Origin of the sequence: Paraburkholderia franconis, assembly GCF_009362735.1 — a bacterium.
In the GTDB taxonomy this organism is placed as follows: domain Bacteria; phylum Pseudomonadota; class Gammaproteobacteria; order Burkholderiales; family Burkholderiaceae; genus Paraburkholderia; species Paraburkholderia franconis.
In genome coordinates, this window is the sequence record NZ_WHNP01000022.1 from 55,644 (window position 1) to 113,314 (window position 57,671).

The following is a 57,671-nucleotide window of genomic DNA, read 5'->3' on the forward strand; positions in this document are numbered from 1 at the left end:
GTCCATGTGCTCGCACAAGTCGTTGAGCGTGCGGCCGTCGTGCGCGTGCAGCAAGTCCAGCAGCTTGCGCCGGCTGGGATCGGCGAGGGCTTTGAACAGCAGGTTGTCATCCGGGCGCTCGGCCATGAACGGCGATATGCAAGTGATCTCTTGCATGAATATTAGGCAAGCGATTGCTTGCATGTCAAGCGGTCATTTGCGATTGGCAGTCCGCGTGCGAAACGTCAACGAACAGACGTGCGAGTCTCGCCACAATTTCCCGCACACTGCTCCCCGTCGAAAAGCATTCGGCCACGCCAAGAGATTTCAGCGCGCTCTCGCAGATGGGGTCCATGTTTCCGCCCATCACAACGGCAATGTCGAGTCCCTGCGTCCGCAGTTCCTCAATCAGGGCCGTGGCAAGCTCGACGTGCGAGCCGGACAGGCAGGACAGTCCGATGACATCCACGTCGTTCAGCTTCACATGCTCGCAAACGTCGGCTGCTGTCGCGAACAACTCGCCCAATGTGACTTCAAAGCCCGCATCCATCAATGCACTCGCGACAACCTGAGCGCCGCGGTCGTGTCCATCCTGACCGAGCTTGGCGATCAGGATTCGCGGAGGGCGGCCACGTGCTGCCGTTGCGCGCGAGACTGCATCGCAAGCGTCTTGCCAGCCTGGGTCATCCGAAAGCGTGTCCCGATACGTTCCGCGCGTGGCTTGCAGATTGACGGAATATCGCGGCCATACCGCTTCCAGCGCCTGCGTGCATTCGCCGACGGTTGCGCGCGCCCGCATGCATTCGATCGTCAGTTCAAGCAGATTGCCCTCGCCGTCCCGCGTCGCCCTTGTGAGCGCGTCGAGCGTCTCGCGAACACGTTGTGCGTCGCGCGTCGATTGCACGTGCGTAATCCGCAGCGCCTGCTGTCGTCGAATTTCTCTTGCGTCCAGCGCTCGACACGCAACGTGTTCGTCTTCGTCGTCCGGCACGACGAAACAATTGACGCCCACGATCGCACGCTGACCGCCTTCGATCTCCGCCTGAACGGCCAGCGCCGATTCGCGTATCTGCTCGCTGATCCAGCCCGAACGTATCGTCTCGACGATGCCGCCACGCGCATCGACCTCAGCGAGCAACGCGCGCGCACGGCTCACGATGTCGGCTGTCAGCGCTTCCATCGTGTACGATCCCGCCCACGGGTCGACGACGTCGCCAACGCCCGTCTCGTGCTGAAGCACCAGTTGCGTATCGCGCGCAAGACGCGCCGACGACGCGGACGGCAACGCCAGCGCCTCGTCATACGCATTGGTGTGCAGCGACTGCGTGCCGCCGAAGATCGCGGCGAGCGCTTCGACGGTCGTCCGCACGATGTTGTTCATCGGCTTTTGTGCAGTCAGCGACCAGCCCGATGTCTGACAGTGCATGCGCAGCGCGCGTGCCCTGTTCGAAGTCGCGCCGCGTTGCATCGCGATCTGCGACCACAGAAGCCGCGCGGCTCTCAGCTTGGCGACTTCGACATAGAAATCCATGCCGACACCGAAGAAAAAACTCATGCGCTCGCACACATCGTCTGCCGGCATGCCGCGCCCGACGAGCGCATCGACGTAGGTGCGGGCATTGGCCATCGTCAGCGCGAGTTCGAGCACGGGGTCCGCGCCCGCTTCCTGAAAGTGATAGCCGGACACCGACAACGCATTGAAGCGCGGCACGGCGCCCGCAAGATACGCGACGACATCGGCGGCAATACGCAACGAAGGTTCCGGCGCGAAGATGCAGGTGTTGCGCACCATGAACTCTTTCAGAATGTCGTTCTGAATCGTGCCTCTCAGTTGCGATGGCTGCACGCCGGTCTCCTCCGCCGCGACGATGAACGCGCCGAGCACGGGCAAAACCGCGCCGTTCATCGTCATCGACACGGACACCTTGTCGAGCGCGATGCCGTCGAACAGGCGCTTCATGTCCTCGACGGTATCGATCGCGACACCCGTCATGCCGACATCGGCGCTCACGCGCGGGTCGTTCGAATCGTAGCCGCGCTGCGTCGGCAGATCGAATGCTATCGACAAACCCTGCGCCCCCTCGGCCAATGCGGTGCGAAACGCGAGGTTCGAATCGGCGGCCTGCGCATAGCCCGCGTACTGTCGTATCGTCCACGGCTTTTCGGTGTACATCGACGCAAACGGTCCGCGCACAAAAGGCGCTTCGCCCGGCATGCTGTCGAGGTGCGCGACGCCTTCGATATCCGCACGCGAATAGACGGACTTGAGTGAAACAGCGCGACGACGGCGCGAACGCAACGTGCTCATCGGCGCCTCCAGTGCTTTTCCGTCGCCACGTCGGCGATCTTCATTCCGTCGCCCTTTCGCCGTACTTGTGTCCAGTGCCTGACACCGCGTTCGTCTTCGGATTCGCCAACTACGTGCACGCTCAACGTGTCGCCCACATCGACGTTGCCGTAATAGAACAGCGAGCGGCTTGCGAGCACAGGCGGTTCGTCGAAACGGTGACGCTGCCATTCCGCGCGATCGACGAACGCCTGGAAGCTCGCGAAATACAGAAAGTCGGCGCCATTGAAATCGGTGTTGGGGCAAGGCAGAAATTCAACGGGCTCGGCGTTCGAAGGCCCAAGGTCCGGCATTGCGGCGTGATCGGCGCAGCGAAACCGCTTGCTCATTTGCACCATCTGAAGCGCCTGGTCAGGCATTGAAACCACTTCGCCGGACAACGCCGCCAGCGTCGAACGTGCGACGGATCGATTGCTGCGCGCCTTGCCGCGCGTGACGAACGCCGATGCCATCGCGATCTCAGCGACGGGCGCATCGCCACGCACGATGCGATGCGTGCTGAAATGGCGCACTGCTCCCGTTCTGCACAACGCGGTGCAAATGTCGAACGTGTCGTTTTCGGCTATCGAATCGAGGCCGCGCGTCTGCAATCGGATCGCGGTGAATGCGGCGTACGAACGGTCGCCGTTGTCGTCGTGAAAGTCGATGCTCTCGCGGCTCGCGTGAGCTGCGAGCGCTTCCCAATGCCGGTGCCCGCATTCCTTGAGCAACCAGTTCTCCGACAGGCCCGTATAGCTCAGTTGCGGCATGCCCGCGCAATAGCGGTGGTTCATGCTCACGCCGCAAGACTCGCCGACGTCGTTTCGATCGCCGAGCGAATCGTGCCGACGACATGCGCCGCATCGCGCGCAACACCCGAGAAGCGCCCCGATCCCCATGTATGCAGCCACGGCAGCCCGATGAAGTACAGGCCCGCTTGCGGCGTGACGCCGCGCACATGCGCGGGATAGCCGCGTCCGTTGAAGACGGGCGCATCGATCCAGCTGAAGTCGGGCGTAAAGCCGATGCACCAGATGATCGACGTAATGCCGCTTTCCGCGAGATCGAGCGACGTGCGTTCCCCTTCAGGCCGCCATACGGGTTCATACGATTGGCCGCGAGGCGCGTCGATTCCGTGCTTGTCGATAAATGCGTCGATGCTCGCGTTGATGCGGTTGTACGTATCGTCGGCGCTATCCAGATTTGCGATCAGGTTGGGCGCGAATTGCAGGCGGCCGTCGCGCAGATCGTCGAGCCGGCCATACAGTTCCATGCCGTCGAGCGCGAAGCGCCGCAGATCGATATCGCGCCCGCCGTCCCGGCCCGTGACGTAGTGATTCGTGTTGTCGCGCACGCCTTCGCGCAGCGGATGCTGCTCGACGGGCATGTCGTAGTAGCGCATATCCGCGAGCCAGTCGACGACATCGCGGCCTCGATAGAAGCGCGCGCAACGCGGCGCTTCGCCCACTGCGAGAAACACTTGGCGACCCGCCAGATGCAGGTCTTCCGCGATCTGCGCGCCCGACTGCCCCGAGCCCACGACGAGCACCGCGCCATCCGGCAGTGCCTGCGGATTGCGGTAATGCGACGACTGCAACTGCACGATGCCTGCGGGCAAGCGCTCGGCCATGCGCGGCACGATCGGCGTGTGATAACCGCCCGACGCGACGACCACGTGATCGGCCGTGAACTCGCCGTTCGTCGTCGACAGCGCGTAACGGCCATCCGCTCGACGCTTCATCCGCCTGACCTCGGTATGCTCGAGCACGGGTGCATCGACCATGGTGATGAAGCCGTCCAGATACGCGATGATCTCGTCCTTCTTCATGAAGCCGTGCGGATCGTCGCCGCGATACGGATGGCCGGGCAGCGAGCATTGCCAGTTCGGCGTGACGAGACAGAACGCGTCCCAGCGCTGCGAGCGCCACGTGTGCGTCACCGTATGCTTCTCGATGACGAGATGATCGATGCCCGCTTCTTTCAGGTAATAGCTGATCGACAGTCCCGCCTGCCCGCCGCCCACGACGATAACCGTACGGTGCGGGACTTCGTTCGATGCATCGGGAGCGATGGTGTTTGCATTCGACATGATTCTTTCCTGCTTTCGATCTGACATGCGGGGCGGACCGATTGCATCGGCGCCCTGCATCGGGGTTCACAAGAGTTCGACGATCTTCACTTCGGCCTGCGGGTCCGTGACGAAGCGCCGTGCCTGCTCTTCGATCTGCGCGAGCTGATCCATCGCCGCCGAGCACGCGAAACCATACTTCTCGCGCACGCGTTCGGAGCCGAAATGCAGCGCCTCACGCGCTCTTTCGACGAAATCGCCGAGCGCATAGTACTGCCCGGCGACGAAGAACTCGCGTATCACCGTCGAAGGCGAATAGCAGTTGGCCTCGGTGCCGTCCGGCCACTGGACCTTGAAGTGCATGACTGGCATTACGTGTCCTTTGGGTGAGAGATGCGGCGCACAACGCGCACTGGCGTGCGGCTCATGTTTTCGCTTCCACGGGCGCGCCGATAAATGGGCTGTCGTGGAAGCTCCACAACAGCGCCGACTCGTGCCGCTGAGTGAGCACCACTTCGCGCGACGCATCGACGTTGCCTATCGTTGCGCACGCGAGGCCGCGCTGCACGAAGCGCGCGCGTACGTCATCGACATGTTCGTCGCGCACGGCAAGCACGAAGCCATAACTCGGAAACGCACTGAGCCAGCGTTCGAAATCGACGCCTTGAGGCCGGGGAATCGCGTCGAGATCGATGCGCGCGCCGACGCCCGAGCATTCGAGCAGCATCAGCGACGTGCCGAGCACGCCCGCCATGCTGATGTCTTTCGCCGCGTCGCAAAGGCCGCTTTCCGCGAGCAGCGGCAGCAGTTCGAGATCGTCGCGCAGACGTTGCGCGGGCGCGCCCACGGACGCATTCCAGAACGGATAAGGGTCCTCGAAACGGCCTCGCAGATCGACGGCCATCACGAGGCTGTCGCCGGGACGCGCATTGAAGCTCGACAGCAACGCTCGCGCGCGGCCGACGATCGACACCGCAAGCTGCGGCTGCGCGCTGCGCGCATTGCTATGTCCGCCGACGACGGGCACGCCATACGCATTCGATGCCGCCGCGATGCCAGCGAGAATCTGCGCGGCCGAATCGAGCCCGTCGCTCCACAACGCATCGACGACGGCGAGCGGGCGGCCGCCCATCGCATACACGTCGCTGACGTTGACCATCACGCTGCTGTAGCCCGCGAACCACGGCATCGATTGAACGAAATCGCTGACCAGCCCTTCGATCGCGAACAGAAGGTAGCCGTCGCCATCGGCAAGCGCCGCGCAGTCGTCGCCCACCGCGACGGCTTGCGCGAGATCGCGCGTGCCGCGCGGCAGACGCGAAGCCAGCGACGCGACCACGCCCGCAATATCCGTCTTGTGACGAAAGCCGCGGCTTTCGCGTAGACGTTCGACGAGAGCATGCAGACTCATGAGCGGCCTCGCGACGAAGTGACGAACCCGCTCTCCGGCGTGAAGCACGGCGGGTAATGCGCAAGGTCGGCCTCCATCAGATGATGAGACCGGCCGAACAGCGTCTCTTCCGCGACCGTCTGCCAATGCAGCCGCCGGAACAGCGGCACGTTCTGGCTCTGCACATGCGCAAGAAACGTATCGCACCCAAGCGCGTGCGCACTGCTGACGGCAAGGCGGATCAGCGTCGAACCGAGCTTGCCGTGCGCACGAAACGCCGCATGCACGGCAAGACGCGAGCCGAGCCACGTGCGCGGCTGCGTCTCGTGAATCCGCACCGTGCCGACCACCTGTTCGGGCACGCCCGCAATACAGCTCAGCGCGACGAGCAGCTTCGCATGGCGGTCGATCTCGTCACGATCGTCGCCGACGAAAATGCCCTGTTCGACGCAGAACACCGCGCGCCGCAGCGCATACGCTTCGTTGCTTTCCCACGGCAGCGTCGCCCACTTCACGCGGTACTCGGCGGGCGTGAACGCGAGCGGCAATGCGTCGAGCTGATCGAATGTCTCGCAGAACATGGCTAGTCCTCGTACGATGCCAGCGACGAACACGCGCCGCATTTGCCGCAGCCCGCCTTGATGTCAGCGGAGCGCATCTGCGCATCGCGCAGCATCGCGCCGAGCGGCACGAGTATCGACTTCATGAACGCGGGCGAAGGTGCAGGATGATCTTCGAGCGGCGTGCCGCTAATCGGCACGAACGGCACGACGAACGGATACACGCCGATGTCGATCAGTTCGCGCGAGATCGACAGGATCGCTTCAGCGGTATCGCCGAGGCCCGCAAGAATGTATGTGCTGACCTGCCCTCTGCCGAACACCGCGACGGCCGCCCTGAACGCGTCCATGTAGCGCGATACGGGCACGCTCGCCTTGCCCGGCATCACGCGCGCGCGCACGTCGGGCGTCACCACTTCGAGATGCATGCCGAGCGTATCGATGCCGCTCGCTTTCATGCGCTCGAACCAGGCGTCGTCGTCGGGCGGCTCGCACTGCGCCTGAATGGGCAGATCGACGGCAGCCTTGATCGCGAATGCCCTTTCGCACAGGATCTGCGCGCCGCGATCCGATGTTGGCGGCGTGCCCGTCGTCAGGACCATGTGCTTCACGCCGTCGAGCAGCACGGCCGCGCGCGCGACCTCTGCAAGCTGCTCAGGCGTCTTGCGCGCAATCGTGCGGCCGGCCGCGAGCGACTGGCCGATCGCGCAGAACTTGCACGTCTTCTTGCGGCTTTCGTAGCGGATGCAGGTTTGCAGCACGGTCGTCGCCAGCACGTCGGTGCCGTGCAGCGTTGCGATGTGCGAATACGGCACGCCATCGAGCGTTTGCAGTTGCGTGAAGCGAGGCGCCTTCGGAAAGTTGATGCTGGTAATCGGTATTGTCCCGCGCATCAACGCGCTCGCGCCCGACTCGTCCGGCACGCCCGCGACGAACGGCGAATTCCACGCGGAACTGGTGTGCACGGGCACCATGATCGTCACGCCATCGACGGTCACGGCCTTGTGGTCCGACGGCCCCGCGCCGCCGCGCCGGCTTGCAGCGCCCGCGTTCGGATCGACGAGGCGCAGCCCGGTTGACTGCAACTCCGTGCGCAGTTCCATCATCTGGCGCCGCGTGCGCGGCTCAACCGGCGACAGGTTCATGCTGGCATTCATCCTGACCTCCACTCATGATTTCGGGCGCTGCTGCGTCTGCGCCCGCGCGTTCGAATGACGTCGACATCGGCGCGACGGGCATCGCCGGGCGATCGTTGATCGCAAGGCTCAGCAACTCGGGGCGCGCGTAGTGACCCACCGAGTCCATCATCCGTTTGCGCTTCGTGATCAGCGACATGTCGAGATCGGCGACCACCATCCCTTCGCCTTCGCGCAACGGCGCGGCAAGATGCTGCCCTTCGGGCGACACGATCGCCGTCATGCAGCCGCCGCGCAGCGCCTTTTGCAGCTTCGGGTCCGTCGTCACGGATTCGATCTGCGCGTCGGTGAGCCAGCCCGTCGAGTTGACGACGAAGCAGCCCGATTCGAGCGCGTGATGACGGATCGTCACCTCGATCTGCTCGGCGAAAATCGGCCCGACGAGCGAGCCCGGAAACTGGCTGCAATGGATCTCTTCGTGCTGCGTCATCAGCGCATAGCGCGCGAGCGGGTTGTAGTGCTCCCAGCACGCGAGCGCGCCGACACGCGCGATGCCCGTGTGCGCGACCTTGAGCCCCGCCGCATCGCCTTGGCCCCAGATCATCCGCTCGTGAAACGTCGGCGTGATCTTGCGGCGCTTGAGCACGAGACGCCCGTCGACATCGAACACGAGCTGCGTGTTGTACAGGCTGCCGTGATCGCGTTCGTTCACGCCGAGCACGACGACCATCGCATGAAGGCGCGCGCGTTCGGCAACGGCCTGCGTGACGGGGCCCGGCACGACGACGGCCTGCTCATAGAGCTGCATGTGTTCGGCGCCCGACGCGACAGGCGGACACACGAACGAAAAGTACGGGTAGTACGGCACGAACGTCTCGGGAAAGACGATCAGTTGCACGCCTTTCTCCGCCGCTTCGTCGATGGCCGCGCATACCTTGTCGAGCGTGCCGCCGGGACGCTCGAACTCCGGCGCAATCTGCACCGCTGCTGCACGGATGATTCGCTGCTCGGACATGATGGGCACCCGCGCGCTCAGACGGTCCACGTGTGGATGATCAGCGCGTTCTCCTTGCGATGGAGAAGCTGCAGGTCCAATACGTCGAGCGGATTGATCGGCCGGATGCCTTCGATCAACGACGCCTCGCCGTGACCGTACAGCGCCTGCAATGCGAAGCGGCATGCGAACACCTTGCCGCCCTCTTCCATGAACTTGATCAGCTGCTTGTTGAAGTTCAAATGGCCAGGGAAGGCTTCGTCGCCGAGCGTCGGAAAGCCGCGCTGCAAGCCGAGTGTGACGCCGGGGCCATAGAGCAGCACCGACGTATCGAAGCCCTTGCGCTGAAGCCGCGTCGCCTGCAACAGATTGACGAAGCCGATCGATCCTTCGAATGCGACCGTATGAAACGTCACGAGTGCTTTCTCACCGGGTTCGGCCTTGACGTCGGGAAAGACCTTCTCTTCGTAGTCGACCAGATAGTCGCCTTTCTGATGCAGAGGTTGATTGACGGCGGGCATTTCACTCTCCAATAAGTCGCGTAATTGATCGGATTGCTCAACCGGAAATAACCGGATTGGCGAACCGATTAACGCAACGCATATGCCAATGTCCGGCCCGGTTAATGCGATCAACTTCCAATCAATCAAACCAGGATTGTTCGAGCGCACCCGAATATTTTTTTGCGAGCCTTTACTGGCGGGGCTTTCCCGGCGTCTATGGTTCAGGGGCGCATGCCGTCCCCGCACAATGACAATGCGTACTTGCGTGCGTATGGTGCGTGGCACCCCGCAAGCGTGCATTCATCCAATCAATGCGATCAACTTTTTAATTGAATGAAGACCGGTTTATTTTTTGTGCGGACTGTGTGTTACTTTTGAATCACATATTCAGGATTTCTTGACATGGACAGTCTCACGCATCACTGGCTCAAGCGGCTGACTGAAAGCCGCAAACCGGCGTATCTCGTGATACCGGATCTGATCGAAGAAGATCTCGCGAGCGGACGTTTGCGCCCGCGTGACAGACTGCCTGGGTTGCGCGACCTTGCAGGCGCCCTGCAATTGAACTACACGACGGTTGCGCGCGCCTACGCGGAAGCGCGCAAGCGCGGCTTGCTCGATGCGCGCGCAGGCAGCGGCACGTTCGTGCGCGGACGGACGCAGACGCTGCCGCTCGCCGGCGGCAGCAGCATCGAGATGTCGATGAACATGCCGCCCGAGCCACCCGAGCTTGCGGCGCGGCTGAGGGAATCGTCCGCGAGTCTTTTGGCGCACGCCGATCCCTATCGGCTGCTGCGCTATCAGGATTTCGGCGGCACGCCCGATGATCGTGCAGCGGGCCGCGCATGGTTGAAGCAAAGGCTGCCCGATTGCGAAGACGACAACGTGCTGGTGTGCCCCGGCATTCATAGCGCGCTTGTCGCGCTCGTCTCGCAGCTTGCGAGACCAGGCGAGACCATTTGCCTCGATACGCTCGCGTATCCCGGCATCAAGGCGATCGCGTCGCAACTCGGCGTGCGCTTGCAGCCGTTGCCGCGCGACGACGAAGGCCCGCTGCCCCATGCATTCGAAGCACTGTGCAAGAGCGAAAAGCCCGGCGCGTTCTATTGCAACCCGACGCTGCAGAACCCCAGCACGCTCACGCTTTCCGTGCAGCGGCGCGAAGCGCTTGCCGATGTCGCCTTGCGCTACAGCGTATCCATCATCGAAGACGATGCGTATGGCTGGCTGCCGGCGAGCAAGCCTGTTGCGCTGGCCGCGCTCGCGCCGGAACTGACGTGGTACGTGACGGGCTTTTCGAAGACGCTCGGCGCGGGCTTGCGTGTCGCCTATCTGCGCGCGCCGACTGCGAGGCAAACGCAACGCGTCGCGGGCGCGCTGCGCGCGACGACCGTGATGCCGAGTCCGTTTACCGTGATGCTGGCAACGCAATGGGTCAACGACGGCACCGCGCACGAGATGCTCGACGCGATCCGCAAGGAGGCCAACGCGCGCCAGGCGATAGCGTCGCAAGAACTCGCCGACTGGCGCTACGAAGTGCAGAGCAATGGCTTTCATCTGTGGCTGCCGATTCCGTCGCGGTGCGACTGGAGCGCGCCTGAGCTTGCATTGCAGCTGCGCAATCAGGGCGTCGGAGCGGTGGCGGGCGCTGCGTTCTCGACGGACGGCAATCCGCCGAATGCGATCCGGCTCTGCCTCGGTGGTCCGCAGGACAGGGACGATTGCCGCGATGCGCTGCAACGCGTCGCGGAAACGCTGAACGATCCACATCATCTGCATATGCCGATGATGTGACGTCGTTCGCAAAGCGAAGGCGCTGACGTGTTTAGTGAAACAGCGCCGGGCACGTCGAGATCGGCCACTCCCGTCGGCCTTCCGTCGACACTCGCGCACCGGCGGCCCGACATACGCCGGGCGGAAGCGAGCCCGCATGCCGCCCGGCCCGATGGGGCGCGCGGCTACCGCTCACGTCATTCTTCGTCCTCGGGCACGACCTGGCCGGGCTCCAGATCCTGAATCTCGACCAGCTCGCCGTCGACGACCATTTCCGCCCCTGGCTCGATCGTCTCGCCCAATATCGGGTCGCCGTCCACGATCAGACGGATGGGCGTGTCCCCCTCGTTGGTCACTCTCACTTTCATCGCAGTGCTCCTTGACGTCATTGAAGTCCGATGATCGACCTGTTCCCGCACGTACCTGCAAGAACGCGGCCCGCTCCTTGCGGCGAATACGTCGCCGCAAGGAGCCCATGTGCACCATCCGCGACGGGGCGAACGCTGGAATATGCGTTGCTACACCGACTATATACGGACGGGCGCACGTCGTCAGACGCGATACCCGTTCGCAAAGGAGCTTCGGACATGAAACTCATCGCGCGTCATCTTTCTGTCGCGCTCGCGGCGGCCGCGTTTGCATTCGGCACAGCCGCTTGCAAAAAAGTCGACGATAAAAACGCCAATAGCGGCCCGAGCGGCATGGGCTCGGGCAGCAGCGGCGTGATGAGCAACACGGCGGGCATGAGCGGCACGCCGGGGCAAAGCGCGGCAGCCAAAGGCGCCAGCGGCAACGCATCCGCGGCGAGCATGCCGTCCCCATCGAGCGAGGCGCCCGTCGCCAGCACGCCTTCGGCGGGTGCAAGTGCCGTGCCTTCCGGGGCCAGCCAATAGACCACCAGGACGTAGACCACCAGGACGCAAACCGATTGGAGAACCGAGATGCCCGTGATCGCCCGAGTAATCGAAACCTTGACGGAAGCCAATGCGGCGCGCGACGCCGTACTGCGCTGCGGCGTGCCGCCCGACTGCGTGACGCTGTGGTCGCAAGCCGACGAAGCAGGCGGCGTGCGCGGCAACTTTCTGACGGGCGACTGCGAAACGGGACGTTCGGAACCTGACGAATACGACCGCAGATTCAAAGACTTCGATACGGGCGCAAGGTTCACGCTTAGCGTAACCGCGAGCGACGAGCAGATGCCTTCAGTGGAAGCCGCGCTTGCGGCGAGCACGCGTGACGGCCGATGACGCACTCCGATCCATTCGCGCCGCTCGTCACGTCGCGGTCACTTCGCCTCGCGATCAAGCGTGGAGCTTTCGTCGCCGGCGAGCTTGCTGCCCGCCGCTTCCAGTCTTTTCATCAACACTTCTTTTTGCGTGGCTATTTCTTCGCCGAGCCTCACAAGATCGACACCGCTCTTGAACAACTCGGGAAACAGAACGGATTCCTCTTCCTCGATGTGATGACGCACGATCTCCGACAACACTTCGAATGTCGCGTCGAAACCGCGGTCGCCAGGCTTCAGCGATTCGAATCTGGCGACCAGCGTCTTCATCAGGAAGTGCTCGACGCAGGCTTCGTCCACGTCGATTTCCTCTGACTGCTGCAGCGCCTTGTATGCGGCGGGATAGAAAATCTCTTCCTCGATCAGCGTATGAACGGTCAACTCTTCGCATGCGCGCTGCACGAGCGCGCGCTTTGCTTCGTGGTCGGTGTCCGCCGTCTGGTGGAATGCGTCGAAGAGCTGCTCGGCAATGCGATGGTCCGCCTTCAGCACTTCGATCGCGTCGTGCGCCGCGTTTTCCACGGCGGCCTCGGCGGCGAGTTCCTTGTTTGCGTCTTCGCTCATGATTGCCTCCCGGAACATTTCCCTAATAGATAAACACGGGCTTCGATCCACGGATTCAGCAAGCACCATTCCGGGCGTCGCCGTGATGCCGCCCCAGGCGCACGGGTACGGTGATTGCGCGACACAGAAAGGTCAGAACTACGCATCGACTGTAGAGGAAGATCATGAAACAAGGCTCCGACCATTCACGCGTACAGGATACACACCACAAGAAAAACTCACCGGCTGACACGGCGCATCAGGCAGAGAACGATAAGGAAAGGAACAAAACATCCCGCTGTGGCCAAACTCGCCACTCAGCATTCGCAAGACAAGGACGTGAAATCGTTCGCGCATCACATGATGCTCGATCACGCCAAGCTGACCGTTCAACTGAAAATGGCCGCGCCTCACGGCGTGACGGTACCGAAGGACAACTCGGACACGGAACTGGTCGGCTCGCTGCGCAAACTGAATAGCAAGGGATTCGGCGAGGCGTACATCACGAAGGTCGGCCTCGAAGGCCACAAGGAAGCTGTCGCGACGCGACGACGGTTGACAGGCGATGCACGATCGCGATGCGCTGCCGCTCTCCGCCCGACAGCCGAACGCCGCGTTCGCCGACTCGCGTGTCGTAGTGATATCGGCCGCGCAAGACAATTGCTGGCGTGGGAGCCGCATACGTCGCTGGATGAAGGGTTCGAAGCGACGATCCGCTATTTTTCGGCGCTGATACGCACAACGCCTCGCACGCGTGACGTTGTGCGCGATGCTGGAGCGACGGCGTCGATGATGCAGCCCTAGCATTCGCGTCTTCAATGCCCGTCGGCGGATGGGCCGTGCCACTCCCTTTGCAGCGTGGCGGCGAGAATCATGTCAAGCGCGTTCAACGGCTTCGCGCCCGCGCGAACGAGCGGCCGGAATACGGGGTCGCCGCGCCGTACGGGCGCTCCCGTCAGCCCGCAGACGCCGGCCGTGCGCGCAAAGCCTGCTCGCCACATCTGATCCTGATACCGGCCGAACGTCGAGTCGCTCCACGAAACGAGTATTGTCGACGTAGTCTGCCGCTCGATGCGATCGATCGATGACGCATTCGCAACCGGGGCCCGCGCCGGACGACAGAGTTCGCGCGATTCCCGCATATCGGGAGCCTGTCCGCGCAGCCAGCCGACGATCTGAGACCACGGATCACTGCCGTTCATGTTCGACCTCCTTCGCTGATGCGCACGCGCGGCGTTACGCTTCGTCAGCGCCATCCGCCGGCGCGAGCACGACGACGTTCCCGATGCCTTGCCGCGCCATCTTCGTGTAGGGGCAAAAGCGCTCCGTGTCGCGCACCAGTTGCTCTGCCAATGTCCGCTCGACACCCGGCAAGCGGATGCGCGTATTTGCGGCCAGCAGGAACAGCCCATCGACGGGATCGCGGCCGAATTCGACCGTGACTTGCACCGATGCGTCGGCGATCGGAACGCCTGCCCGCGTTGCAAGCAGGCTCAGCGCGCCGTGAAAGCAGGCCGCGTATGCAGCCGCGAACAGCTGCTCGGGATTCGCGCCGCCGCCTGGTCCGCCGAGCGCTTCGGGCAAGCGCAACTCGATCGCGAGATTGCCGTCGTCGGAACGCACGACGCCCGACGCGCGCCCATGACCCGCATCGCCGCCCGTCACGGAGACCGTCGCCGAATACAGCGTTTGGGTGTCTTTCCCGCTGTACCTGTCGAGCAGCGTCAATGGCGGCGGGCGTAATGCGGTCACGGCGCGCGTCATCCGTTCAAATTGTGACTGCCGCCTGTCGCGACAGCCTTGCTGCCGACGAGGTCCGTGCTGCCTGTCACTACGATCTTCATTCACTTCCCTTATGAGCTTGTGTGCGGGCGCGAAGCCGCTCCTGCGTACGAAGCGCGCATTGCGCGCAGTCCGTACGTGAATCATCGTAGGCTTGCGCCCCGCCCTGCAGAAGAGCCGCAGAAGGACCCATCGTGTTGCGTCACGGGCACCAATCGGAACATCGACGAAGGTCGACGTCGGGCGCGTCGTCAATCGACTGCGGATTCGACTTCGGGCATCTCGTGCGTCGTGGTCAGATACTGCAAATCGAGCGCTCTCGTGTGCTCGGTCATGTAGTCGACGAACACTCGGATTCTGGCGGGAAGATGTTTGCGGCTCAGATAGCAGATGTAGTGGCCTCCGTCGTCGGGCGCGTATTGCGGCAGGCAGCAGAGCAACCGGCCCTGCTTGAGCAGATCGCACGCCTGATAGGCCGGCAGTTGCGCGATGCCCTCGCCGTCGAGCACGGCCTGCAAGATCAGATCGGCGTCGTTGAACGTGTGCTGCGCGGGCGGCTGGCGCCGCTGCGGCAGACCGTCGACCTTGAATTCCCATTCCCTGATGCGGCCCGACGTCATGCGAAAGTTGATGCAGTCGTGAGCGGCCAGCTCGTCGACATCACGCGGCAAGCCGTAGACCTGTGCATACGCGGGCGATGCGCAGACGATCATCTGCATCGGTATCAGTTGGCGCGCGACGATCTCGCTGTCCTCCATGCGCCCGTCGCGAAACGCCACGTCGATGCGGTCGGCCGTGAAGTCAGTGGGTCGGTCGTTCAGCAGCAATTCCAGCGCGATGTCGGGATAACGCGCGCGAAAGCCGCGCAACAGCGGCGCGACGATCTTGCGGCCGAAGCCGCGTGTCGAGCAGACGCGCAGACGGCCGCGTGGCGGCCCGTTGCGCAGCTCGCGCATGTCTTCTAGCGCCTGCGCGATACGCTCGACGCCCGGTTGACACTTCTCGTAGAACAGTTCGCCCTCGCGCGTCAGCGACGTGCTGCGCGTCGTGCGAAAAAAGAGCCGCGCATCGAGCTGGGCCTCGAGCTTCTGCACGTTGCGGCTGACGGAAGAGCGGCCGATGCCGAGGCGATCGCCCGCGCGGGCAAAGCTGCCTTCGTTGGCAACGGCCAGAAAAGAAACGACGCCGGCGTAACTGGTCGCAAAGCTGCTGGCGATCGGGTCGTCGGCGCTTGAGGCCGAACTGCGTGGTGGGTAGTCTGACATGGCGCATAGTCGGTGGGTCGGTATCCGACTAGACGTATGAGCAGCCCCGCTTGTGACACCGCTTGCGACATTTCACGCAGATTTTTTTCTCGGCCCCGCTTGCCGCCGACCGCCGCGCTCACTTTTCCGGCACGAGAATGGGCGCGCCCTTGTCCTTCAGGAACACCACGAGGAACTTGGCCGGCTGTGTCTGGCTCGCGTTGCGCCCGACTGTGTGAACATCGTTCGGGCCTTCATAGAAGCTCTGCCCGGGCTTGAGCGTGACTTCCTTTCCGCCCCTCACCTGCATCACGATCGACCCTTCCAGCACGTAGATGAACCCATGCGCATGATGCCGATGAACGGGATCGACGGAGCCGGGCGGATATTCGACCGTGATCATCAGCGCTTCCTTGCCCGGATAGTCTTCGAGCGGCTGCGTCATCACAGGCGTGACGATGGCCTCGGGCGCCGCGGCGCGGGCCGCCTGCCCCATCAATGCGCCCGTGACGACGAGCAAGGACATGACCGATCTCTTCGAGCGAAACATGATGCGCTCCTCAAAGACGCGGCCCACGCACGCGGGCCGAGATAGCGAAAACCGACAACGCGCCTCAGGCGAGGTTAGCCTTGTCGAGGCCGTAAGCCTTGTCCAACGAACCGGGCACCGTCCTGAACGCGATGTTTGCACGGTTCCATCCGTTGATGGCCATCACTTCGTACGTCAGGTCCGACAATTCCTTTTCCGAGAACTGGCCGCGCACGCGCTCATAGATATCGTCATCGACGCCGTGCTCGGGCAGCTTCGTCAGCACTTCCACCCACGCGAGCGCGGCACGTTCGCGCGCCGAGAAGAGCGTCGACTCGCGCCATGTCGGAAGATGATGGATGCGCAGCTCGCGCTCGCCGTGAATGCGCGCTTCCTTCACGTGCATGTCGAGGCAGAACGCACATCCGTTGATCTGCGACGCGCGGATCGAAATAAGATCGCGGATCGTCTCTTCGATCGCGCTGTCCTTCAACAGCGTCGTGAATTCGAGGTACTTCTTGAACAGTTCCGGCGATTGCTGAACGTAGTTGATGCGCTGGGTCATGATGTCTCCTGGCGACGATGAGAGAAACACCCGCACTTCCAGGGTGTCATGAGCGGCGATGAGCCGCATGAAGCCATGGTAGGTGTGCAGGGCGGGCGGCGGTAGACATGGGATCGGGCTCACGCTGTTGCCCGTGAAGCACCAATCGGCGCATCCGTCATCGGGTACCCGCCACGCGTGCAGGATGGATCGGCGCTCAGGGATTGCCGTGCGCAGCGACGATGCGCGCCAGCTTGTCGGGATTGCGCTGCACGTGGATGCCGACGATGCGTTGGCCGTCTGTCTCGAACGTCTGCGCCGATTCGAGCTTGCCTTCGAAATAACGCAAGAGCGCCCACTCGCCGTTGAGCATCACGAGCTTCACGCGAAGCTTGCTCTTGTAGCGCAGCGACGACGCGTAGAAAAGCTGCGCGATACGCCGGCCGCCCAGCATCGGACGCGGAAAGCTGGGCACCTTGCCGCCGCCGTCGCCGATCAGCGTCGCGTCTTCGGCAAGCAGCGCGTTGATCGACGCGAAGTCGCCGCCCTCGAGCGCCTGCGCGAACGTCTTCAGCAGCCGGCGATGCGTCTCGCGCGGCACGGCACGGCGCGGGCGCGCCTCGCGCAGTTGCGCTTTGGCGCGGCTCACCAGTTGACGGCACGCCGCTTCCGTCTTGCCGATGATATCGGCGATGTCGACATAGTCCGCGTCGAAGACCTCGCGCAGCAGAAACGCCGCGCGTGCTTCCGGCGTCAGCCGTTCGAGCAGCATCAGAAAAGCCACGGAGACATCGTCGGCGCGCTCGGTCATCTCCTCGGGCGTCGCCGGCGGCTCCGTCAGCAGCGGCTCGGGCAACCAGATGCCCGTGTAGTGTTCGCGCTGGATCTTCGCCGCGCGCAAACGGTCGATCGACATTCTCGTCGTGACCGCGACGAGCCAGGCTTCCGCATTGTCGATGCGCTCGCGAGCCGCCGAATGCCAGCGCAGCCACACGTCCTGCACGATATCCTCTGCTTCGGCCACGGACCCGAGCATCCGGTACGCAATCTTCTGCAAACGCGGGCGAAGCTGGCTAAAGGCATGCGCGTCGTCGTCCATCACGGTTTCCTCTCTTGCACGGAAAAGCCCAAACGCCGCACGAAGATCGTGCCGGCAGTCAGATATTGCCATGGGAACTATTACGACTTGCACCGCGCGAATCAGGCGGGTGCCTGGACAATGCGGCAAGGCCGTGCCATACCGTGCCGCGCCGCGATGGACATGGCTTTCAGGCTGCAGCGGGACATCGCAGGCCGCGTCGGGCGCGCCGCCCTGAAAAGCGACAGGGCGCGTGTCGCTTCACGCGCCCTGCCCTGGTGCTGCGTTATCTTCTGATCAGCCGTTGACCGCTTCGCACTCGCGAGTTACCGGCTTGCTCTTGCGGCGCAGTTCTTCCGTGGTTTCGCCGCCGCCATCGGGCAGCCAGCCGGGCGGCTGGATCACGTGGTTGATCGCGATCCACACGCTCTTCGCCTTCACGACGTCCCGAACCAGCGTCGCCCAGTGCTCGAACTCGACGACGAACGGATTGCGCGACGTGGTCGGCGTGACGAGACCGTAGCGGCAGGGCTCGTCGGCGCGTTCTTCGACGTAGGTGCCGAACAGCCGGTCGAAGACGATCAGCACGCCGCCGTAGTTCGCATCCAGATAATCGACATTCGACGCATGGTGGACGCGGTGCGAGGACGGCGTATTGAACACGTACTCGAGCCAGCCGAGCTTCGGAATCCACGTCGTGTGCAGCCAGAACTGGTACAGCAGGTTGATGGAGAGCGTCATCAGCACGACTTCGGGACGCACGCCGAGCCACACGAGCGGCACGAAGAACACGGCCGCGCCCGACACCTTGCCCGTGATGCCGAGACGGTACGCGGTGGAAAGCGTCAGCTGGTTCGGCGAATGGTGCACGGCATGCGTGGCCCAGAAGTAGCGCACGCGATGCGACGCACGGTGATACCAGTAGTAGCAGAATTCCTGGCCGACGAAGAGCGCCAGCACCATCAGCGCGCTGTTGAGTTCCACCGTGAAGAGGCGGTGGTCCCAGGCGAAGGCGAAAACAGGTGCTGCGAGCGAGAGCGGCAGCAGCGCGAGCAGCTTGCGCGCGACCAGATCGACGATCGACAGCCAGACTTCGTGCCATGCAAATGGCGTGGCCGTATTGCGGTTCTTGCGGGTGAGCCAGACAGCTTCGATCATCGATACGGCAATGACGAAAGCCGTGACGTACAACGTGAATTTCCCAAGATTTTCCATGACGATGCCATAACGGTTGTGGCGGGAGGTATCGTCTGCGGTGAAGTGGTGGATCAGTGCATCGCATCCGATATGCGCACTGTAGTGACGGGCGCCGTTACAGGCTATGCGGAAGTTATTTCACCGTATGTCAGCAGGCGGAGAGCCTTGCGGGGCGGGCCTTACGGACGCTTTTGACTCGCGATGGAATACGCCGGAATCGCATGGCCTCGGGGGCGGTGGATGGCGGGCAGCGCCATGAGCCCGGCCGGAGGGAATTCGTGCGTGGGAGTGCGCTTCGTTGACAGGCCGGTTGCATCGCCGGCGCATTTGGGCTTCGGATGCAACCGCTGTCGTTCGTCAGATCATTTGAATGTTCGCGGGCAGCGGCTCGTGAAGTCCGTTGCCTCATCAGCAGCGCCCGCTAGCGATGCAGCGAGCGCCTTGACGATGCGGACCTGCGTGATCACGACATGGGCACGCTTTTCGGGAAGTCCCATTTGCCGTCGAGAACTTCGGGGCGCGGACGATAGAGACGTACTGTGTAGTTCCAGCCGGGCTCGATCGGCAGGCAGTTGTCGCGCTTGCCGTCGCATCCGCCGAACTGCACGTCTACCGCGCCGTCGGCTCCTTTCTTCGCGCCGACGCTATTGATCGTGTAGGCGTTCAACGGATTCGGGTCGATATAGCCTGACGCGTTATAGACCGTGACCGACCAGAAGCCATCGACAGGGACATCGCGTACATGAAGCTTGTACGACGTTTTGCCATCGTTCTTGGGCGGCGTGACGGTCAGATAGACGGCATCCTTGTCGGGATTGCCGCCCCAGAGCACGGCTGCTCCGATGAGATGGCGTATCGGCGAAACCTCGCCCTTCCGGCCGAAGGCGTCCTTCGTGTCCGGCACGGTCGAACCCAGGACCCTGAGCGCGTCACGCACCTTCTTGTGGCTTGCGGGGTCCCAATTGGGCACTTCGAACTGGCCCGCGCTGCGCTGCTCGACCTTGATTCCATCCTGCAGCGCATGAGCCTGCTTGAGATCCTCAGGATTTGCCGGATCGACCAGCGTTCGGACTGCCGCCAGCACGTAGCGCGTACCGATCTTGTCCTTCGTGAGTGTGTACTTGCCCGCGTCGTAGACCACCTCCTGCGCGTAGTGGTCCTGGTTGATGACGATCATCGAGCGGAAACGCTTGCCCGCATCGGGAAGGTCGATCGTGACGGGGCCTGCGTCGAGATCGAACACGGCGGTGGAATACAGCGTGTCGCGATTGACGCGCACGACGATCTGCCGGCTCAACGGCGCAAGTTCGCGAAGATGTCCGAAACGCCCAAGGCCGTTCATCTTGACGACGGCGGCGAACTCCATGTCCGACTCGGCACGGACGAAGTTGTCTACAGTCACGGGGACTGTCGGCGCTGAAGCTGCCACGGTCTGCGCCGATGCCTGCAAGGCACCGCACACGAGAGTCAGTCCGAGAAAGAAGCGCTGTACGGAGAACATCGGAACTCCTGGAAATTAGGCGAAACGAGAGAGATGCGTGGGCACGCCCGCTCACACTGCGGGGCCAATCAACGGAGATACATCAGGTAGATTAGTACGGCCGGCGCGGGGCGGACCCCTGCCGTTTTGAGGGGTGGCAAAGCCACGCAGATGCGAGAGACGGGCTTCCGATGTAGCAGCCCGCCGATCAGGACGGCAACGCAGATGGGACGTCGATCCGCTGGGAGGGCGGCCATCAACACCCGCCGAATTGCGATATCAATCCGCAATCACCCTCGTCGCGGGCAAAAAAAATCGCCTCACGAAAGGAGGCGATCTGGAAGAAACGTCTGGTTTTGCAGCCTATCGGCTCACTACGCCGGGATGCGCTTCCGTCGCGTGTTGTTGCCGGCGCCTTTTGCTTTTCCACGCGCCACGCATCGCGAATGCGATCTGCGCGACGATCAGCAGTGCGCAAACGCCGATGAATCCCCCGCTGATCGGATGCTGTACGAAGACCAGCATGTTGCCGTGCGAAAGCAGCAGCGAGCGCCGGAAGTTCTCTTCGAGCATCGGGCCGAGCACGAAGCCCAGCAGAATCGGCGCAATCGGAAAGTCGAGCGCGAGCAGGATGGCTCCCACGACGCCGAATACCAACACTTCTCCCACCTCGAACAGGCTGTTGTTCGTGCTGTATACGCCGACCGCAATGAAGAAGAGCGCCGACGGATACAGATAGCGATACGGCACGCGAAGGAACCTGACCCATAGGCCGATCAACGGCACGACATCGATGCGCTCTATTGCGGCAAGTCATCGACCGACTCGTAGACGAAACGGAACGCGCCGCCCGTGAATGCCGAGTTGCCGCCACGCGCATTCTCGGGCGCGCTTTCGAGCATCGCGACGCGGCGCGCGCCGCCTTCGTGCGCGGCCAGTGCCGCGTTCGCGGCGGCATTGCCGGCGCCGATCACGAGTACGTCGATATCGTTGATTCGTCGAGGGTCATCAGTAAAGTCTCCCGTTGCGTAGTCAGCGGCGTGGATAATCGGCGAGCGGCTGCAGCGAGGCGTCGCCGGTTGTGTTCGGATCGACGGCGGGGCTCAGCGTTTCGAGACTGCGGCCCGTCGTGCGCGGACCGAACACCAGTGTGATCAGCGCAGTGAGCGTCCACGCGCCCGCGATGTACATGAACACCGTCACATAGCCGTAGCTGGTGTAGATCGCGGCGATCACGAAGGCGTTCGCCACGTTGGCAACGCGGCCTGCGCCATACGTCAGGCCCGTCGCGCTATTGCGCACGCCCGTCGGAAACTGCTCGGGCGTGTACGAGTACAGCAGCGTCGCGAAGGTCTGCGTCAACATGCCGACCGCAAAACCGAACGTGACGATCAGAACCGGCTGGAAGCTCAGCCCGTACAGCAAGCCGAAGCACGCAATCAGAAACGCGACGAGCGCAATCAGATGCTTGCGCTCGAAACGATCCGCGAACGCGACGGCAAGCAACGCACCGAGCGGCGCGCCGACGTTGATCAGCGTGAAGTACGTGAGACTGCGCGCGACCGTGATGCCGTGATGCACGAGCAGCGTCGGCACCCACGCTTCGAAGCCGTAGAAGCCGATGGTCTGCAGCAGCCAGATCGCGCACAGCGTGAGCGTGCGGCGGCGGTAGATACTGTTGAACATCGCGGTCCACGGCTCGCGAGCTTCGGGTGCACGCGCGACGACGGCAGGCGATGAGAGCGCATGACCTTCGGCCGTCACGCGCGCTTCCATTGCGGCGATCGCGGCTTCGGCGTCGTCGAAGCGGCCGGCGCGAGCGCTCCAGCGCGGCGATTCGGGCAAGCGCCGCACGATCAGCGGAAACACGATGCCAAGCGAGCCCCATACGAACACCCAGCGCCAGCCGTCCGGGCCGAACGGCACAACGAGCCGCGCGACGAGATTCGTCAACGGAATCGCGCACAGGTTGATCACCATCGCCCACGATTGCCACGTGCCGCGCGACTTCGCCGGAAACAGCTCGGCGATGTATGTCATCACTGTCACCATGCCCGCCGAAATGCCGAAGCCCGTCACCACGCGCGCCGCGAACAGCCAGGGAACGCCCGGCACGAGCGAGGTCGCGAGCGAGCCGAGCGACGAGATGAGCACGAACACGGTCAGCGAGCGCCGCCGTCCCATTCGGTCCGACAGCACGCCGCCCAACGTCGCGCCGAAGAACATGCCGATAAAGCTCGCGGACGTGATCAGCGCAATCTCGTTGATCGCAATATGCCAATGCCGGATCAGCGCGGGCGCAGCCGAAGCAAACGTGTTGATATCGCAGCTGTCGAAAAACAGCGGGATCGCAAACAGCAGCATCCATTCGCGATGCATCCGCGAGTTCGGCAAACGGTCGACGCGCGCGGCGACGAGTGAATCGTTCATGCCTGTCTCCTTCGAATCCGCGCGTTCGTGGCCGCGCGATTTGCTATCGGGTGTGGTGCGGGACGGTGCGTCGCTCATCCGCTGGCGTGCTTCAATCGGGCTTTAAATCGGGCTTCAAGCCGGCCTCCATCTGCGCAGTGAATCCGGCGATATCTTCGATGCGCTCGACCTGCCACAGCGCGGCGAGCGCGCGCGCACTCGCGTCTGCCGTCAGCGCGTGCGAAGCGCAATCCAGAAACTTCGTCTCGATACGCTCGTCGGGCAGCGGATTCGCCGACGTGCGCCCCGCCGCGCGCGCGACGCGCTTCGACACGCAGCGCCCATCGCGCAACTCGACGACCACCTCCGCGCCGAAATGATCGGGCTGCTGGTCCGCGAGCGGATCGGGCTCGGCCGTCACTTTCTTCATCACGGCCTGGATCGATGCATTCGCATACGCATCGCCTTCGAAATCCGATAGCACGACGCGACCCTGCGCAAGCGCCCTCGCAACGCAGTACTGCACGCTGAACTTCGCGTCGAGCGCACTCTTCGGCTGCGGACGGTTCGTGTGTTGCAAACGGCGCGGATGCGTGCGCGAGATCACGCGCTCGACTTTCTCCGGCGTCAAGCCGTGCTCAGCGACGAGCATCAGCATCGCGTCAATAGCGGGATGCGTGCTGCCGCAACAGGGATATTGCTTGATCGCGATGCCCGGCTCGACGATATCGAGCGGATCGGCCCACGCGCGCATCGCCGCTTCGGCATCGTAGTTGCCCGCGCCGTTGTAGACATTGAAGAAGCCCTGGCGATGCTCGAATGCTTCGTCGCCGGCCGTGAAGCCTTCGCGCGCAAGTTGCGCCGCGATGAGTCCGTTGCGCGACGCGTGGCCGACATGCAGCGGCTTCGTCATCGTGCCGAAGTTCGCCTTCACGCCCGACGCGAACGATGCAGCGATCGACAGCGCCGTCGCCGTTTGCGACGCGTCGAGCCGCATCAGACGCGACGTGGCTGCACACGCACCGAATACGCCGAGCGTCGCAGTCGGATGCCAGCCCTTGTCATAGTGATGGAAGTTCACCGCGTGCGCGAGGCGCGCTTGCGTTTCGAAGCCGGCGACATACGCGCTCACGAACTCGCGGCCGCTTGCATGAACGTGCTCCGCCAGCGCGAAGAGCGCCGGCAGAATGGGCGCCGACGGATGACCGCCGAGCGTGTTGCTGCAATCGTCGAAGTCGAGCGCATGCGCGGCCGTGCCGTTGACGAAAGCCGCGTCCGATGGCTTCATGCGCTCGCGTCGTCCGAACACCAGCGCGTCGCCCGTCGATGGCGACGCGACCGCATGCGCGAACCGCGTGCAAGGCTCGCTAGCGCCCGCAAGTGTCACGCCGACGGTATCGATGATGCCGATGCGCGCCCAGCGCAGCGCCTCGGGTGGCAGGTCTTCGAAACGGAATGCGGCGATCCTGTCGCCGAGCCATCGGGCGATCGTCATGCGTGTGCTCCTTGCAGCCGTCGCGCCGCGGCGTCGAGCCAGTGAAGGTTCGCTTCCTCTTCGATACGGTCGAGACGATCGAACAGCGGCGCGGCCGCACTGTCGAGCGCGCGCGTCGTCCGCATGAATTTCGCGCGCAACTGCTCGCGCGAAAGCGGCGAACTCGGGCAGCCCGGAAAATCCGCGCGCGCTTCTTCGTAACTGGTGCCGTTGTCGAGCGTGATGCGCGTCTTCGTCGACAGCCCTTGTGCATCGGTTGCGACGACGCTCACGCGCTGCGCGAGTTCGCTCACAGCGGGATCGTCGAGCAGCCGCTTGCCGAAGATCGCGGGGTCGTCGGCGTCGTGCAGCAGTGCGGCGGCGACGCAGTACGGCACGCTGTATTGCGCGAGCGTCGCATCGGCCGGCGACTTGATGTCGTGATTCGCAGCGAGCCGCGCCGCGCCTTCGATACAGATCGACGCGATGCGACGGGCGTCGATATCGTGCGCGGCACGCAGACGCTGCGCCGCATAAACGGGCGTGTGCGCGACGATATGGCACGCGTAGCGCTTCAGGCAGAGCGTCGGCGTTTCATAGCGCGTGCCGAGGCCGTCTGTCAGCAGCGCAACGTCGAAGCGCTCGCAATACGCATGCAGAAAGCCGTAGCGCCCTTCGAGCACGCTCGACGGGCCGTCGAAACCCGCACGCGCCAGTTGCACCGCGACGATGCCCGCCTGCGCCGCGCGCCCCAGATGCACGCGCTTGACGAGGCCGCCATCGCCTGCCTTCGCGAATTCGAGTAGTCCGCCGCCGAGCGAACCTGCGATGCCGAGCGCGCGCCGCAGCATCTCTCTGTCAGCGCCCGCGAGCTTGCCCGCGACGATCGCCGCGCCGAACGGACCCGTCAGCCCCGGCGCGTGGAATCCGCGCGCTTCCGCCGAATGCTTCGTCGCCGCGCCGATCCGGAACAGCACTTCGATGCCGGCGACGAGCGCGGTCAACACATCGCGCCCCGATGCGCCCGATATCTGCGCGACGGCCAGCGCGGGCGGCACGAGGACCGCGCCGGGATGAACACCCGCGCCGGGCTGCCGCAGACTGTCGAGTTCGGCGGCATGCACGAGCACGCCGCCCGCAAAGGCCGCCGCTTCGGCGCCATAGCGCGCATCGGCGATGCCGGGGACGGCGCATGGTCCGGGCGCCGCATCCGCGAGATAACAGCGCACGGCTTCGCCTGCGGCCACTTCATGACCATAGACGGCCGCGCCGACTGCATCGATCAGGCAATCCTTCGCGAGCCGCACGACATCGGCGGGCAATGCTTCGTATCGCAAGCCGTGAGCGTAGTCCGCGAGCGCGTGAGTGGCCGTCGTCGTCGAATCGTGCATCGTGTCGTCCCGTTGCGTGCTTTGCATGGCGCTATCAGCCTCGCGCTTCTTCGTCGATGACGGAGCGATGGCGCGTCTCAGGCATCAGCAGATAGGTGACGAGCGATACGGCCGCGCACGCGCTCACGTAGTAGAAGAACCACGACTCATGACCCGCGTGCTTGAACTTCAACGCGAGGTATTCGGTCGTGCCGCCCATCACCGACGACACCACCGCAAACGGCAAATCGACGCCGAGCGCGCGCAGCTTCGCGGGAAAGAGCTCCGACTTCACGAGCCAATGTATCGACGAGAAGCCGCTCAGAATGCCGAGCGCCGCGAGGTTCAGCGCGAATGCCGCCCATACGCTGTGTGTCGTGCCGAGCGCATGCATCAGCGGCACCGTGCAGAACGTGCCGCCGATACCGAAGATCAGCATGACAGGACGCCTGCCGACGGCATCCGACAGCAGTCCATAGAGCGGCTGAAAGCACATGTAGATGACGAGCGCGACCGTGGTGATCAGCGTCGCCGTATTGCGGCTGAATCCCGTCGTGTTGACCATGTACTTCTGCAGAGATCGTGAACGTATAGAAGCTTTGTGCCTACTAAAAAATGTTGTTACGGCCGAAGACATCAGCAAGAACAAGCTTACAGAGTCAAGGGGCGTAACGAGAATGTGGGTTAAGAAATGAAGGGCCAGTGAAATGCATGGAAAATGGACCTTCAGTCTTGTTTTGTGGGTAGCGGAGCTAGCGATGACCGCTTCGGAAGGATTCTCGCGGAAGGAACCGATATAGCATTATTTGTGCCGGAGGCGTGGCAATCATCGAAAATAGTGGACTTCTCCTTCCCGCCAAAGAGATGCGACATCGCTAGCCACGCGACGCAGGTAGCGTGACTCGAGGCGAAGCATCTCGGGCACCGCCAACTGCGAGTCACTGGACCGCGCTCGCCATGTCTATCGCATAGTTTGCAAGCTCATCCTGAAGCTATCCGTTCTATGCTAGGACAAACTTATCGCGGCAATGTGTGCGTTCAGGAGACAGCCTGCATAGACATTGCTTGATGACCCACCGGTCCTCGATTCCGCGAGAGCTCCGATTCACCGCACACTCTTATTTGCAGACCGACTCCTCGACAACTTTCACTCAACTCCACTGGAACGGTCACGTTTCGGCTTCGGAAGCGGAGCATTCAACATGTCAATCGTTACCCCATTTCGCTCCGCGTTTAGCGCCCACGTCACAAACTGCTCCGTCAAAAGTTGGTTCTCTGCTTCCAGGCGGTCCGCTCTGGCCTTGGAACGGTCTACCTGCGCGAGTGCCGCACGCAACCTCTCGTCCTTGGGCTCGCCTCTTTCACGCGTTAGGGTTCCCCGCAAAATATCCTTTCTCAATGAAAAGGCATTTGCGATTTGCGAATATTCGGCAAACGTGAATCGCGAGTAGCGATACCCCAAAGCTGCCTCTACAGCATCCAATAGAAGCTCCCAAGTAAGCTTTCCTTTCCATTCGTCCAACGTTTTAATAACCGAGTTAATGCTCTCTTCTGTCAAGTCTGGTGCACGGCGCTTCTTCATGGCTTCGCCTTTCGCCTTATGGTCGGCACTAACCTGATAGGCTGAACGCTATCGTTTGCGATGAGGGGCGCGTTGTTGACGTCCAAGCGAACTCTGGCTCCAAACGGTATCGCTGGGTCCTCGAGTATCGACAAAAGTGCGTTGACGCGTTCGAGCGTGACCGTTTGATGTTTAACCCAACTGTCCGCACCAAACTCCTCCTCGTTCAGTGCCTCTCGAGCCCGATTGAGTAGGTACTCGCACTCGGTCTTAAGCATCCGTAGGTTTGCTTCCTTCTCAGCGTCTCCCTTGATGCATTCCTGTTCTTCGCAGTTGATGCAATCACGGTACATCTGGCATGGCTCGCTTGCAAAATCGTGTGCGCACCAACCGTATTCAGTTGTGTGCGCCGCAGTCAATCCATTGTTTTCGAAGTCGCTGCGAGCAATGAGGTTTCGCCGCCCCTCAAAGACCGGTTCCAACTCTGACGTAAACCCGGTCTTTAAAGCCAAATTGATGGGTGCCTGTACCTCATCGGAACTCATATGGTCGTACGCTCGATTCTGCTTCACATCCTTCCGCCCTGAGAAGATAGCAATTTCCGCGCTGCTCAGGCCACCAGTCTGGGCTAGCATGTTTAGATAGTGACGCAAACTATGACTTTGAAGCATAATCGGCGAACCGTCATCCTCTCTATAATTAAAGCGCTCGAAGATGGAGGCACGACCGTAAGTTCCGAGACGCTTCGTGACCATCCCATAGTCAACGCAACTGAACATACATAGAAATACAGACTTCTTCAAATCCATTTCGTGCGTACGCATGATAGCCATGGACTGACGACATAGAAGTTCTGGAGCCCCCGGCACGTACGGAAACGTCTCCGGCAACATGGCTAGGACGGCCCGTTCCACGTCCTCAAAAAAATAGCCGAAGCGACCCCTACCAATCGATTGCTTCGGCAGCTTGTTGGTAGTTCTCGCCCAATTGCGTGCGACGTCTTTCGCCGACTCATCACCCCACAGGATTAACGCGATTTCGGACATCGATAGAATTTTCGAATCTCTGAGATGCACGGCCCCTTCGTGCAGATACAGCTTTTTTGGATTCTTTGTATACCAAGCAGCGATTTTCCGCGCCGGAGCAGTGACCTCGATGAGATTTGCGACAGCTTCACGTGCGACTGGTGCCATCTCTGTCGGCAACCACTTCGTTGCGTTCTCGAACCCCTTCGACCCAGACCATCGCAGGCCCAACTTGTTACGATACTCGCCGTCCCCTTCTACCAAGCAGTCGCGTCGCAGTCGAAGCACCTCGTTAATTCGCTCAGGCGCACAGAGCATGAGCCCCGTGTAACTCGCAAGTAAAACGTCGGCCGGCTCAATCGCCTCGTGGAATATTCCGCCGAGCGCACGCAGAACAGCGGCGGTTGGCAATTTTTTCTGGCGTGCCGCCAGCGCCTCCTTCGAAATACGAGACCCCAAATTTCGCGGACTCGGCACCCCGTGTTTCCAGCGCTGGCGCAGCAAAATGAACCCTTTCGAGTGCATGAACTCCGCTATAAGTACAAGCTGTGCCCCGATTGAATAAGCCCTTGCTGGCGACACTTTCTGCTTAGCGAGTTCAACTGCGGCATCCAATACCATTTCATCGACGGCCGTCGGCCGGGAATCTTTTTTGCATTCGCGCAAAGCGGCCTCAAGGCAGCGAAGCGCTGACAAACGCAGGCCTTGGTCTTCTACGGGTTTCACATCTTTGAGGTACACCAAGCTTGCCTTTGCAAAGTCAAGAAACGGTTGGGGCATACTTGGCTCGGACTCGCTGCGACCGGAAGCTTCCAGAGTGTTGAATGTTACTCCGGCCTGATGGTTGCGACCTTTTCTATATCCCGTCTTCCAGATATTCTTTTCAAACTGCCGATTCGCTTCGAGAACTTCTGACTCTCTACAAAGAGCAATGAAAGCCATTAGATTATCCAACGGTTCCAGTTCGACCCGAGGTGTGAAGCTTAAGATACTTGCGCTCAAGATGCAGACTCCGAATTGTGAAGTGCCCGCTGTGCCCGTACTTGAGCACATAGCTCGATAACCTCTCGCACCGCGCGAATCGGTTCATCGTTCACAGCCGCCATTCGGTCATCAGTTGACCATTTCTCCCGTTCTGAAGACAAGCGTTCGAGCACCTTCCCATGTTGAGCGTCGAGCCACGGCTCGAACCGAAAGCACGTATAGCAAGCAACCGGTTTAGCAAAGGCACAATTCTGTCCATTTCTCGTACAACTGCCTATCGGTTCCCTTGAGACCCTGAAGTCAATAATACGACTTCCACCAGCACCTTTTTGGGTGCTGCTGCTTTCGTCCTCTACCACCTGTCCTTTGAAAGCAGCGGCAAGCGGAGCAAGCAATGTACCCATGGTCTTGTCGATGTTCTCCACAATCTTCGGAGAGGCGGAAATGTATACCTCAACATGCTGAAGGTCAGCATGACCCAAGCGGTTCGCGATAACAACTCTGCTCGCACCCTCCTCGGCTAATCGAGTGCCATAGGTGTATCGGAACCTCACAGGCGCCAATGGCATAGGCGCAAAGTCAAGTCGCGATGTCGGGGGTGCGATTCCGCTCATGAGCCTAGTGAAAGATTGAGACAGCGCTTCAGGCGTACAGTGACCATAGAACAAATCTCCAATTTCCCGTAATTTCCTCCGCGGCCCCCTTACCATAATCAAACGTTCTGGGAATAACGCCGACGTATCGTCATAGCCATCCGCTCGGAGGCGATTTACATAGTCCGCTATGAGTCGCCCCGTTTGCGGGCTGATGTCGAACTGAAGGTACTCGATACGCGTATGTTCGTCACGTTTCTTAGCCTGCGGAAGGCTAAGCACTGAGGTGTCGCAGTTGAAGTCGCAAAGCTTAAGCGAAGCGTATTGTGAAATTCGTCCACCGCAAGCTAGGAGTAGCCTTGTGAGAATAAGAGTCCAGAGCGGGAGAGCGTCACATCCGTAGGCGGCGTTGACCGTCGCGTACAACGACGTATACTCCTCTTCAGTCAGCGGACCTTCGACTGGATTTCTCGTCCTGACTGCGTCACCCTTTCGGTTCCCGGGTTTCCGTTGCTCCAGCAAATAGGTTGCGCACTCAGGTTTTACTCCATACAAGCCGAGCGCGACCCATTTTTGAAATAGGCCGTTGATGGTGCCAAGTCGGTGCTTGTCGCGAGCGCTAAGCTTCGTCGCATAGTTAGAAATTTGTTGAGAAGTAACCTCCCCTTTCAGACGAGGTCTAACATTTTCCACAAAGTGCACAAATGCACTGTGTAGAATCATGACGTATCCAGCGGAGTGCCCCTTCACAAAAGGTAGCAAGGCACGTTTGAGCGACAAAATGAATGCTTCAAAGCTGCGCTTGTATCGACCAAAATCGATTCGCGCTTTAAACGGCCCGTCCACCCATTCCCAAACGTTCTCTCTTGGGTCGAAGCTGCTTCCACTGCGTGTAAACACGCGCTCGGGCAAAGCATCAGTAATTGTGGTCGCCGGGGAGTGTTCAGTTTTCGGAGACATCGAGTTTTTCTTGTAGTTTCAGGGAAATGGTACGTCCTTTACGGCTAACATGACGACGCGTATACGTCGCAGCAGACGCCGAATTGTCGGTCCAACCTTGCTGCTCGTTTCGAGCCTTCTCTTCAGCGACATCCGTCAACTGCATCAATTCTGCTTGCTCAGAAAAGCGTTCATTCCAAGTGTGTCGCAAGACATGGCTCGTCAGTGAAATAGGCAGTCCCGGGCAAGCCTTGCGAAGCTGCGCGAAAATCTTGTCAATGCTTTTGAGCGACAATGGCTGCCCATCGTCGGCGACGATGAGCTGTGGGAATTTGCGGGCGGCCTTTATGTTCCTTCTGTGCTGATGTATATAGTCCCAGACGGCCCGCATGATATTCGGGCGTAGTTCTATCTCGCGGTCGCGAGTCTTAGTGTTCGGCTGAATACGCCGCGGGTCTTCGCCTGCATCGGCCCGGCGAATGATGCGCAACTTCGGCAAGCGTTGGTCAAGGTCTCGAATCTGCATGCCTAGGAGTTCACCGCGACGCATGCCAGTTGCGAGTAAGAGCACAACAATCAACCAATTGCGCTGACGCACGAATCCGCGCTTCCATGGATTGTCAGGCGAGTCCGGGTGTACTAGCTTGACTAAGCGGTCTTGGTCCTCTTTTGAAAGTCCCTCCCTAGCGCCAAGTTTCGCTCGCTTCGGTACTTGAGGAATATCTGCGCGAAATGCTTTTAACGCATGTGCACTCTCGAGCGCTAACTCGTTTCGCTGTGAGTGCGGCAACGTCGCACCCACGTACATCGCCAGAAACTCGAGATAGTTAGCCATGTACCTCAGGCGTGAAGCTTGGGTCTCGACAACGACTGCCTTGGGCTCGCTGACGGCCATCTTGCGGCGCATCTGGATACGCTTGATGCTAACGACGTTTTTTGCGCTTCGTTTGTTCGCGTCTTCATAAGAAAGGTCGGCTACACGGTACTGTGCAGCATCAGCCAAGCGGTAAAGCTCTGAGACCGTCAGAAACTGACCCCGCCGTAAGCGCTCGAGCAAGTCGATACCAGCTTTAGCAAGCTCTCTATACAACAATGCCAAAACGACACACACGAGATGAATCGTGTTAGCCGCTCGGCCGCCTTTCCGAAACCTCGCCAAGTACAAGGTTACCTCGTAGACAGGTAGCCCTCCCGGCCTGCTCAGAACCGAAAGCCGCTCCCCATTTCGAAATTTCACACGTTTCGCTACATATTTAGTCATCGCGCCACCGCCCTTCTTACAACCACATCATCGACCCAGCCTCCCCGCAAAGGCTCCGCCGACTTTCTATCGCATCTGTGAAGACATACTGTGTGTGCACGAGTGGGAAAACCATGAACGCGGTGCAGGCCGGCGTGGCGTGTCTCATTGACCACGCAAGCCCGGATGGAAACAGAGCTGACCAACAGCAGGTAGCTGTAATTTGCAATCTTCCGGGCTACGACCGTCGACAGCAGCGCCTCATTCAGTGGCTGCGGGTATGAATAGCCAAGCCGGAAATTGACATAGCGCGGCAGTAGCGCATAAGAGACTCGAAGTGCGTCCAAGTGTCTGGACGGTTCAAATGTGCTGCCATTGAGGGCAAAGAAATGCGGAGGCAGTTTGCCATCATCGTCCCATATGACAAACTGGCTGCACCAGGGTGAGCATGCACCCCAATTTCGGGTTCGCGACGACAACCGAAAAGACGCCGACTTAGCGTAACTCGTTCGACCTACATCCAGCCGTCCCGTCGCCTTCCTCACCATTACCTCGCCGAAATACTCTCTCATTAATAGGAGAGGCTTCCAGTTCCTGGCATTATAGCGGTGTAAATTAGGTTGGCATTGCACCAGCCGTTAGTCTAACAAAAGCGAGTTGTTAATTCAAGGGTTTATTTCAGCCAGAGAGAATAGACTCGGTGATGACTAGCAAAAGGATTGTTAACTTTACGATTATCACGGTGGTCGAATTTGTTAACTAAGTTTTAGCTTTTCGCATTTAATAGTGAAGAGTCCTCGACTACAACGGGATACCCTATTGCGCCCATAAGCCCGCCAGCTGGGCACTCCCGCGCCATCTATATGCTATGAATTACAAAGACCGCGCCACCAAATTTGCAGGTCAAAGCCACAATCATTTATGTAATTTATGATATACACGGAGTTAGCCGGACATTGCGAATCGCACGCTTCTACGATATACGGCGCGACAGCAACATAGAAAAATAATCTAAATCAGTCTGTTTTCCATTTTGATTGCCGACTTAGCTCTGGCCGAGAGCGAGCCCCAGTTAGCTCCATGCCGACTTGAACGCGACGGTCACATTTCGCATCTGAGCACCAATAAAAGTTCTTCCCTGGAGCGCAGACTCAATCACTGATGCATCCCATTACGGTCGAGCAGCGATAAGAGGTGTGGTCCCGCCCTCCCTGCCAACGTGCCTGCGAGTTTGGCGCGCCGGACACCGAAAGACCGCAACCATCTGGGATTACTCAAGCCTATTCCTGAGCGGCAACACGAACGTAAGTTGGCTCAAAGAGAAGGGCGTATTCATCTGGAACGAGTGGGCCACCGAAGACAACGAGCTGGGCCCAGTCTACGGCAAGCAATGGACCGCATGGCCGAAAGAACGGCAGGACCATCAACCAGATTGACGACGTCATCAAGACACTCGGGGAGAAGCCAAACAGCCGGCGTATCTTGTTCCATGGCTGGAACCCCGAGTACCTCCCGAACGAGTCCATCAGCTCTCAAGAGAACGCGAAGAAAGGTCTCATGGCACTGCCGCCGTGCCATCTCCTTTATCAGTTCTACGTCGCGGAAGGCAAGCTATCCGCTCTGCTGTACATCCGCAGTTCTCCTTGGTCTCCCGTACAACATTGCTTCGCTGGCCTTCCTGACGCATATGGTCGCGCAACAGTGTGACCTGATTCCGTATGAAATCATCGTCAGCATTGGGGACCTGCATGCGTATTCCAACCATATGAAGCAGATTCAGACACAGCTCGCCCGAGACGTTCGCGAGCTGCCCAAGCTGAATATCAAGCGCCGCCCCGATTCGATTTACGACTACAAGTTTGAAGACTTCGAAATCGTCGGCTACAACCCGCACCCCAGTATTGCGGCTCCCATCGCCGTCTGAGTTGCCGAACAGTTGAACCGCGCGCGGTCCTCTTCGCTCAGAGAGAGGGCCGCGGCAGCGGCGGCCAACCTTCATCCTCCCGCCCCCTCCTCTCCGCAGTTACTTCTGCATCTCCCGGCCTCGCCAACCGCGCCAGACAATCTCCGCTTCAATCCATGATGAGCAACTCTCGCGCGAACGCCACCGGCCCGCGCACCAAGAATCGAAGTCCATATTTATTAAGGGTTCGAATCCAATTAAATTCTTGGCGAATACACTATTAGTTGTATATATTGTCATTTGAAGCACCACATTTGGTGCTATACAACGAAATGCGATTTCGGGGTTCCCACATGCACGACATCGACAAGCTTTCCATTGCGGCCGAGGTGCGACGCTTCCAGTTTGAAATCTGGCAGCGCGCGGGGACCACGCACAGCACCATTCCGCACCTGCTTCAGCTCTTCCGCCCTGACCACGCGGCCTCGGTACATGACATCGAGTACGAAGTGACCGCGGGCTCGCTCGGCGTGCACGGGGTCGGCAACGCCCAATACCAGGTAGCCGGGATGGTCGACGTTCCGCGCTCAACGATTCGTATTGCGGGAAACCTGCCCTACGAAGTTCAGCGATTCACCGGAGCGCACGAACTCGGCCACATCGTGTTGCATCCTGGGCTCTCGCTTCATCGCGACCGCCCCCTCCTCGGTGACGCGCCGGTCCTAGACCGCCGCGAGCGGGAGGCCAATTACTTTGCCGCGTGCTTCCTTGCGCCGGAGAAGCTGTTGCGTCGCGCGTTCAAGCAGCGATTTGGCACCGACATGCTCCACCTCGATGACCGCGTAGCATTCGCCATCGCCGGCAACGGCTCGCAGGACCTTCTCCGGTCGAAAACTGGGTCGCTTGAGTTTCCGCGCGCAGTAGCAACCGCACGGAAATTTGGTATTGGCAACCACTTCAAGTCGCTCGCTGAAGAGTTCGGCATGTCGCCGACCGCCATGGCGATTCGCATCCACGAGCTCGACCTGGTCAGCTACTGATGGCGTGCGGCCTGACAACACTTAGGCCGTTCGGCTTCACGCGTTCGCTCAAGCCAAATCGCCATGCTATGGTGACAACGGCATAGCCGCCTACAACACCCACCTGAATTTCTTGCTGGAATACTGCATGGCATCAGTTTTCTTCTCGTACACGCACATCGACGAGTCGCTGCGCGACCAGCTCGAAATCCATCTGTCGCTGATGAAGCGCGAAGGCCTGATTTCGGCATGGCACGACAGGCGCATCATCGCGGGCGACAACCTCGACGACAGTATAGATGAGCAGCTCGAGAAGGCCGACATCATCTTGCTGCTCGTCAGCGCGAACTTCATCGCGTCCGAATACTGCATTGCGACCGAGATGACGCGTGCATTGGAGCGGCATAAGGCCGGCGATGCGCGCGTCATCCCCGTCATCCTGCGAGCATGTGACTGGCACAGTGCTCCGTTCGGCAAACTGAATGCAGTCCCGACGGACGGTCGACCGGTCACCTCTTGGGCCAACCAGGACGAGGCTTTCACCGACATTGCGAAGTCGATTCGTAAAGCCGTGGCCGCGACAGCCTCGGCGGCCGCGCCCAAGGTGGGCACGGCATCGGCGGCAAGAAGCTCAGCGCCCCAGCCCGCAGTCGTCGAACCTTCCGCGGCCGCGCAATTGCCGCGGTCGAGCAACCTTCGCGTCAAGCATGAGTTCTCGGACCTCGACAAGGACACGTTCGTTTCGGAGACGTTCGACTTTCTTGCCCGCTTCTTCGAGGGTTCGCTCCAGGAGCTGGAGAAGCGGCACGGCCAGTTCCAAGGACGTTTTTCGCGCATCGATGCGCGCCGGTTCACCGCGAGCATCTACAAGGACGGAAAGAGCGTGTCACAGTGCACCGTTACGCACGGCGGGGCCTTCGGTGGACACAGCAATCGCGAGATAACCTACTCGAACCAGATTTCCTCGCACGCGAACAGCTACAACGAAGCGCTCACGCTCACCGAAGATAGCCAGACGCTTTATCTGAAGCCGATGATGAGCATGGCGAGAGGCGTTTCCGAGAAGCTGTCTGACACTGGGGCGGCCGAGTATCTGTGGTCGATGCTTATCGAGCCGATACAACGGTGATTCGCCGCGGCCGACCGCGACAATAGCGCGCCGGCCGCCGCTTCACCCATCTCCCGACGAAGTTGAGCAGCTTCTGAAACGGCACTTTCGCCGCGTCTTCTAGCGCTGCGTGAGATGCGCCGGATGACTTGCCGCGCGCGTGATAACAACAACGCTCCTGTACGCCCGTAAATATCTCTTTACGCGCTCGGTCGGCGTATAGCACGCAGCTACAATATGACCTACAACTTGCGTGAATCGCCCTTCTTATTGCCCATGACCACTCTGACCACGAATTCGCATCTTGCTTTGATGTATGAACAGGCAAGTAATTTCTTGAACCTTGACCAGGCGGCCCGCGCGCAGTCGGACTGGTTCAGAAGCTTTCGTGACGACAAAGACGTCCGCAGCTTCTTCAAGAAGAAGAAGGTGCTTGCGAAAGGTACGAGTTTGCAGGTCACCGCCATAGCGCAGATAGCCCGCGCGGTTGTCGACTGTATCGAGGATGGGGAGCCTGACCTCGCACCGACTGGCGCTGAAGTGCGCGACATCATGAAGAGCGCCACAGACCTGGCGACCAAGCTGACTGCGGCGCCCTCCTCTTGGCTTACTCCGAGTGCCAGAACACGCGGCTTCCAGGAGCCGCTGCGGACGCTCCAGACCATGCCGTCGATTGTTCCGGCTAGGACCGCTGGCCGCTTGCCGATGACACAGCGTCGAACGCTGATTCTTCGGCTCGCCCATGCCATCTGCGAGGTTTGCGACGAAATTCCTATTCGACTCATCACGACGGTCGTCGCGCGCGCGTGGGAAGATACCTTAGAACGTCAAGTCTACGAAGTGCTGACTGCCGCCGAACGCGACAGTATCCGAGCGCTCGTCGACTCGAAGCGCCGGAATCAAGCCGACAGCGAGAACACAGCACATCTGGCGATAAGCCGGGCGAGCATTCCGCGAAACCGCACTTCGCCGGTGCCCGACACCCGAACCGACGCTCAGCGGCTAGCTCAGGCTCTCGACATCGTGGGCGGGTTCGTTGATGAGACAGCGGCTATCGTGCTTCACGACGCGCTGAGCACTGCGGCCGCCGAACTCGGGATAGAGCCGGATTCGGCGGAGGAATAGAAACCAGCGGAAATTGGGCCTGTTTTCCCGCCTATTTCCTCCGGATTTTTTACGGCTGAATTGGCTTGGTATTTCGGTAGCAGTGTTTCGGGCCGACAGGCGAACAATACGTCCTGTCATAACTCGCACTGCATCGAATGCAAAAACACACCAAACCGCAGAACTTCCAGTCCTTCGACAGCATCATCGCCAACTGGCCAGACAACACCGCCGAGCATCAGCGTGCACGCTTGCTTGATGCAATGCGGCTGTGCGCGGGGATTACGACACTGGAGGCCACGCGGTACCTCGACGTCATCGACCCTCGGGCGCGAGTGGTTGAGCTCCGCAAAGAGGGTTATCGCATCATCACCTCGTGGGTCAGCCAGCCGTCCGAGTGTGGCCGTCTCCACAACGTGGGGTTGTACACGCTCGCTGCTAACGCAACCAACATCGACATGGGCGCGAAGGTGAAGCCCGTGCTCGAGTCGGGCAACTGCCAGTTGGTGCTTGCTCTCTGGCACTGACGGGCGCATGCGGTGAGGGGTGGATTCATATCACCTAATCATCGTGCGTCCGGCGCTCGACAGCGACCTCTGCGACAGTGGCAGCATCAGCCCGGTGCTGCCATCGTCTTACCGCTGCGGGCACGCAGCCGTTATATCGTGGTAACTCGCGGCCTTGCGCACACTACCCAACAGTTCAGCTAGCCGCGGAACTTTCTGTTTTGCCCGCCGCACGCTCTCCAACGTCCGCTTATCAACGAAGGTCTCGGTCGCGTAGGGGGCGAGGCAGAGTAGAGAAAGGTCGTTGACATCACTGCCCTTCCGTTCGGGCTGGTCGTGCGCGTAGGTCCGCATACATTCATGGGTAAAGGCAGACGGGACACGGTCCGGCGTTACTATCTCCTTGACCTCTTCCCAAGGAAGATTTTCTGCGTCTGAAGCCATCCTCAAACGCTGTCTGAACATCACCATGGCCATTGTTTCGCGAAACGTGGCGGCAAAGTTGATTTCGTCCGGTTCGAGTCCTGCCCGCAACAATATACGAACGGGCAACGGCTCCGATAAACCTTCTGAAATGGCGAGCTCTACGTTCGCCGCCACGTCGGACATGAAGTCGGCCGCCATATGCGCTGGACTTGCTATGCGCTTGTCTCCGCGCTCGACTATTTCTTTCTTAAGGTGGGCGCGGACCTTAACAAGCGTCGCAGCGGTAGCTTCATTGTCTCGATGCGGCTTGTCCAACCAGTCAGCAATACGCGTGTTTTCGATTTCAATCGCGCGCCAAGGCGAGATTACGGCGACCTTCTGCGCGTGCGCTTGATGCTCAGCAAGAAAGAGGCGAAGGATTCGCCAATTGCTCAAACTGTCTGGCACTGCTTCCAAGCCTGTACCGTAGGACAGTAAGTCGCTGCGCGCTATATCCCGCACACCGAGGACATCGAGTTCAGGACGCGTATATGCCGCTCGCACCTCAGCCCGGAGGACGTCCAATTCAGAGCCAGGTATGACGTTCGGAACACCACCCTTCACCCATGCTGCCATCGGCCAGCCTCGCAGGTAGCGCAATCGCATGTCTACAAGACCGTCGTTTCCGTGCTGCATTAGCTCCGCGATTTGATGCCACGACAGGAGCGGCAGCCAACCGCGCTCAAAGAGACGTGGAACAAAACGTTCGGCGGAGCGACGGCGCACGGGGTCTCGCGAAGCCCAGTCTGTAGCAAGTCGTGACAGATGGGATGTATCTAGTACAACAAGGTGAATGTTACGGAGCATGTTCATTGCGCGCTTTGAAGGCCCATTCTGCTGGGGCTCCTCTGAACATCGATGCGTTCGGCGCTCCCCAGCGACGTCTGGAGGTAAACCCTCGGCACAATGCAGCAATCGCTTTACGAAGGTTGTCGCGCGCGGCGTCAACCTTGTTGGCGATTGTAGCGCCGGACAGGTCACCGAGCTCCTTCTCACCAAGGAAATATGCCGTGTGCTCGCTGGCTTCTTTGCCCGGATGCGGAAGGCCGTGGAAGACTCGTTCCCCGTTCAGAAAGCCTTCCTTGGCTAAGCACTCGACGCCTCTCGACGTTGCCGCGCCCAAGAGGCGTTCTAGCTATTTTGAGGGTGAAGACAAACCGACATCCGTCCGACCGCTAGGACGGGTGCCAAGATGGTGCCGTTCAATGTTATCTCGAACGTAGCGGCCGAGCGCCTGCCGCATCTTGCGCGAGAAAGCGGTCGACCGGCATCCGCAAAAAGTTATCGCCCTCGCTTTTCCGCTACCGCAGCTCGAATGTCTTTCTCGCTGACGGCACCACTTTTTTCGCGCATAGTCTTCAGAGTCGTATTTGGCCCGAAGCCCTCGATGGGCTTTGGCAGATTCTTGTTCATCGTATTGCCGTGCTTCTGGTCAATCTTTCCATCCTTGTCGCGCTGGCGACCATCGAGTCCAGGCTGCTTCATGTTTGCGGTCCAGTTGATTCTGACATGGGAACTGCAGTACGACGCCGTTTACCCCAAAAGTGCTCAGGTAGAGAGGCAGTTGCAGACGACACAAAACGCTTTGTTGAGACTGTCAACACGACGAGGCGATGTAGCCTTTCATACAGACCGACCGACGTGGCATCGGCTTTCCTACGTAACAATACAGTCGACCGCGAGAACGTACTCGTTTCCGTCTCGCACAGCCCTGAGCAAATCGACGCATGCCTGCGAATATTTGTTTGTACTGCTCGATTTCCCGGTCCGCATCGTAATGTGGTACGTGTTATCGGAGGACTTCAGGTCGAAGCCGGTCTGCTCCTCCACAATCTCTATGAGGCGATGGGCAGCATTCCAGCCTGTATACCCAAGTTGCTCAGCGACTTCTGTGAGCGTGAAGGGAAAATGCAAATTGACCTTCGCCGGGTCCCCGATTGCGGTGATGCCCAGCAAGGTCGCGACACCCTCCCCATGCTCCAGCTTGTGTTCGAGCGTCTGGAAGTCGATTTCAACCTTTTTGGTCGGCACGTCTTTTCGGACCAGGTCAATCGTGCGCGCGAGCAACGAGCGTAGCAGCTTCATATTCACCTTCTCAAGGGCGCCTCCGCTGATAAACGCTTCATAGACCCATTCGAACGACGACGCCGAGATGCTTTTAATTCGGATTTCTCGGTTCTCGCCCACCGCCAGAACCCTGTCCCGCGCTGGGTATGACTTCTCGTCAATCGTAGGGTCCCATTCGAGAATATAGATGTTAGGGATAAGTGCGAAATTCGCTCGAATCATCCGGTCAACGTCGTATAGCACGCTCCGAATATTGGGGTCGTTCGCACCGTATCCGATAAACAGCAGCGGATGTTCTGCAAAGTAGGTCAGCAGCTTTGCGCTCAGGTACTTTTTGTCGGTCTCGAAAGCCTCGTAATCGCCCTGTGTGAGCACAAGCGACAGCGGGTCCGAAACCGAGCCATGAATCTTGAAGATTTCGCCGATTGAAAGGTAAGGCTGCTTCAAAATGGTCTGGCCGACGACAGCATCGTACTGAGGAAAGAGCGGTTCCAATAGTTCGTCATAGTTTGTCGTGACGATGGCGTGCGGGTTTATCGCTTGCAACGCCTTCAATTCCGCTTTCAAGTTGGCATGCACAGGCTTCAGGTCATGAAGCATCGCCGCAGTCGCGTGCTTCAGGAAAACCTCCGCCGGAAACGCCTCGTCAAAATATTCCGGAGGAAAGTTCGCGCGTCCGTCTCCCCACGCCCATTCTCGGTACGCTTCCGCGAACATGCTTGCGATATGCGGCTGGTCCTGGACCTTCTGTTTGTAGTAGGCGTAAGGACGGTCAACTCTCGGGCAATTCTCGGCCAGCTTCTTCAGAAGCTCATCCCAATTTGGTGCGTCTGCGTAACGACGCGCGAACCCAGACCCGACAAATAAAATTGGCTGACAACCCGCCAATTGCAACACGTTCGCAATGTCCGCTCTAACCTCTTCCTGATACTGCGCGTAATCCATAGGCATGTTGGTCTCTCAAAATACAGCACGCCTCGCGTGCGTTTTTTTTCATTCTTGGAAGCATCATTGTTTCGCTTCCGCTGGCCCATGCTATTACTTTTCTCTTTTTTCGTCGCCATCCAATGACCTCTGCCACAGACCGCCGCAGATTTTTATACGAATCTGGCGATTTGCCCTGACGTTGTCGAAGTCCCTATTGCTGAGCGACCTTACCGGTCTCCGCAATCGCTGCAAGCGCAACATTCTGGTCGGCGTACCACCGGATAAGGCATTCGCGCTCATGGCATTGCTGCTCGCGGTAATTCCATTGCGCCCGGGTCCGCTCTTTGAATGCAACCGGGTCATCTGCAGCGGCCTTTGCCTTGGCATAGATTGCAGCCAACCGAACGTCATCTGAGGCCAGCTCGGCGTCGCTACAAATGATGTGCTCTGCGTCGGAATGAGCCTTCGAACATTCAAAGCTGGTCTGCTGGAATGAAGCCGTTTGAGCCGAAGGCGCGGCGTCTGTACCTGCAGCCTCCTGCGCCCAGCTTGATAGTGGTGTCACACCGACGGGCAAGTCAGGCCACTGGAATATCTTTATCGAGGCGTTACCCGAAGGGTTTGAGGTTTGCTTGACAAGCATCACGCCTTTGCCGGATGTTGCATTGATGGCAAACGCGGCTTGCTCCGTACTGCACTCATGTTCTTTGCACCCTTGCGCGACCAGATAACCGTCTTGCATCTGAATCCCGGAAGAGTTCACCACAGCAAGCCGCTCCAAGATTTTTATCCAGTCCGCTCGCGAGACGCCGTTGAAAGCAGAACGGAATCGTTTGTCATTCACGACATCAGACGGGTACTTACCCACAAGCCAGCTAAAGTCCGGAACCGGATGAACTGTATTCAGTGTCGTGGCAGAGGCGGCAGCCGGCACAACGCCATTCGAACCGACTGCGGTTGTGTCGGATTGAAGCGTCACCTGTTCGCCATTGCCATTCGACGCGGGGTGGTGAGGATAGACGATGATGGTGTAGATGACCGCCGCCGCAGTGACTGTTGCGGACGCCGCCGCCTTGAGGGCAACATAGTCATTACTCGAACGGATGGCTGGTCGCGGCGTGACCTCCACAGTTAGTTTGGACTGAAACCACTCGTTCGCCTCCTTGATGGCTTGGGAGGAAACGGCCTTCTTACGCATGAAACTGAAGGTCTTGTATCCACCGTAGGAAAGCGCGAATCCAGTTAAAGCCTGCCCCACGGGCACGCTAAGCACAGCCATGAGGAAACAACCCAACAGCGCAGCAAACAGAGGACCAACAAATCCAGGAACACTCGGCCAAGCCCGCACCCTGGCCATCAGAGCGCTCGCGGCTGTCTGCAGCTCACCGCGAGGTCCTTGCGCTGCAGCACACTTGTGCTCCATCTCGTAGACCGCCAGCATCGCCTTTTCTTTTTCTGCGAGCGAGACCGTACCGATGTCTACGGCTAACTTGATAGCTTTCGTTGTGAGCGCCAGGTCGTGCGCGAGCGTATTGAGAAACGGTTGAAACGCTTCGAGCTTGACCGCTTCGCCGATGTCATCATCTTCGACATAAACACCATGGGAGATAAAATACTGTCGTAGGGCATTCGTTGTGCGTGACTGCACCTTGTAGACGAAGTCCTGCGTTGCCTGCTCTTTCTTTGATAGGTTCTCAGTATTCATATGTTCAGTACCGGTGCTCTCAGACGTGCCGTGACTGTCCCGACGGCTCGATTTCCTGCCCTTCAAATTTGTCGTATATCTGATTCCGGTTCCCGGAATGCTTGTGGTGATGCGGCCACGGGTGTTGTACGTGAAGCCCTTTCCACCAATGGATGTGCTGATTCCGCTCTTGCTGAGATTGATGCGGATACCGGGCGCAATTTTTATGCTTTTCCTGAAGCCCCAACCCATGCTGTCCCCCCAATACCTTCACCAGCGAACTAATGTCGCCTGTACGGCAAGGAAAAATGTTGCCAGTTGTGCAGACGACCGGACACTTGTCGTGCCGACCGTCGCACTGTTTTAGTCTTTGGCGTCAACTTTCCGAAAAGCGGTCTTCGTCGCATCCGACCAAGCCATTTCAAGACGCGTTCTGCTGCCTGCGTTGAGTTTGCGAAGACCCACTTCACGGGCCATCGCCGGCACGCCAGACTCTTCGTCATGCCCTGCCTGCATCATGTCGAACGCGAGTGCTCGGAGTTCGGCAAGAGAGATTTCATCGACTGACCGTGCGGTGCCATCAATGGGCCGCCGGAATTGAATCTGCATATCGGCAGATTCACCTTTAGCACGGAAAAACGTACCCACATCCTCCGGGTCACCGTTGAAGTGCTGCGATGCCAACCGGACGACCCTGTCCTGGATTTTTGCGCCTGTCCGAACCCAGCCATGCGCCCGCGCAATACGACGCGCCAGGACTTCGTCCCGAACCGGTCCTTCCACGCGTACGACGTGCTCAATCAACCGCAGAAGCGTTGGGTTATAGACGACGTCGAAGAACGAGTTGGCATCGACCGCGTATCCCTCAAGCGTCAAATCGACCTCCGTGAAACGTCCCTCAACTGGGTCGCTAGAATGAGCAACGGCAGCGTTCCCAGCGTAGGTAACGGGAAGCGTGGCAGCGTCCGCCACCACTTTAACCTCGCTCGACGGGTCGGTTGTCGCATCTGCCGACTGGTCCATCTGCTCATCCGGCATCGCCATTACGTCCGCGACAACCTTCTCCGCAAGGACTGTCGCCTCCTGCTCGGTCTGCGCTCGCTTCGCCCGCTGTTCGGCGAGCAACTCCTCGAGCTGACGATGAATCTTCTCGACGGTCCCCTGCACGTCAATCCACCAATCGGTCGACCAGATGCGCAGGATGTCCCAACCGAGGCCACGCAAGACCTGCTCACGCAACTTGTCGCGGTCGCGGGCTGTTGCAGAACGATGATAGGTCGCACCATCACACTCAACGCCGGCAAGGTAACGTCCAGGTGCGTCCGGGTCGACTACACCGAGGTCAATGCGGAAAGCCGACACACCGACCTGCGGATGCAAAGTCCAGCCTCTCTCGGTGAGCGCGTTCGATACAGCTTTTTCAAACGGGCTCTCGAAGTCTCCGACGCTACCTGTAACCGCCTCGCCAAGCGCGCGTGCGCCGCGGTCCGCAAACTCCAGGAAGTGCTTCAAGTCACGCACTCCGAGCGCCTGAGTTCTCGCCAAGTCCATCTGCTCTGGACGGAAGCTACCGAAGACTCGAAGCTCCTGCCTCGCACGGGTAATGGCAACATTCAGACGACGCTCCCCACCCTGCTGGTTCATCGGGCCGAAATTCATCGGCATGGTGCCGTCAACCCCCGGGCCATAGGTGGTTGAAAAATACATGATGTCCCGCTCATCACCCTGCACGCTCTCCAGATTCTTTACAAACACGGGTTCAAGCTGCGTTTCCAGGAAGAAGTGCTCAATGGATGGGTCTTTACGACGTTCTTCGTCGAGCAAGTCTTCGATGAGAGATTGCTGTTCAGAGTTGAACGTCACCACGCCGATGGTCAACCCACTGTCGCGGAAGCCGGGCGTTTTCATTTTGCCGACCAGGTCGGCTACCAGCGCTTTCGCTTCTGGCTTATTTGTTCGCGCCCCGCCGCGCTCGTATTGGCCATTCGCAACGTGATTGAAGCTGACGGCACGGTCGTTCGTGACCGGACTTGGGAACGTCACCAAGTCCCCGTCGTAGTAACGATGATTCGAGAATGCAATCAGACTTTCATGGCGGCTACGATAGTGCCACGATAGCTTCATCGTCGGCAGGTTGGCGCCGATACACTCCTCAAGAATGCTCTCGAGCTCAGTCTCGACATCAGTGTCATCAATGTCCGATTCCGCGCGGTCAAAGAAACTTGTCGGTGGCAACTGTTTCGGGTCACCAACCATGATGACCTGTTTCGCACGCGCCATTGCGCCAATAGCGTCCCACACTGGAATCTGTGATGCCTCGTCGAAGATGACGACATCAAAGTTCGCCGTCTCGGCCGGCAGATATTGTGCAATCGACAGCGGGCTCATCAGAAGGCACGGCGTCAGGCGCATCACGGCGCTCGAAGCTTGAGACATCAACTCGCGAAGAGGCAGATGGCGAGTCTTCTTTTGCATTTCGTATCGCAGCAGGCCCCATTCAGAGCCTCGTGAGACACGGTCAGGCGAGGGATGCCCGGCCGAAAGCTGCGCACGCACCCAGGCTTGTGTCAAGCCGATGAACCGTTCGTCAAGCTCCCGGAAATCCCGAATGCGTTTCTCGTGCTCTGCGGAAACAAAGGTGCGCAACACGTCGTCCACATCGACAACTGCATTCAACCACCACCGACAGTAGCCGGTCTCGAACGCTTCTTTTACGCGTCCGAGCTGGATTGCACCCTGTTCAACGCCAGCGACGACGGGAGCAAGCCCCAACCCAAGAGCCGCCGCGCGGGTCTTGCGCCACGCACACCAGGCATTCAACCGATTCGAGCTAGTCAGGACGTCGCTTGCACGTGCGGCCAGTGCGGCAGGGAGAAGTGCACCCAGAGTCGCGACATCAGAGCTCGGCAAGCCGCTCGCGACCGTGAATTGCGTCACTGCCTGATTAAACGCCTGTAGTGCCTCGGCATACATACGCCCGGCACCCGCAATCGCGCCCGTCGGCTCAAGCAGAACATTGCTATCGCCCAGCAGCAAAGCAATCGGGCTCTTTACTGCCGCCAGCGCTTCAGGCGAATTTGCCATCAATGCGAGCGCGCCCGACAGCGCCTCGAAGAAATCAAGCGCTGGTTCGATTGCCTCCAGTTTTGTCTGCAAACCGTTCCAGAGTCCGCCGGTCTTCGCGGGGAGGTCGTCAAACTCCTTGAGACGAGCACCGAGCGCAACCAGCTCGCGCATCTTCTTGAGGTCCGCCGACGCGACGGCACCCGCGCTGCCGCGTTCGATAACGCTGAAGCCCTCGTCATGCCAATAGCTGCTGGCCACTGCTGCTGCCAGCGCACCCTGAAAGACGACGTACGTCTTCGCGACAGCCAAATCCGTTTTATATCCAACCCATACGGCGTCTGTCTCTTCTTCGAGTCCGGAAAGGCGATTGATAATCTGGTCAATCTGACGAAGTTCTCTGATGCGAGCGAGGTCTTCACGCGCCGTTTCGCCACACTGACCCCGGCTAACCGGGTCAAGTCCAACATCTTCCCAAACCGCTCGTACGCGAGCCTGTTCGAGGGCGGTTTGGAAACCAAGGGAAGCCCGCGCGACATCAAGCTCCGTCTTCAATCCCAGCCACGCGTTCGATGTCGGCAACGATAGGTCGTCGAGCGCTTTGATTTCTTCCTGAAGTGATTCAATCTGCTTGAGACGTTCGATGTCACCGCCAATGTCTGGCTCGCCTCCGCCGGTCGACAGGTCCACGAGCTTCTTCGAAAGCGAGCGGCGGCGCATCATGCTCATCGGCCAGGACGAATCCTGCAGCTCCCGCCAATCGAGCTGGAGTTGCTGAACCGTTGCCGTCGAAATACCGTCTTTGTATTTGAGCGACAGTTGGTTAACCACGTCCTGGCGCTTTCGCAGCAGCTCAATGCCAGCGGAAAGCCGTGACCTTAGCGATTCGTTCCACGGCTGGGAAAGCTGCGAATGAAGTTCGTGATAACGAGTGAGCTGAACGATACCTTGTCGCACATCCTCCAAGACCTGGTTGCCCCGCGGCGCTGAAAGCGAAGCGTGCAGCTCGCGGTGTCGTTCGACCAATGGTTTCGCGACGCGCAGGTTATCTGCAATTGTTTTTGCATCCGGACGCAGAACGAACTGCCAACCGTGCCCAGACGCAGACGGCAAAGTCGCAGCCAGGAGACGCAGGCCTTCCCTAACACGCGTGTCGAAAACAGATGACGGCAGACCGACGGCCGCACGCAGTTGCTCAGTTGCCGCTTCAAGACGGGCTGCCACTGGGGCAATAGCGCGGGCCGAATCGAGCAACGCGGCTTGCCACAGTGGCGACCATTCGGTTTGAACCACGTGGGCGAGCGGGCTGGACGTCAGCTGCCCTTCTCCCATCACTTTCGCGTGAACATCCAGAAGCTCGGCCGTCTCACGCAGCGTTCGCATAGCGGCTGAATCGTGAACCCGAGCGGAAGGCCATGACAGTTGCAAGACGGGCAAGTCATGCCCGGCGACAACGCGGCCGATTGCCTCGTACACACTGAGCCCGTTGGGGTATCTCAGATGCAGACGTTCAACATACCCATTCAGTTGATTGCGCAATCCCTCCAGTCGAGCGGCTTCTGCATGCCATTCATCAGGCTCCATGGCCACAGCGGAATCCCACGAAGTACGAAGCTGCTCGAGCACTTCAGTCTTACGTGCTTTGCTGGAATGCAATTCGAGACAGAAATTGCCAAGACCAACATCGGCGAGGCGCCGGTACACGACATCAAGCGCTGCCATCTTCTCTGAAACGAACAGCACACGCTTTCTTTCCGCCACACACTGCGCAATGAGATTTGAAATGGTCTGGCTCTTCCCGGTTCCCGGGGGTCCAATGAGGACGAAGTCTTTTCCCTTGCTTCCCGCCACGACCGCGGAAAGCTGCGACGAATCAGCCGGTAATGGGCAGAAGGTGTTCTTCACCGGCAGTTCTGTGTCGAGCCTTCTGGCGTCAGGAAACTCAATCGTGCTCTCATAGGAATCGCGCGGCGTTTCAATAAGATGCCTTACGACCGCTTTCTGTTTGAGCTGCTCGGTTCGCTCGGTCAAGTCCTTCCACATCAAATACTTTGCGAAAGAGAACGTAGCGAGAACGACTTCTTCGACTACCTCCCAACCCTTGATGTCCTTGACTGCACTCGATACGGTTTTCCAGATTCCCGCAACATCCAAGCCCGAATCATCCTTCGGCAGCTCGGTGTCCTGGATGCCCAGCTCCAGTTCGAAATCCTGGCGAAGCATTTCAATCAGCGTCGGATTGAAGCGCGGTTCGTCATCGTGCAAAGTCAGGCTGAACCCCGAGCGCGCGCTTCGCCGCTCAAGCGACACAGGAACAAGAATGAGTGGCGCGCGATACTTCTTGTCGTCCTTCGCGTCACGTGTCCAGGAAAGAAAGCCCAGCGCCAGATACAAGGTGTTGGAACCACCCTCCTGCAAGTTTGTGCGTGAGGTCCGAAAGAGCTCGACCAGACGAGTATCCATCTCGTCTTGCGAAAGCCCGACGAAAACTTCTTTTCGCTTCAATGCGTCAATCGCATGGGAACGACGAATGTTTTCGCGCTCCCGAGCTTCGTGGATTGCCTGGCTACGTGGGTCGTTGCCGTCCATCAGGTCGGGACGCGTGAGCAGCTTGATGGCGTGCCCCTCCGCCAGAATATCTTCCAGTTGGCCGGGGTCTGGCGCTTCTAGCTTCAGCGATTTCTTGCCGGCCTTGAAACTGAGCAGGTTATTGCGAAGTGACAGGTCAAGCAGCTTCCTTTGCCAACGGGTCAGCCGGTCCTCCGGGCGTTCGACAGCTTTGTCTTCCGAGGAGCGTTCCAGTTCTTCTGGCAGTTCCGGAGCGACCTCGAACCCTCTCTCGAGATTGACTTCTTCCGTCCCGACAGTCCCACGTTCAATCGCCTGCTCGCTGGCAAGCGGCTTGATACGCTGCATTCGCGCGCGGCGGATGTCGATAGCCAAATGGAATTTTCGCTCCGCCTCTTCGGAAATCTGCTCCTCGCCGTTCGCAATAGCAAAGCTGAATGCCGGATGGGGGCGATGCGTGAGCATCGTCGCCTCAAACAGCACCATCTCCTTCAACTTCACACGTTTCCGGAGCGCCGTAACATCGTCGATAACGGACGTCGAGAATTCTTCGGGTTTCAGCCAGACGCCTGGGAATGCGTGTCCATCCGTGAAAATGAGCACAGCGTTGAGACCGGCCTGTTCGAGCGCGGCACACACAAACAAAGCGAGGTCGAGACAGGTCCCAAGGCCCGAGTCGGCTATCTGGCTGGGGCTACGCACCTTCTGCCCAGACTGTTCGAAGCTTGCCGGCGGCACCGCATAGTCAATGCCCATCGAGCCGATGGCATTCCAGATGGCGGATGCCAATTCCCAAGCTCGCTTTGCACCTTCCTGATACCCGTTGATAGCCCCTGACTTGCCTGCTTTGTGAAGGACGTCTGCGGCCTTCTTTAAGACCCGCTCCACCGCCTGTTCGTTCGGCTGAACGAATGCCGCGACCATATCGGGGAGAGCCGATAGGCCGCCCCATTGGTTACGTGGCAATAATTCGACGGTTGTCTCAAACGAAGCAAGCTCAACAGGACTTTCCGACCCCGCCGTCAGCTTGAAAGTGATGTGTGCCTTTTCCGACTCGGTCAGTCGGGCGAGAAGCGCTCCGTCCAGCGAGAGGTCGAGGTCGCTGATACGCACATCTTTTCCGGTCGCGACATGGTCCAAGTGCCATGTCTTCGGCTTGAAAAATGACGGCTCGGAGGACGCGGTAAGCCTCAACTCCTTGATGTCATCGGTCGTCTCGTTGGCAAGCGAGAGCTCGTGGACAACCGGAATGGCATTCTGGAAATCGGCCAGATTTATTTTGCCAGCGAGCGTAGCTTTAATCTGCACGCAACGTGGCTCCTCCGGCGTTTCTGCCCGCTCAACAATAGTCTCGTCCATCTGGCCCCCAAAGCCTTCCGCTTGTACGTCTTCTCTCAATTTGATTATGCCGTCGCCCCGCCACGTCCTATATGCCGAACAGGCACTCAGAACATGGGCTTTTTATCCAATCGAGTAACACCCTTCCGACGGGAGTCGCGCCCCGTCGCATAATCTCATATTGGCGGAGAATCCTGCTATGGCGTATACCGAAAAAACCGCGTGTGCTCATCCACATGACAGTCGGTCTAAAACGCGTCAGTTCAGTCAGACTGAGCGTCAAAAAAACGAATAGAAGCAAAACGCAAACGATTGCGAAACTCTAAAAGAGGTCGTCCCAATCGCATTCGTGCCGTACTTCAAGCGGCCAGTCGGTGCTCATAGTAAGGTCGTTCCCAGTCATTCAACGCGGCGTATGAGGCTTCGACGTCAGACGGGTCCGGGTTAAGGCACACGTCGATGTTCTCAGACTTGATGGGAATGATGCATCGGTCATGGCCGGCTGCTGCAACCTCTGCGGGTGGTTCATCGGTTATTGCAGCAAATGACAACAAGTCGGGCACGCTGGGCGCCGACCATCGAGACCATAGACAGGCGACCAGCATCAACTGGCCGTTGCCTGGACGAAATTCCAGAACGACGTTTCCGTCTTTTTCATGAGGCTCGCTCAAGGTCCCCTCGAATTTCGCCTTGCTGACGTTCTCATAGAAGACGTCAACGAGGATGAGACCGTGCGTGTGGCCAAAGCACGGCTTCCAGGACCCGGCAAGATTGTCGCGGCGAGCGATATACGTCCCCGGATATTTCGCATCAAAGCTGGCCGGGGTGCCGGCAATCCGGCACTGGTATCGCATTGGCTTGACCACGTATTCGCCGCTCTCCATCACAAGCACCGGCGCGTAGTAGCCCGGGAAGATGCGCGAGTCGCGCGGCTTCGATTCGGTCCGGTTGAGGTCTTCGATGCGGCGTAGCGCTGCTTCGATTTTGTCGGAGGCAATACGTTGGTTTTCGGTCGCAGCCTTTGTCACCTTCGATTCCAGCTTGCGCTCTGCATCGGTCAGGCGGATTCGCTGCTTGAAGAATTCCTGTTCGAGTCTCGTCTTCTGCTGGGCGCGCGTCTTGTCGATGAGTCTGCCGTATCTCACGCTCTCCATCGTTCTGCGGGTCGAGGAAGGCATCGTCGAGCGCCTTTGGCGTCTTCGCACTGCTCCCTTCCGCCTGAAGGAAGTAGAGACGCGCAAACTCGGCGATGTCCATGTGCGCGCCGAACATCCGAACGTACCGGCGATAGTCCGCCAAGATTTGAGCCGAATAGCACATGCGTCATCTCCGTTTACTGCACCGAATGTCGGTTCCGATGCATGACCCGTCGCATCCGCGGCAGAGGTGCCGGTTCCGCACGCTGTCGTCGACTCGCCAGCCGCTCACTGCATCAGCTGACTTCGTGCCCACCGTCAGGCCGTTCTCGCGCGCGAAGAAGGTTGGCTCGCCCGCCTTGCCGCGGGCGTCATGAATGGTCGCATCCCCAAACGCGCGACGCAATTCGGCCACGAACGCCGCAATCTCCGGCATCGGGTGCTTGCGCACAGGCATGTCCATCATCGTCTCCCGTCGCGACCAAAAAGGGGCACTTCACAAACTAGGTTTTTAATATAGGATACTGTACATCCATACAGTATTTTTGCAACATGGCCGCCTTGCCCCAACACGTCGAGTCGATTCACCCAGCGCTTTGGCGCGGGGCGCAACTCGCGCGCGCCCATGGCAGGACGGTCGATACAGGCTACGCAGCCTTGTCGGCCGAACTGCCCGGCGGCGGCTGGCCGTTGGGTGCACTGGTGGAACTGCTGGTCCAGCAGCCTGGGATTGGCGAGATGCGGCTCCTGAAGCCGGCGCTTGCAGAACTGAGCGCGCGGCCGATTGCGCTACTGCAGCCGCCGCATGTCCCCAACTCGCTTGCGTTCTCGTATCTCGGCCTGCCAGTGGAACGGCTCATCAGATTGCGGGCACCGAAGACGGCGGACGCGCTCTGGTGCGCGGAGCGTGTCCTTCAGGCAAAGAGCTGCGGCGCGCTCATCCTGTGGCAGCAGCACATCCGCACCGAGGCGCTGCGGCGATTACACCTGGCAGCGCAGGCGTCGGAAACATTCCTTGTGCTCATTCGGCCCCTGGCCAGCGCGCAGGATGCCTCACCCGCCACGCTGCGGCTTGCCGTAAGACCGGCGAACGGGGGCCTCGTCGTCGATGTCGTCAAGCGACGAGGCCCAACGCGAACCGAAACACTGTCCATCACCCTGCAACCATCACCGATTACGCTCAGCCCCTATGGCCGTGTTCGTCGCCATCTTCCTGCCCCGGCTTTCGCTGGAGGTGTTCCGTCCGAGGTGGTCACCTCGGACTGAGCGCGGCTGCGTCGTGCTCGAGCGCGACAAGGTAGTGGTGATGGATTCGATGGCGCGGGAAGCCGGCGTGCTTCCGGGAATGAAACGGGGCGGCGTAACCACGTTATCGCCCGACGCACTGATGTACGACCGGAGCGCCGAGCGTGAGCGGGAAATGCAGCGCGAGGTCGCGTTTGGTCTGCTGCGCTTCTCGCCGCAGGTCGCGGTCTGCGACGAGGAAACCATTGTCATGGACGTGACGGCCAGCCTGCGTCTCTTCGGCGGCATCCGGCGCGTCTGTGCACTGATGCGTGAGGTCGTGAAAGCGGTCGGCGTAACCGTGCGCATGAGCGTGGCGCCGACCGGTCAGGGTGCCTGGCTGCTCGCAAAGCGGGGCCGGTGTCGCGTGCTCAAGATGCCATCCCTTGAGCGAAACCTCAACGCGCTGCCGTTCACGGTCGTGCAGGAACTGCGCGCGTTCGCTGACTGGTTTCAGGGCCTCGGCTGCCGGGTGCTGGGTGACGTCCGCCGCCTGCCGCGCGCCGGGCTGAAGAAGCGTTGCGGCGTGGATTTGCTCGATGCGCTCGACCGCGCCTATGGTCTGTCGCCAGAGCTGTTTCAGTGGCTCGAAGTGCCGCCCACCTTCAGTGCCCGAGCCGGACTTCCCGACCGGGTCGAGCACGCTGAGGCCATACTGTTTTCGGCGGGTCGCCTCATCGTCCAGATGTGCGGCTGGTTGAGCGCGCAACAGCTTGCGCTGACCCACGCTACCGTGTCGCTCGAACATGAACGTGGGCGCGAAGCCGTCGAGCCTACCCTCCTCGAAATCGCCCTTGCCGAGCCGACGTGGCATGAGGAGCATCTTGTCCGTCTGCTGAAGGAGCGTCTGGGGCGCACCGAACTGTCGGCTGCCGTGCTCGCGGTTCGCATGACGGCATCCAGCGTGCAGCCCGCCGAGCCGCCAAGCGATTCGCTGTTTCCCGACCCGGGTGGGTCGGCTGAAGACCACAACCGCCTCATCGAGCTGCTGGTTGCGCGACTCGGCGCTGAGAACGTGGAGCGCGCGGCACCCACATCCGACCACAGACCAGAGATGGCGAACCGCTGGGTGCCCATCCAGAACGACGCGAAGACGCAGACGCCACCGCCGGACCTGCCACGACCGACCTGGCTGCTTGAGGAACCCATCAAGCTCATGATGAAGAACCATCGACCGTTTTACGGCTCGCCGCTCAGGCTCGTCTCGATGGGTGAGCGCATTGAGGCGGGATGGCATGACAGTGAAGCCGTTACGCGCGATTACTACGTCGCTGAAGCGGCCGACAAAAGCTGCTACTGGATTTACCGTGAACGCCCGGGCGTAAAGACGGAAGAAGTCCGCTGGTTCCTCCATGGCCTGTTCGGGTAAGACGGCACTGTCATGGACTTTTCTTCGTCAATGCTTCCGGACTATGCGGAGCTTTTTGCATTCACCAACTTTTCGTTTCTTCGCGGCGCGTCACACGGAGAAGAGCTGGTGCAACGCGCCTCGCAGCTCGGGTATTCGGGCCTCGCAATAACGGATGAGTGTTCGCTTGCCGGCGTCGTGCGCGCACATGTCGAGGCAAAAAAAGAGAAGCTTCCACTCGTCATCGGCTCGTACTTCCAGCTCGTACATGCAGACAGGACCCCGGCCTTCGGCCTCATCCTGCTGGCGCGGAACCGCGAGGGTTATGGCAACCTTTCCGAGCTCATCACGCTGGGACGCATGCGTGCGATGAAGGGCGAATATCTGCTGACGCCGCACGACATCTCGAAGCCAGAAAAAGGCTACGCGCACCTGAGAGGCATGCCGGACTGCCTCACCATCCTGGTGCCGGATTTCCCCGCGAAAGAAGACGTGCTCGCATCCCAGCTCGAGTGGATGAACGATGTCTTTTCGGGTCGCGCATGGGTTGGGCTCGTCATGCATCAACGCGCGATGGACGACATTCATCGCGGCATCGTCCAACATGTGGCCAACCAGTATCGCGTGCCCGTAGTGGCTACAGGCAATGTCGTCATGCACGTCCGGTCGAGGAAGCCGCTGCAGGACACGATGACGGCAATCAGGCTGCGGAAGACGGTTGCTGAATGCGGGTACGACCTCGCGCCTAATGCCGAAGGACATCTGCGCTCGCGATTCCGGTTGGGCAACCTGTATCCGACGCACGTGCTGTCCGAGACGCTCAATATTCTGGAGCGATGTCATTTCTCGCTCGACGAGCTCCGCTACGAGTATCCGGACGAGCTTGTGCCAGATGGCTTCACGCACGAAGCGTATCTGCGGCAGGAAACCTACATCGGTGCGCACCGGCGCTATCCCAATGGCATTCCGCACAGCGTGCAGGAGCAAATCGAGTACGAACTGCAGCTCATCCACGAACTGGAGTACGAAGCCTACTTCCTCACGGTCTACGACATCGTGCGCTTTGCGCGCAGCCAGCACATCCTGTGTCAGGGACGCGGGTCCGCCGCGAACAGTGCCGTCTGCTATTGCCTCGGGGTGACGGAGGTCGACCCGTCGCGCGGCAACATGCTGTTCGAGCGCTTCATCAGCAAGGAACGCGGTGAACCGCCCGACATCGATGTTGACTTTGAGCACCAGCGTCGCGAGGAAGTCATCCAGTACATCTATCGGAAGTACGGGCGTGACCGCGCTGCCATTGCAGCGGCAGTATCGACGTACCGGCCACGCGGCGCGCTGCGCGAGAGCGGCAAGGCGCTCGGCATCGACCCTCAGATAGTGGACAAGGTCGCGAAGTCGCATCGGTGGTTCGACCATTCGGCCGACCTGCTCCAACGCTTCGCAGAAACCGGGCTTGACCCGGAGAATCCGCTCATCGGTCTGTGGGCGAAGCTGGCCGCCCAGATTCTCAATTTTCCGCGCCATCTGTCGCAGCACTCTGGTGGTTTCGTCATCAGCCGCGGCAAACTCACGCGCCTGGTGCCCGTCGAGAACGCGGCGATGGCGGACCGCTCCGCAATCCAGTGGGACAAGGACGACCTCGAAGCGCTCGGGCTACTGAAAATCGACGTACTCGCGCTCGGAATGCTGTCGGCAATCCGGCGCACGCTCGACATCGTGTCAGAGCAACGCGGCGAGCGCTTCGAGATGCAGGACATACGGGCTGAAGACGCGGCGACCTATGAAATGATTTCGCGCGCCGACACGGTGGGCGTGTTTCAGATTGAGTCGCGAGCTCAGATGAGCATGTTGCCGCGGATGAAACCGCGCGAGTTCTACGACCTCGTCATCGAGGTCGCCATCGTGCGGCCCGGCCCGATTCAGGGCGGCGCTGTGCATCCATACCTGCGCCGTCGCCAAGGTCTGGAGCCAGTAACCTATCCAAGCGAAGCACTGGAGGTCGCGCTCGGGCGGACGCTGGGCGTACCCATCTTCCAAGAGCAGGTGATGCAGGTTGCCATCCTGGCTGCCGGATTTACGCCTGGCGAAGCGGACCAGTTGCGCCGCGCGATGGCCGCGTGGAAACGCAAGGGCGGCCTCGACAAATATTACGACCGCATCGTCAACGGCATGACGGAGCGCGGGTATACGAAGGACTTCGCCGAATCCATCTTCCAGCAGATTCACGGCTTCGGCGAATACGGTTTCCCTGAGAGCCACGCGGCGAGCTTCGCGCTGCTCGTCTACGCGAGCAGCTGGCTGAAGTGTCACGAGCCGGAAGCGTTTCTTGCCGCGATGCTGAACAGCATGCCGCTCGGCTTCTATTCTGCGTCGCAGCTCATTCAGGATGCACAACGCCACGGTGTGAAGGTGCTGCCGGCTGACGTCACCATCAGCAACTGGGATTCAGTGCTTGAGCGTCTCGATTCTCAATCAAGGCCTGCGGTACGCCTTGGCCTGTCGCTACTGAAGGGCATGAAGGACGGCGCCACCGAACGTATTGAAGCCGCGAGAGCCGTGAGACAGTTTGCCAGCGTCAGCGACCTCGCCAAACGTGCGCAGCTCGACCGGAAGGACCTTCAGGTTCTGGCCGCCGCGAACTCTCTGTCGTCGCTCGCCGGCAACCGGCGCGAAGCGCTCTGGACGTCGGTCGCCGCGGTACCCGACCGTGACATCCTTGCCGATGCGCGCGTGGATGATGGAACGCCTGTGCTTGGCGCGCCGTCGGAGGGCGAAGACATCGTCGCCGACTACAACTCGATGAGCCTCACACTCGGTCGGCATCCGCTTTCACTACTGCGGCCGGTGCTACTCGAACAGCGTCTCATGCCGGCCGCGACGCTCATGACTTACCGCAGCGGCCGGCTCGCGCGTGGCTGCGGACTGGTGACCGTTCGTCAGCGACCAGGGACCGCAAAGGGGGTGATGTTTGTGACCATCGAGGACGAGACGGGCAACGTGAACGTAATCATCTGGCCGTCAATCCAGGAACGATTCCGACAGGAAACGCTGGGAGCGTCACTCCTTGCAGTGTATGGGACGTGGCAATGCGAGGGCGAGGTCCGCCACCTGGTCGCCGAGCGGCTTGTCGACCTATCGCACCTCCTTGGCGGCCTTACGGCTGTCAGTAGGAACTTCTGTTAAGCATGGATGGGTTTTCGAGACGAGATTTCGATTCCGAGGGGCCTCAAAAACATCGCTTGGTGTTCGTCACGAAGAGCAGATATTGTTTAGTGGTCTCCGTATAACTCCAATATAAAAGATGCGTACAAACCATTTCACACGACCGACAATAGCTGCCGCCATAGCTCTGCTCGATGTTTCGCTGTCACAGGCCAAATTTAATCACTTGGTGTTCAGATTAGGCCTCGAAGCTAGCATCCCAATTGACGATAAAGTGAGCGTGTCGAAGAAGGTAGCGCTGCTCGCTCGCGAAGTCGCCAAAGCGGCGGACATGCAGATTGCAACCGCAGACGGTGTCGTCACGCTGGTTGAGGCTGTTGTTCGGGAAGCTGTTGAGGTCATGCGAGCGGAGCCAGCTCAGGAAGACGAACAGAACAAGCTAATGCGGGCTCTGGCGCTCGACGGATTTGTTGTCCAGTTTGCAGATAGATATTCGCAATCACCACCAACCCTTCGAGCGGCGCTTCCAAACGAAGTCGACCTTCCCGCTACTGATGATGAGGTTCATCAACTTCTTGACCACTTTGGGTTCAGTCTCCCAAAGGGTCACCTCGACCAGGCTATAGAAGCGCACACCCGAGGTGACTGGGCTGCAGCAAATAGCCAGACCCGTACGTTCCTTGAGAGCTTGTTTGATGCCATCGCATTCCACATCGACGCCGCCGGTGCTCCGCAGGGCTCTTCTGAGAACCGACGACAATGGCTGGCCACACAGCAGCAGTTTTTGTCAATCGCTCGAAACGAATGGAGCACAGATGGGAAGAGTTATATAAATGGGCTCTTCAAGATGCTGCATACGGAAGGTTCTCACCCTGGCCTTTCTGACGAAGACAGGAGTACGTTCCGCCTCCACATTGTCTTGATTACCGCTCGCACATTCTTGCGCCGACTGAAAAACAAAATGTGACGGACTACCGGCCTTA

At 60.0% G+C, this 57,671-nt stretch carries 46 protein-coding genes and 4 pseudogenes (1 of these 50 only partly in view); 13 read left to right on the plus strand and 37 right to left on the minus strand.

Translation table 11 applies throughout. From position 1 onward, the window contains the following. From GCT13_RS23085 to GCT13_RS23130, 10 genes are all read right to left on the minus strand, one after another. Positions 1 to 126, minus strand: the start of a protein-coding gene (locus tag GCT13_RS23085) for an ArsR/SmtB family transcription factor (RefSeq protein WP_087732560.1). The gene continues 207 nt to the left of window position 1, outside the view; only the first 126 of its 333 coding nucleotides appear in the window; the start codon lies at positions 124 to 126; the stop codon falls past the left edge of the window. A 58-nt stretch (positions 127 to 184) separates the two neighbouring features. Then, positions 185 to 2,287 carry a methylmalonyl-CoA mutase gene (scpA, locus tag GCT13_RS23090; RefSeq protein ID WP_152761982.1) on the minus strand — a complete coding sequence of 701 codons (2,103 nt, stop codon included), beginning with the start codon at positions 2,285 to 2,287 and terminating at the stop codon, positions 185 to 187. Next, positions 2,284 to 3,099, minus strand: a complete 816-nt coding sequence (locus GCT13_RS23095; protein ID WP_152761984.1) for a Pnap_2097 family protein — start codon at positions 3,097 to 3,099, stop codon at positions 2,284 to 2,286. Before GCT13_RS23095 ends, scpA begins: the two co-directional genes overlap by 4 nt. 2 nt (positions 3,100 to 3,101) lie before the next feature. Then, positions 3,102 to 4,394 carry an MSMEG_0569 family flavin-dependent oxidoreductase gene (locus GCT13_RS23100; RefSeq protein WP_152761986.1) on the minus strand — a complete coding sequence of 431 codons (1,293 nt, stop codon included), beginning with the start codon at positions 4,392 to 4,394 and terminating at the stop codon, positions 3,102 to 3,104. 66 nt (positions 4,395 to 4,460) lie between these two features. Beyond that, the gene (locus GCT13_RS23105; protein ID WP_152761988.1) at positions 4,461 to 4,745 is read right to left on the minus strand and encodes an MSMEG_0570 family nitrogen starvation response protein; all 285 of its coding nucleotides are present in this window, start codon (positions 4,743 to 4,745) and stop codon (positions 4,461 to 4,463) included. Positions 4,746 to 4,797: 52 nt separating this feature from the next. Then, the gene (locus tag GCT13_RS23110; protein WP_152761990.1) at positions 4,798 to 5,784 is read right to left on the minus strand and encodes a sll0787 family AIR synthase-like protein; all 987 of its coding nucleotides are present in this window, start codon (positions 5,782 to 5,784) and stop codon (positions 4,798 to 4,800) included. Then, the gene (locus GCT13_RS23115; protein ID WP_152761992.1) at positions 5,781 to 6,344 is read right to left on the minus strand and encodes an MSMEG_0567/Sll0786 family nitrogen starvation N-acetyltransferase; all 564 of its coding nucleotides are present in this window, start codon (positions 6,342 to 6,344) and stop codon (positions 5,781 to 5,783) included. Before GCT13_RS23115 ends, GCT13_RS23110 begins: the two co-directional genes overlap by 4 nt. 2 nt (positions 6,345 to 6,346) lie before the next feature. After that, entirely contained in the window at positions 6,347 to 7,480 is a 1,134-nt protein-coding gene (locus GCT13_RS23120) for an MSMEG_0568 family radical SAM protein (RefSeq protein WP_152761994.1), read from the minus strand. Next, positions 7,449 to 8,474 carry a Nit6803 family nitrilase gene (locus GCT13_RS23125; protein ID WP_152761996.1) on the minus strand — a complete coding sequence of 342 codons (1,026 nt, stop codon included), beginning with the start codon at positions 8,472 to 8,474 and terminating at the stop codon, positions 7,449 to 7,451. Before GCT13_RS23125 ends, GCT13_RS23120 begins: the two co-directional genes overlap by 32 nt. A 17-nt stretch (positions 8,475 to 8,491) precedes the next feature. Beyond that, positions 8,492 to 8,974 (minus strand): MSMEG_0572/Sll0783 family nitrogen starvation response protein, encoded by a 483-nt coding sequence (locus tag GCT13_RS23130; RefSeq protein ID WP_152761998.1) that lies wholly within the window; start codon positions 8,972 to 8,974, stop codon positions 8,492 to 8,494. 384 nt (positions 8,975 to 9,358) lie between these two features. Between GCT13_RS23130 and GCT13_RS23135 the strand changes: the two genes are divergently transcribed. Next, positions 9,359 to 10,750 carry an aminotransferase-like domain-containing protein gene (locus GCT13_RS23135; RefSeq protein WP_152762000.1) on the plus strand — a complete coding sequence of 464 codons (1,392 nt, stop codon included), beginning with the start codon at positions 9,359 to 9,361 and terminating at the stop codon, positions 10,748 to 10,750. A 176-nt stretch (positions 10,751 to 10,926) separates the two neighbouring features. On the opposite strand, the gene GCT13_RS48515 is transcribed toward GCT13_RS23135, so the two are convergent. After that, a complete protein-coding gene (locus GCT13_RS48515) occupies positions 10,927 to 11,097 on the minus strand; it encodes a hypothetical protein (RefSeq protein ID WP_193727738.1) in 171 nt (56 codons plus the stop codon). Positions 11,098 to 11,316: 219 nt separating this feature from the next. On the opposite strand from GCT13_RS48515, the gene GCT13_RS23145 reads away from it, so the two are divergent. Together GCT13_RS23145 and GCT13_RS23150 are read left to right on the plus strand one after the other, a co-directional pair. Next, entirely contained in the window at positions 11,317 to 11,622 is a 306-nt protein-coding gene (locus tag GCT13_RS23145) for a hypothetical protein (RefSeq protein WP_152762004.1), read from the plus strand. Positions 11,623 to 11,670: 48 nt separating this feature from the next. Next, a complete protein-coding gene (locus GCT13_RS23150; protein ID WP_152762006.1) occupies positions 11,671 to 11,976 on the plus strand; it encodes a hypothetical protein in 306 nt (101 codons plus the stop codon). 38 nt (positions 11,977 to 12,014) lie between these two features. On the opposite strand, the gene GCT13_RS23155 is transcribed toward GCT13_RS23150, so the two are convergent. Next, on the minus strand, positions 12,015 to 12,578 hold the full coding sequence (locus GCT13_RS23155; RefSeq protein ID WP_152762008.1) for a hemerythrin domain-containing protein: 564 nt from the start codon (positions 12,576 to 12,578) through the stop codon (positions 12,015 to 12,017). Positions 12,579 to 12,896: 318 nt separating this feature from the next. Here GCT13_RS23155 and GCT13_RS51245 point away from each other — a divergent pair. Further along, positions 12,897 to 13,067, plus strand: a pseudogene (locus GCT13_RS51245) (DUF4142 domain-containing protein); the annotation flags it as partial. Positions 13,068 to 13,372: 305 nt separating this feature from the next. Here GCT13_RS51245 and GCT13_RS23165 read toward each other — a convergent pair. The 18 genes and pseudogenes from GCT13_RS23165 to GCT13_RS23250 form a co-directional block, all read right to left on the minus strand. Then, positions 13,373 to 13,759 (minus strand): DUF3331 domain-containing protein, encoded by a 387-nt coding sequence (locus tag GCT13_RS23165; RefSeq protein ID WP_152762010.1) that lies wholly within the window; start codon positions 13,757 to 13,759, stop codon positions 13,373 to 13,375. A gap of 34 nt (positions 13,760 to 13,793) precedes the next feature. Next, positions 13,794 to 14,309, minus strand: a complete 516-nt coding sequence (locus GCT13_RS23170; protein WP_321574556.1) for an Ohr family peroxiredoxin — start codon at positions 14,307 to 14,309, stop codon at positions 13,794 to 13,796. A 281-nt stretch (positions 14,310 to 14,590) separates the two neighbouring features. Then, a complete protein-coding gene (locus tag GCT13_RS23175; protein ID WP_152762014.1) occupies positions 14,591 to 15,604 on the minus strand; it encodes a LysR family transcriptional regulator in 1,014 nt (337 codons plus the stop codon). A 118-nt stretch (positions 15,605 to 15,722) separates the two neighbouring features. After that, the gene (locus GCT13_RS23180; protein ID WP_152762016.1) at positions 15,723 to 16,133 is read right to left on the minus strand and encodes a cupin domain-containing protein; all 411 of its coding nucleotides are present in this window, start codon (positions 16,131 to 16,133) and stop codon (positions 15,723 to 15,725) included. A gap of 64 nt (positions 16,134 to 16,197) precedes the next feature. Further along, complete coding sequence (locus tag GCT13_RS23185) at positions 16,198 to 16,677, minus strand: carboxymuconolactone decarboxylase family protein (protein WP_152762018.1); 480 nt, start codon at positions 16,675 to 16,677, stop codon at positions 16,198 to 16,200. Between the two features lie 196 nt (positions 16,678 to 16,873). Beyond that, positions 16,874 to 17,755, minus strand: coding sequence for an RNA polymerase sigma-70 factor (locus tag GCT13_RS23190; protein ID WP_152762020.1), 882 nt, complete (start codon positions 17,753 to 17,755; stop codon positions 16,874 to 16,876). Positions 17,756 to 18,031: 276 nt separating this feature from the next. Next, the gene (locus GCT13_RS23195; RefSeq protein ID WP_152762022.1) at positions 18,032 to 18,949 is read right to left on the minus strand and encodes a sterol desaturase family protein; all 918 of its coding nucleotides are present in this window, start codon (positions 18,947 to 18,949) and stop codon (positions 18,032 to 18,034) included. A gap of 445 nt (positions 18,950 to 19,394) precedes the next feature. Beyond that, on the minus strand, positions 19,395 to 20,432 hold the full coding sequence (locus GCT13_RS23200) for a DUF1254 domain-containing protein (RefSeq protein WP_152762024.1): 1,038 nt from the start codon (positions 20,430 to 20,432) through the stop codon (positions 19,395 to 19,397). 342 nt (positions 20,433 to 20,774) lie between these two features. Then, a pseudogene (locus GCT13_RS23205) lies at positions 20,775 to 21,197 on the minus strand (tripartite tricarboxylate transporter permease); the annotation flags it as partial. A gap of 14 nt (positions 21,198 to 21,211) precedes the next feature. Continuing rightward, positions 21,212 to 21,406, minus strand: coding sequence for an FAD-binding protein (locus tag GCT13_RS23210; RefSeq protein ID WP_407670840.1), 195 nt, complete (start codon positions 21,404 to 21,406; stop codon positions 21,212 to 21,214). Between the two features lie 37 nt (positions 21,407 to 21,443). Next, positions 21,444 to 22,841, minus strand: a complete 1,398-nt coding sequence (locus GCT13_RS23215) for an MFS transporter (RefSeq protein ID WP_152762026.1) — start codon at positions 22,839 to 22,841, stop codon at positions 21,444 to 21,446. A gap of 91 nt (positions 22,842 to 22,932) precedes the next feature. Then, complete coding sequence (locus GCT13_RS23220; protein ID WP_152762028.1) at positions 22,933 to 24,315, minus strand: MmgE/PrpD family protein; 1,383 nt, start codon at positions 24,313 to 24,315, stop codon at positions 22,933 to 22,935. Continuing rightward, positions 24,312 to 25,712 (minus strand): MmgE/PrpD family protein, encoded by a 1,401-nt coding sequence (locus GCT13_RS23225; RefSeq protein WP_152762030.1) that lies wholly within the window; start codon positions 25,710 to 25,712, stop codon positions 24,312 to 24,314. Before GCT13_RS23225 ends, GCT13_RS23220 begins: the two co-directional genes overlap by 4 nt. Positions 25,713 to 25,719: 7 nt before the next feature. Next, positions 25,720 to 26,229, minus strand: a complete 510-nt coding sequence (locus GCT13_RS23230; RefSeq protein ID WP_265335304.1) for an MFS transporter — start codon at positions 26,227 to 26,229, stop codon at positions 25,720 to 25,722. 582 nt (positions 26,230 to 26,811) lie between these two features. Then, a complete protein-coding gene (locus GCT13_RS23235) occupies positions 26,812 to 27,246 on the minus strand; it encodes a hypothetical protein (protein ID WP_152762032.1) in 435 nt (144 codons plus the stop codon). Further along, complete coding sequence (locus GCT13_RS23240; protein WP_152762034.1) at positions 27,243 to 29,252, minus strand: integrase; 2,010 nt, start codon at positions 29,250 to 29,252, stop codon at positions 27,243 to 27,245. The genes GCT13_RS23235 and GCT13_RS23240 overlap by 4 nt, the downstream gene beginning before the upstream one ends. Next, a complete protein-coding gene (locus GCT13_RS23245) occupies positions 29,249 to 30,787 on the minus strand; it encodes a site-specific integrase (protein WP_152762036.1) in 1,539 nt (512 codons plus the stop codon). Before GCT13_RS23245 ends, GCT13_RS23240 begins: the two co-directional genes overlap by 4 nt. Continuing rightward, positions 30,771 to 31,877 (minus strand): tyrosine-type recombinase/integrase, encoded by a 1,107-nt coding sequence (locus GCT13_RS23250; RefSeq protein ID WP_321574558.1) that lies wholly within the window; start codon positions 31,875 to 31,877, stop codon positions 30,771 to 30,773. The genes GCT13_RS23245 and GCT13_RS23250 overlap by 17 nt, the downstream gene beginning before the upstream one ends. Before the next feature lie 1,325 nt (positions 31,878 to 33,202). Between GCT13_RS23250 and thyA the strand changes: the two are divergent. The 5 genes and pseudogenes from thyA to GCT13_RS23275 all read left to right on the plus strand — a co-directional run bounded on the left by thyA (position 33,203) and on the right by GCT13_RS23275 (position 37,667). Further along, positions 33,203 to 33,930, plus strand: a pseudogene (thyA, locus tag GCT13_RS23255) (thymidylate synthase). 332 nt (positions 33,931 to 34,262) lie between these two features. Then, positions 34,263 to 34,949 (plus strand): ImmA/IrrE family metallo-endopeptidase, encoded by a 687-nt coding sequence (locus GCT13_RS23260; RefSeq protein WP_227746963.1) that lies wholly within the window; start codon positions 34,263 to 34,265, stop codon positions 34,947 to 34,949. Between the two features lie 127 nt (positions 34,950 to 35,076). After that, the gene (locus GCT13_RS23265; protein WP_152762041.1) at positions 35,077 to 36,057 is read left to right on the plus strand and encodes a toll/interleukin-1 receptor domain-containing protein; all 981 of its coding nucleotides are present in this window, start codon (positions 35,077 to 35,079) and stop codon (positions 36,055 to 36,057) included. A 216-nt stretch (positions 36,058 to 36,273) separates the two neighbouring features. Beyond that, on the plus strand, positions 36,274 to 37,161 hold the full coding sequence (locus GCT13_RS23270) for a hypothetical protein (protein WP_152762043.1): 888 nt from the start codon (positions 36,274 to 36,276) through the stop codon (positions 37,159 to 37,161). A 137-nt stretch (positions 37,162 to 37,298) separates the two neighbouring features. Next, positions 37,299 to 37,667, plus strand: a complete 369-nt coding sequence (locus tag GCT13_RS23275) for a helix-turn-helix domain-containing protein (RefSeq protein ID WP_152762045.1) — start codon at positions 37,299 to 37,301, stop codon at positions 37,665 to 37,667. A 108-nt stretch (positions 37,668 to 37,775) separates the two neighbouring features. On the opposite strand, the gene GCT13_RS23280 is transcribed toward GCT13_RS23275, so the two are convergent. The 7 genes and pseudogenes from GCT13_RS23280 to GCT13_RS23310 form a co-directional block, all read right to left on the minus strand. Next, positions 37,776 to 38,837, minus strand: coding sequence for a hypothetical protein (locus GCT13_RS23280; protein WP_152762047.1), 1,062 nt, complete (start codon positions 38,835 to 38,837; stop codon positions 37,776 to 37,778). 555 nt (positions 38,838 to 39,392) lie between these two features. Further along, entirely contained in the window at positions 39,393 to 39,596 is a 204-nt protein-coding gene (locus tag GCT13_RS23285; protein ID WP_152762049.1) for a hypothetical protein, read from the minus strand. 171 nt (positions 39,597 to 39,767) lie between these two features. Next, a complete protein-coding gene (locus GCT13_RS23290; protein ID WP_227746964.1) occupies positions 39,768 to 41,129 on the minus strand; it encodes an SIR2 family protein in 1,362 nt (453 codons plus the stop codon). A 187-nt stretch (positions 41,130 to 41,316) separates the two neighbouring features. After that, positions 41,317 to 43,041, minus strand: a complete 1,725-nt coding sequence (locus GCT13_RS23295) for a DUF4236 domain-containing protein (RefSeq protein WP_152762051.1) — start codon at positions 43,039 to 43,041, stop codon at positions 41,317 to 41,319. 111 nt (positions 43,042 to 43,152) lie between these two features. Then, positions 43,153 to 49,779: a DUF3320 domain-containing protein gene (locus GCT13_RS23300; protein WP_152762053.1), complete on the minus strand. Its 6,627-nt coding sequence runs from the start codon at positions 49,777 to 49,779 to the stop codon at positions 43,153 to 43,155. A gap of 338 nt (positions 49,780 to 50,117) precedes the next feature. Next, positions 50,118 to 51,078, minus strand: a pseudogene (locus GCT13_RS23305) (SOS response-associated peptidase family protein). 3 nt (positions 51,079 to 51,081) lie between these two features. Further along, a complete protein-coding gene (locus GCT13_RS23310; protein ID WP_152762055.1) occupies positions 51,082 to 51,357 on the minus strand; it encodes a hypothetical protein in 276 nt (91 codons plus the stop codon). A gap of 89 nt (positions 51,358 to 51,446) precedes the next feature. Here GCT13_RS23310 and imuA point away from each other — a divergent pair, with 89 nt between their 5' ends. The 4 genes from imuA to GCT13_RS23330 all read left to right on the plus strand — a co-directional run bounded on the left by imuA (position 51,447) and on the right by GCT13_RS23330 (position 57,655). Continuing rightward, positions 51,447 to 52,160 carry a translesion DNA synthesis-associated protein ImuA gene (gene imuA / locus GCT13_RS23315; RefSeq protein ID WP_152762057.1) on the plus strand — a complete coding sequence of 238 codons (714 nt, stop codon included), beginning with the start codon at positions 51,447 to 51,449 and terminating at the stop codon, positions 52,158 to 52,160. Next, positions 52,084 to 53,547 (plus strand): Y-family DNA polymerase, encoded by a 1,464-nt coding sequence (locus GCT13_RS23320; protein WP_152762059.1) that lies wholly within the window; start codon positions 52,084 to 52,086, stop codon positions 53,545 to 53,547. Before imuA ends, GCT13_RS23320 begins: the two co-directional genes overlap by 77 nt. Positions 53,548 to 53,559: 12 nt before the next feature. After that, positions 53,560 to 56,709, plus strand: a complete 3,150-nt coding sequence (locus GCT13_RS23325) for an error-prone DNA polymerase (protein WP_152762061.1) — start codon at positions 53,560 to 53,562, stop codon at positions 56,707 to 56,709. A 259-nt stretch (positions 56,710 to 56,968) separates the two neighbouring features. Then, positions 56,969 to 57,655, plus strand: a complete 687-nt coding sequence (locus tag GCT13_RS23330; protein ID WP_227746965.1) for a hypothetical protein — start codon at positions 56,969 to 56,971, stop codon at positions 57,653 to 57,655. Positions 57,656 to 57,671 lie beyond the last annotated feature (16 nt).

Bases quoted from the DNA above. Each gene is read 5' to 3' on its own strand.
- GCT13_RS23270 (WP_152762043.1), top strand. From the start codon at position 36,274: ATGACCTACAACTTGCGTGAATCGCCCTTCTTATTGCCCATGACCACT.
- GCT13_RS23310 (WP_152762055.1), bottom strand. From the start codon at position 51,357: ATGGACATGCCTGTGCGCAAGCACCCGATGCCGGAGATTGCGGCGTTC.
- GCT13_RS23215 (WP_152762026.1), bottom strand. From the start codon at position 22,841: ATGAACGATTCACTCGTCGCCGCGCGCGTCGACCGTTTGCCGAACTCG.
- GCT13_RS23165 (WP_152762010.1), bottom strand. From the start codon at position 13,759: ATGAACGGCAGTGATCCGTGGTCTCAGATCGTCGGCTGGCTGCGCGGA.
- GCT13_RS23150 (WP_152762006.1), top strand. From the start codon at position 11,671: ATGCCCGTGATCGCCCGAGTAATCGAAACCTTGACGGAAGCCAATGCG.
- GCT13_RS23245 (WP_152762036.1), bottom strand. From the start codon at position 30,787: ATGTCTCCGAAAACTGAACACTCCCCGGCGACCACAATTACTGATGCT.
- GCT13_RS23120 (WP_152761994.1), bottom strand. From the start codon at position 7,480: ATGAATGCCAGCATGAACCTGTCGCCGGTTGAGCCGCGCACGCGGCGC.
- GCT13_RS23135 (WP_152762000.1), top strand. From the start codon at position 9,359: ATGGACAGTCTCACGCATCACTGGCTCAAGCGGCTGACTGAAAGCCGC.
- GCT13_RS23180 (WP_152762016.1), bottom strand. From the start codon at position 16,133: ATGTTTCGCTCGAAGAGATCGGTCATGTCCTTGCTCGTCGTCACGGGC.
- GCT13_RS23320 (WP_152762059.1), top strand. From the start codon at position 52,084: ATGGCCGTGTTCGTCGCCATCTTCCTGCCCCGGCTTTCGCTGGAGGTG.
- GCT13_RS23200 (WP_152762024.1), bottom strand. From the start codon at position 20,432: ATGTTCTCCGTACAGCGCTTCTTTCTCGGACTGACTCTCGTGTGCGGT.
- GCT13_RS23125 (WP_152761996.1), bottom strand. From the start codon at position 8,474: ATGTCCGAGCAGCGAATCATCCGTGCAGCAGCGGTGCAGATTGCGCCG.
- GCT13_RS23115 (WP_152761992.1), bottom strand. From the start codon at position 6,344: ATGTTCTGCGAGACATTCGATCAGCTCGACGCATTGCCGCTCGCGTTC.
- GCT13_RS23325 (WP_152762061.1), top strand. From the start codon at position 53,560: ATGGACTTTTCTTCGTCAATGCTTCCGGACTATGCGGAGCTTTTTGCA.
- GCT13_RS23265 (WP_152762041.1), top strand. From the start codon at position 35,077: ATGGCATCAGTTTTCTTCTCGTACACGCACATCGACGAGTCGCTGCGC.
- GCT13_RS23295 (WP_152762051.1), bottom strand. From the start codon at position 43,041: ATGGGTTGGGGCTTCAGGAAAAGCATAAAAATTGCGCCCGGTATCCGC.
- GCT13_RS23230 (WP_265335304.1), bottom strand. From the start codon at position 26,229: ATGGTCAACACGACGGGATTCAGCCGCAATACGGCGACGCTGATCACC.
- GCT13_RS23185 (WP_152762018.1), bottom strand. From the start codon at position 16,677: ATGACCCAGCGCATCAACTACGTTCAGCAATCGCCGGAACTGTTCAAG.
- GCT13_RS23195 (WP_152762022.1), bottom strand. From the start codon at position 18,949: ATGGAAAATCTTGGGAAATTCACGTTGTACGTCACGGCTTTCGTCATT.
- GCT13_RS23220 (WP_152762028.1), bottom strand. From the start codon at position 24,315: ATGACGATCGCCCGATGGCTCGGCGACAGGATCGCCGCATTCCGTTTC.
- GCT13_RS23290 (WP_227746964.1), bottom strand. From the start codon at position 41,129: ATGCCTATGGATTACGCGCAGTATCAGGAAGAGGTTAGAGCGGACATT.
- GCT13_RS23175 (WP_152762014.1), bottom strand. From the start codon at position 15,604: ATGTCAGACTACCCACCACGCAGTTCGGCCTCAAGCGCCGACGACCCG.
- GCT13_RS23095 (WP_152761984.1), bottom strand. From the start codon at position 3,099: ATGAACCACCGCTATTGCGCGGGCATGCCGCAACTGAGCTATACGGGC.
- GCT13_RS23285 (WP_152762049.1), bottom strand. From the start codon at position 39,596: ATGAAGCAGCCTGGACTCGATGGTCGCCAGCGCGACAAGGATGGAAAG.
- GCT13_RS23130 (WP_152761998.1), bottom strand. From the start codon at position 8,974: ATGCCCGCCGTCAATCAACCTCTGCATCAGAAAGGCGACTATCTGGTC.
- GCT13_RS23300 (WP_152762053.1), bottom strand. From the start codon at position 49,779: ATGGACGAGACTATTGTTGAGCGGGCAGAAACGCCGGAGGAGCCACGT.
- GCT13_RS23110 (WP_152761990.1), bottom strand. From the start codon at position 5,784: ATGAGTCTGCATGCTCTCGTCGAACGTCTACGCGAAAGCCGCGGCTTT.
- GCT13_RS23235 (WP_152762032.1), bottom strand. From the start codon at position 27,246: ATGAAGAAGCGCCGTGCACCAGACTTGACAGAAGAGAGCATTAACTCG.
- GCT13_RS23100 (WP_152761986.1), bottom strand. From the start codon at position 4,394: ATGTCGAATGCAAACACCATCGCTCCCGATGCATCGAACGAAGTCCCG.
- GCT13_RS23145 (WP_152762004.1), top strand. From the start codon at position 11,317: ATGAAACTCATCGCGCGTCATCTTTCTGTCGCGCTCGCGGCGGCCGCG.
- GCT13_RS23105 (WP_152761988.1), bottom strand. From the start codon at position 4,745: ATGCCAGTCATGCACTTCAAGGTCCAGTGGCCGGACGGCACCGAGGCC.
- GCT13_RS23225 (WP_152762030.1), bottom strand. From the start codon at position 25,712: ATGCAAAGCACGCAACGGGACGACACGATGCACGATTCGACGACGACG.
- scpA (WP_152761982.1), bottom strand. From the start codon at position 2,287: ATGAGCACGTTGCGTTCGCGCCGTCGTCGCGCTGTTTCACTCAAGTCC.
- GCT13_RS48515 (WP_193727738.1), bottom strand. From the start codon at position 11,097: ATGAAAGTGAGAGTGACCAACGAGGGGGACACGCCCATCCGTCTGATC.
- GCT13_RS23190 (WP_152762020.1), bottom strand. From the start codon at position 17,755: ATGGACGACGACGCGCATGCCTTTAGCCAGCTTCGCCCGCGTTTGCAG.
- GCT13_RS23275 (WP_152762045.1), top strand. From the start codon at position 37,299: ATGCAAAAACACACCAAACCGCAGAACTTCCAGTCCTTCGACAGCATC.
- GCT13_RS23260 (WP_227746963.1), top strand. From the start codon at position 34,263: ATGCACGACATCGACAAGCTTTCCATTGCGGCCGAGGTGCGACGCTTC.
- imuA (WP_152762057.1), top strand. From the start codon at position 51,447: ATGGCCGCCTTGCCCCAACACGTCGAGTCGATTCACCCAGCGCTTTGG.
- GCT13_RS23155 (WP_152762008.1), bottom strand. From the start codon at position 12,578: ATGAGCGAAGACGCAAACAAGGAACTCGCCGCCGAGGCCGCCGTGGAA.